Here is a 57,671-nt window from a genome sequence, read left to right as displayed (position 1 = left end):
GTGCTGCCGCAGATCACCATGCGCATGTTCACCGCGCGCAGCGCGGCAGCCGTGCGGCGCTCCATGTCCTGGGCTGTGTCGACCGTCGTCGTGACCTGTCTGCTGATCGCCGTCATCGGCTTCGGCGCGGCGGCGATCGTCGGCCACCAGGGGATCGTCGCCGGCGACCCACAGGGCAAGACGGCGTTCCTCATGGTCAGCCAGGCCGTCATGGGGACGGACCAGACGACCGTCGAGACGCTGCTGTTCACGGCCGTGGCGACAGCCGTCTTCCTCACCCTGCTGGCCTCGGTCGCCGGGATCACCCTGGCCTGCGCCAACTCCCTGGCGCACGACCTCATCACGCACGGGCTGCGCCGAAAGGCGCAACTGAAGGGCTCCGTAGAGATGGCCATCGCCCGGATCGCCGCGGCGGTCGTCGGGCTCGTGGCGATCGCGATCGCCGCCGGTGCGCGGCATCTCAACCTTCAGGCACTGCTCACCCTGTCGTTCTGCATCGGCGCGTCCGCGGTCGCACCGGCCCTCATCTACAGCCTCTTCTGGCGCCGCTACTCCCGAACGGGACTGCTCTGCACCCTCATCGTGGGCAGCGCCTCCGCGTTCATCCTCATGACCGGCAGCAACCTGGTGTCCGGATCGCCCCAGGCGATCTTCCCGGACCAGGACTTCAACTGGTTCCCGTTCACCACGTCGGGCATCCTCTCGGCCCCGCTGGGCTTCCTCGCGGGCTGGCTCGGCACGGTGCTCCGCGAAGGTGACCCGGCCGACCAGCGCATGCGGTACGAAGCGGTGGAGGAGACGATCCTGGCCGGCACACCCGCGGCGAACACCGCGTCCGCGTCCTGACGCGCACGCCCCGAGGGAGGGCGCCCGGCCAGAAGTTCCGGGCCGGGCGCCCTTCCGGACCCGGACGTACGCTCGCCGTCGTCCATCTTTCCGGCCGCACCCCGCGGACGGGGCCCTCGCCGCGCTCTCCCGACGCCCCCGTCCGGGGTGCCGGCGCCGCGCGCCCCCGATGGCGGGCCTTCCCTGTCGTCCCCGCGTCAGCGGTACGCGTCCGAGGAGGTCAGCGGTACTCGCAGAGGTAGGCGGTCTCCACCGCGACCCGCAGCTGGAACCTGCTGTCGCCGGGGACCTTGAAGTGGTCCCCGGCGGCGAAGGTCTCCCACGCGTCGGCGCCGGGCAGCCGCACCGTCAGGGCGCCGCTGACCACGTGCATGATCTCCGCGGCGGCGGTGCCGAACTCGTACTCGCCGGGGGCCATGACGCCGATGGTCGCAGGGCCCTGCTCCTGCGTGAACGCGATCGACTTGACCGTGCCGTCGAAGTACTCGTTGACCGTAAACATGGGCATCCTTGCGGGAGTCGGGCGAAAGAGGCGGCCGGGCCGCGGCCGGGCCGTCGTGTTCCGGCCACGGGTAGGGGCACCCTAACGGGGCGGAGGCGGCGCCCTCCGCCGGTCTCAGGTGCTGGACGGGCGGGCCGGTGCAGCGGCGGGACCGAAGCCCTGAACGTGCCCGCGCTATCTTGTGCGGAATGCAGCCACAGGAGCCCCAGATCCCCGCCCCCGCCCACGCCCCGACGACCGCCGAACGACCCCGAGCCCGCACCGGGGCCGTGGTCCTGGCACTCGTGGGCGGCCTCGTTCTCGGTGCCGCGGGGACCGGCGCCGTATGGGCGCTGACCACCGACGGCGGCGGCGGAACGGCGGCGGCCGACGCGCGTGCCGCGTGCGAGGCCCTCGACGGGTTCGACGAGGGCACGTACCTGGAGAAGGGGGCCGTCGGCGAGATCGCCCTCAACCGCTACGCGGCGGCCGGGGCGCTCTCCGCGTCGGCGGCGGCGGGCGACGCGGCGTACGAGCCGCTCGCCCAGGCCATACGCCGCTCGCAGGAACGCCACAACCAGGTCTTCGAGTTCGACGCGACGGTGAAGAAGGACCTGGCACGGGCCCGCACGCTCTGCGAGGACCTGTAGCCCCTCGGTTCACCTGTAGCCCCTCGGTCCACCCGCAGCCCGCCACCCGCAGCCCGCCGTCCGCCGTCCGCCCGGGCACTCGATCGCGAGGCCGATGTCTCCGGTTGAGGCCCGGCGGCATCGGCGTAGCGTGGAAATGATTCGAGCGAGGAGCGGTGGCCATGGGCAAGCTCTCGAACGACCAGCTGCGCGAACGGGTACGCGGGACGGTCGTCACGGCCGACGACGATGCCTTCGACGAGGCACGCACGGTGCACAACGCCATGATCGACAAGAGACCCGCCGTGATCGTGCGCTGCGTCAACGCGGGCGACGTCATGGCCGCGGTCGACTTCGCCCGTGAGAACGGGCTCGACCTGGCCGTGCGGGGCGGAGCGCACAGCGTCCCCGGCTTCGGGACCTGCGACGACGGCGTCGTGGCCGATCTCTCCGGGATGCGCGGCGTCCGCGTCGACCCGGTGCGGCGCACGGCCCGCGCGGAGGGCGGGGCCACCTGGGGCGACTTCAACGCGGCGACGCACGCCTTCGGCCTCGCCACCACCGGCGGGATCATCTCCACCACCGGCGTCGGCGGACTCACCCTCGGCGGCGGCATCGGCTATCTGGCCCGGGGGCTCGGCCTGAGCTGCGACAACCTCGTCTCGGCCGACGTGGTGACCGCGGACGGCCGGCTCGTCGTCGCCAGCGAGGAGGAGAACGCCGACCTGTTCTGGGCCCTGCGCGGGGGCGGCGGCAATTTCGGCGCCGTGACCTCGTTCGAGTACCGGCTCGCCCCCGTCAAGGACATCTACGGCGGACCGATGCTCTTCGAACTGGAGGACGCGGCCACCGTCGTGCGCGCCTTCACCGACCTCATCGCCGACGCACCGGAGCAACTGGGAGGGTTCCCCGCCTTCCAGATCGCACCGCCGCTCCCGTTCATCCCGGAGGACCGGCACGGTGACACCTTCGCCCTGGTCGTGGCGTGCTGGTCCGGACCGCTCGACGAGGGCGAGAAGGCCCTGCGGCCCCTCCGCGACTTCGCGCCGGTCGTCGCCGAGCACGTCGGGCCCATGCCGTACCCGGCGCTCAACAGCGCCTTCGACGCACTCGTACCGCCCGGCCTCCAGCACTACTGGAAGGCCAACTTCGTCACCGAGCTCACCGACGCCGCGATCGAGGCGCACATCGAGCACGCCCCGGGGCTGCCCGCCGTGAACTCGACGGTCCACATCTACCCGATCAACGGCGCCTGCCACCGCGTCGCCCCCGACGCCACGGCCTTCGCCTACCGGGACGCCTCGTTCGCCACCGTCATCGCCGGCATGTGGCCCGACGCCTCCGCCAACGAGGCCAACATCGCCTGGGTCCGCGACTACTACGAGGCCACCGCCCCGCACTCCGAGGAGGGCGGCTACATCAACTTCATGGCCGACGACGACCGGGGACGGATCAGAGCCAACTACGGGGCCAACTACGACCGCCTGGTCGACGTCAAGCGGACGTACGACCCGGGAAACCTGTTCCACCTGAACCAGAACATCGAACCCTGAGATCCGCGCCGGTCCTCCCGCGACGTCCGCCCGCCCCGTCGTGCACGACCGGTTCCGGGGAGCCGGTTCCGACGTAGCCTGAACGGTATGAGCGAGGACGCTTCTTGAGTGCCGACCCGGGGCTCTTCGGACCCCGTTCCGTGACCTGGCAGGTGCACAGCGACCCGGTCATGTGGATCGCGGGCGTGCGGGCGCTGTGGCTGCAGGCACTGCACCCCGTCGCCGTGCGCGGCGTCATGATCAACAGCAGCTTCCGGAAGGATCCCTGGGGGCGGCTCATGCGGACCGCGGACTTCGTCGGGACCCTGAGCTACGGGACCACCGAGGCCGCCGAGGCCGCGGGGGCCCGGGTGCGCCGGATCCATCGGCGGCTCGGCGTGGACGACCCGGAGCTGCTCCTCTGGGTGCACTGCGCCGAGACCGACTCGTACCTCGCGGTCGCCCGCCGCTCGGGCATCCCGCTCACCGACGTCCAGGCCGACCGGTACGTCGACGAGCACCGCACCTCGGCACGGCTCGTCGGGCTGGATCCGGCCACCGTCCCCGGGTCCACCGCCGCGCTCGACGCCTACTTCCGGACCGTACGGCCCCGGCTCGAGGCCGGCGCGGACGCCCGGACCGTCGAGGACTTCCTGCGCCGGCCGCCGGTCAAACCCGTGCTCGTACCGGCGCGCGAGGTGATCTGGCGGCGCGTCGCGGCGCTCGCGTACGACACTCTGCCCCCCTACGCCCACGAGCTCTACGGCCGGCCCGCACCGCCGCCGGAGACCGTCACCCGCCGTCTCGTCGCCACGGCAGGCCTGCTGCGCCGCATTCCCGCCCGCCTGCGCTGGCGGCTGCCGCCCCGGCACATCCTCCGCGCGATGGACCGGCTCGGCCCGGGGACGCGACCCGACCCTTACACGTACCCCGCCCCGTACCCACTGTCCGAACCGACGTCCATACTGGAGGAGCCGGGAAGGGCGTAGGAAATCGACGGGGGCGGCAGCACACGATGGGGGAATCGAGACTGATCCAGGGCCGGTACCGCCTGCACGAGGTCATCGGTCGCGGGGGCATGGGCGAGGTGTGGCGCGCCACCGACGAGGCGCTCGGGCGCGGGGTCGCCGTGAAGTGCCTCAAGCCGATCGGACCGCAGCAGGACCCGCAGGTCCTCACCGTGGTCCGCGAGCGGTTCCGGCGCGAGGCGCGGGTGGCCGCGGCCCTCCAGCACCGGGGCATCACCGTCGTGCACGACTTCGGCGAGTACGACGGCGTGCTCTTCCTCGTCATGGAGCTCCTCGAGGGGCGCAATCTCAGCCAGCTCCTCGCCGCCAACGCCCAGCACCCGCTGCCCGTCCACGACGTCGTCGAGATCGCCGACCAGGTCGCCGACGCCCTCGCGTACACCCACCGGCACGGAATCGTGCACCGCGACCTCAAGCCCGCGAACATCATGCGCCTGCGGGACGGCACGGTGAAGATCTGCGACTTCGGCATAGCGCGCCTCGGCGCGGACGTCGGCTTCACGTCCAAGCTCACCGGCACGGGCATCGCCATGGGCACGCCCCACTACATGTCGCCCGAACAGATCGGCGGCGGCGAGATCGACCACCGCAGCGACCTCTACTCGCTGGGGTGCGTGCTGTACGAACTCGCCACCGGCGTCCCGCCCTTCGACCTGGGCGACTCCTGGGCCATCCTCATCGGTCACCGCGACACGGTGCCGAGTCCGCCGCGCGCGCACCGCGCCGAACTCCCCGACTACTTCGACCGGATCGTGGTCGACCTGCTCGCCAAGGTGCCGGCGGAGCGGCCGGCCGACGCGGGAGACCTGCGCCGCCGGATCGTGACGGGGCGGGTCGCGCTCTCCCCGCCGGGGGCGGGCGGCGCCGACGCGTCGCAGGCCGGGGCGACCGTCGTCCCAGGGCCGGGTTCCGCGGCAGGGCCCGGTTCCGCTTCCGCGCCGGGATCGCTTCCCGGCTCCGGTGCCGATCCCGGCGCGACCGCCCCCATGCCCGCGTGGCTCCGGGCGCTCAGAGGCGGGCACCGGCCCGCAGACGCCGCCGGCGTGCCGCGCCCCGTCGCCCACGACCCCGCCGCGGCCGTTCTCACCACGGAGTGGACGACCGCCGCCACGGACGCCGGCGGTGCACCCGCACGGCACGAGCCCGCGCCGGCGCGCCCCGCCGCCTCCGCGGAGCTGATCGCGGTGCTCGCCGGCCGGTACCGCGCGGGCATGGGCCTCGGTCGGCTCGGCCGCTGGGACGAGGCCGAGTCCGTGCACCGGTCCGTCGCCGAGCACCGTTCGGCGGCCCTCGGCGAGGACCACCCGGACACCCTGGCCAGCCACTACGAGGTCGGCTTCGCCCTCGCCCGGCTCGACCGCCCCGCCGACGCCCTGCGCGTCTTCGGCATGGTCGCCGCCACCCGCGCGCGCGTCCTCGGCGAGGACCACCCCGACACCCTCGCGGCCCGGCAGGAGCGGGCGTACGCGCTCGGGCGCCTGGGACGGCACCCCGAGGCGTACGAGGTGTACGTCACCGTGCTCGCCGCACGCGAGCGCACCGTCGGCCCCGACCACCCGGACACCCTGCGCTGCCGCCACAACCTCGCCTACACGCTCGGCCGCCTGGGCCGCTTCGAGGAGTCGTACCGCACGGCGCACGAGGTCGCGGACGCACGGGCCCGGCTCCTCGGTGAGGACCATCCCGACACGCTCGTGACCCGGCGCGAAGTGGCCTACACACTCGGGCGGTTGGGGCGGGGAGACGAGGCCCTCGCCCAGTACCGCGCCGTCGCCGACGCGCGCGCCGCGGCCCTCGGCCCCGAACACCCCGACACCCTCGCCGCCCGCTACGAGACCGGTGTCCTCCTCGGCCGGCTCGGGCAGGCCGCGGACGCCTTGGGCGTCTGCCGTGACCTCGTCGCCGCGCGCACCCGTGCACAGGGTGCCGACGGCCCCGAGACCCTCCGCGCCCGCCACGCCCTGGCCGTCAACCTCGGCCGCCTCGGCCGCTGGCCCGAGGCGCTCACCGAGTCCGAGGGCGTCCACGCGGACCGCGAGCGGGTCCTCGGCCCGGATCACCCGGACACCCTCCTGAGCCGCCGGGAGACCGCCGTCGCCCTCGGCCGCCTCGGCCGCTGGGAGGAGGCACTCGCCTCGCACGGCGCGGTCGCGGCCGCCCGCACCCGGCTCCTCGGCCCTGCCCACCCCGACACCCTCGCGGCCCTGGACGACGAGGCCCACTGTCTGGAGCGGCTGGGCCGCCATGCCGAGGCGGCCGCCCTCCACCTGAGAGCGGCCAGCGCACCGCCCCAGGTCTGAGCGGCCGGCGCACGGCCGCAGGTCTGAGCCTCCACCGACGCGGCTGCGGGCTGAGCGGCCACCTGGGCGGTCGCAGACGCGAGCGGCCACCGCACCGCGGTACGTCCGAGCGGAAGGTCCTCTTCCCCGGCCCGCCCCACCGTCCTCTTCCCCGGCCGTCGCCTCCGTGTGAGCATGAGCCATGACTGCCCCCGACCTGCGCCCGGACGCCCGGCCCGCCTCCCGCTCGTACGACGCCGTCGTCGTCGGCGGAGGACACAACGGCCTCGTCGCCGCCGCCTACCTCGCCCGTGCCGGGCGCTCCGTGCTCGTCCTGGAGCGGCTCGGCTCCACCGGTGGCGCGGCGGTGTCCACCCGGCCGTTCGCCGGGGTCGACGCCCGCCTCTCCCGGTACTCGTACCTCGTCTCGCTCCTTCCGGAGAAGATCGTGCGCGATCTCGGGCTGCGGTTCGCCGTACGGAAACGGTCCATCTCCTCGTACACCCCGAAGGGCGACGGCGGTCTGCTCGTCGGCGGCGGCACCGACCGCACCCGCGCCTCCTTCGCGGAACTCACCGGGTCCGACCGCGAGTACGAGGCCTGGCAGGCCTTCTACGAGCGCACCGCCCGCGCCGCCCGCCGCATCTTCCCCACCCTCACCGAGCCCCTCCCCACCCGCGCCGCGCTCCGCGCCCGCGTGGACGACGCCGACACCTGGCGGATGCTCTTCGAGGAACCCCTGGGCGTCACCGTCGAGCGGGAGTTCGCCGACGACCTCGTCCGCGGCGTCGTCCTCACCGATGCCCTCATCGGCACCTTCTCCGACGCCCACGACCCGACGCTCCTGCAGAACCGCTGCTTCCTCTACCACGTCATCGGCGGCGGCACCGGCGACTGGGACGTGCCCGTCGGTGGCATGGGAGCCCTCACCGACGCCCTCGCCGACGCGGCCCGTGCCGCCGGGGCCGACATCCGCACCGGGCACGAGGCCACCCGGATCGAGACCGACGGGCAGCGCGCCGCGATCACCTTCCGGACCGCCGACGGCGAGGGCACCGTCGAGGCCGGACACGTCCTCGTCAACGCCTCGCCCCGCGACCTCGCCGCCCTGCTCGGCGACACGCCCCCGCCCGCCCCCGAAGGCGCGCAGCTCAAGGTCAACATGCTGTTGACCCGGCTGCCGAAGCTCCGCGACCGCTCCGTCGACCCGCACGAGGCCTTCGCCGGTACCTTCCACATCGCCGAGGGGTACGGCCAGCTCGCCGCCGCCCACGCCGAGGCCGCCGCCGGACGGCTGCCCTCCGCGCCGCCCTCCGAGATCTACTGCCACTCCCTGACCGACCCGACGATCCTGGGCCCCGGACTCGCCGCGACGGGCCACCACACCCTCACCCTGTTCGGGCTGCACACCCCCGCCCGGCTGTTCGCCGCCGACAACGACGGCACCCGCGCCGCGCTCCTCGCGGCGACCCTCGACCAGCTCGACGCCCACCTCGACGAGCCGATCGCCGACTGCCTCGCGCTCGACGCGGACGGCCGTCCCTGCATCGAGGCGAAGACCCCGCTCGACCTCGAACGCGAGCTGCGCCTCCCGGGCGGCCACATCTTCCACCGCGACCTGTCCTTCCCGTACGCGGCGGACGACGCGGGTGCGGGTGCGGGCACGCACGCGGGCACCGACGGGGACGCGGCCGCCGGTCGCTGGGGTGTCGAGACGCGCCACGCCAACGTGCTGCTGTGCGGCGCGGGCGCGATCCGCGGCGGCGGGGTCAGTGGCATCCCCGGGCACAACGCGGCGATGGCGGCCCTCGGCCACTGACCCCCGGACACCCGTCACACGGCCGGGACGGGAGGTCCCCGACGGGGGCCGCTCCGTTCGGACGCGTTGACGTCGCCCCGCCCCCGCCTGTGGTGTGAAGCTGATCTGCGAGCGCGCTTAAGAAATCCTCGATGGACCGCGAGCGCTCCGTACGGAAGATTCTCTTCCAGGGATCTTGGGCGCGCTGCCGCGCCCGTACCCCGCACATCACAGGACACGCACGTCGGGAGCCGTGGCATTGAAGGCGTTGGTCAAGCTGAAGGCGGAGCCGGGACTCTGGCTCACGGACGTGCCCGAGCCGGAGACCGGTCCCGGCGACGTACTCATCAAGGTGCGGCGGACCGGTATCTGCGGGACCGACCTGCACATCCGCTCCTGGGACGGCTGGGCGCAGAAGACGATCGCCACCCCGCTGACCCTCGGCCACGAGTTCGTCGGCGAGGTCGTCTCCGTCGGCCGTGACGTCGCCGACATCGCCGTCGGCGACCTGGTCAGCGGCGAGGGCCACCTCGTCTGCGGCAAGTGCCGCAACTGCCTGGCCGGCCGCCGCCACCTCTGCCGCGCCACCATCGGCCTCGGCGTCGGCCGGGACGGAGCCTTCGCCGAGTACGTGGCGCTGCCCGCGTCCAACGTGTGGGTGCACCGCGTCCCCGTCGACCTCGACATCGCCGCGATCTTCGACCCCTTCGGCAACGCCGTGCACACGGCGCTCTCCTTCCCGCTCGTCGGCGAGGACGTCCTCGTCACCGGCGCGGGCCCGATCGGCATCATGGCCGCCGCCGTCGCCAAGCACGCCGGCGCCCGCAGCGTCATGATCACCGACGTCAGCGAGGAGCGCCTCGCCCTGGCGCGCAAGACGGGCGTCACGCTCGCCCTCAACGTCGCCGAGCACACCATCGCCGACGGTCAGCGCACCCTCGGGCTCAAGGAGGGCTTCGACGTCGGCCTGGAGATGTCCGGCAACCCGCGCGCGATGCGCGACATGGTCGCCAACATGACCCACGGCGGCAAGATCGCCATGCTGGGCCTGCCCAGCGAGGACTTCGCCGTCGACTGGGCGAAGATCGTCACCTCCATGATCACGATCAAGGGCATCTACGGCCGCGAGATGTTCGAGACCTGGTACGCGATGTCGGTGCTCCTGGAGGGCGGACTCGACCTCTCGCCCGTCGTCACCGGACGCTACGCGTACACCGACTTCGAGGCCGCCTTCGACGACGCGGCCTCCGGCAAGAGCGGCAAGATCATCCTCGACTGGACTGCGGGAGCCTGACCCATGTTCGATTCCGTACGCGACGACATCCGCGCCACTCTCGACGAGATCCAGAAGGCCGGACTCCACAAGCCCGAGCGTGTCATCGGCACCCCCCAGTCGGCCACCGTCGCCGTCACCTCGGGGGGCCGCCCGGGCGAGGTGCTCAACTTCTGTGCCAACAACTACCTGGGCCTCGCCGACCACCCGGAGGTGGTCGCCGCCGCGCACGAGGCGCTCGACCGCTGGGGCTACGGCATGGCCTCCGTCCGCTTCATCTGCGGCACGCAGGAGGTGCACAAGGAGCTGGAGGCGCGCCTCTCGTCCTTCCTGGGCCAGGAGGACACGATCCTCTACTCCTCCTGCTTCGACGCCAACGGCGGTGTCTTCGAGACGATCCTCGGCGCCGAGGACGCCGTCATCTCCGACGCCCTCAACCACGCCTCGATCATCGACGGCATCCGCCTCTCCAAGGCCCGCCGCTTCCGCTACGCCAACCGCGACATGGCCGACCTCGAGCAGCAGCTCAAGGAGGCCGCGGAGGGCGGCGCCCGGCGCAAGCTCATCGTCACCGACGGCGTCTTCTCCATGGACGGCTACGTCGCCCCGCTCGGCGAGATCTGCGACCTGGCCGAGCGCTACGACGCCATGGTCATGGTCGACGACTCGCACGCCGTCGGCTTCGTCGGCCCCGGCGGCCGCGGCACCCCCGAGCTGCACGGCGTGATGGACCGCGTCGACATCATCACCGGCACCCTCGGCAAGGCCCTCGGCGGTGCTTCCGGCGGCTACGTCGCGGCCCGCGCCGAGATCGTCGCCCTGCTGCGCCAGCGCTCCCGGCCGTACCTCTTCTCGAACACCCTCGCCCCGGTGATCGCCGCCGCCTCCCTCAAGGTCCTCGACCTGCTGGAGTCCGCCGGTGACCTGCGCGACCGGCTGCGCGCCAACACCGAGCTGTTCCGGACCCGGATGACGGCGGAGGGCTTCGACGTCCTCCCCGGCGACCACGCCATCGCCCCCGTCATGATCGGCGACGCGTCCGAGGCCGGCCGCATGGCCGAGCTGCTCCTGGAGCGCGGCGTGTACGTGATCGGCTTCTCGTACCCGGTCGTGCCGCAGGGCCAGGCCCGCATCCGCGTCCAGCTCTCCGCCGCGCACTCCACGGAGGACGTGAACCGGGCCGTCGACGCGTTCGTCGACGCCCGCGCGGCCCTGCGGGGCTGAGGCGGGCGCAGGCCCCGCGGCCTGCGAGACTGGGGGCATGATCGAAGCGCGGCGGTTGCACATCCTCCGTGCGGTGGCCGACCACCGCACGGTCACGGCGGCGGCCGCCGCGCTCTATCTCACCCCCTCCGCCGTCTCCCAGCAGCTCGCCGCACTGGAGCAGGAGACCGGCCACCGCCTCGTGGACCGCAGCGCCCGCGGCGCCCGCCTCACCCCGGCCGGCGAGATCCTCCTCAGTCACGCCAACGCCGTCCTCGCCCAGTTGGAACGCGCCGAGTCCGAACTCGCCGCCTACGGCTCCGGCGAGGCCGGTACGGTCACGGTCGCCGCCTTCGCCACCGGCATCGGGCTCGTGGTGGCCCCGGCCATCAGGGCACTGGCCGACTCCGCACCCGGAATCCGGGTCCGGGTACGGGACGCCGAGGGCGACGAGAGCCTGATGATGGTCCTCGACCGGCAGGTCGACGTGGCCGTCGCCGTCGAGTACCGGGGCGCGCCGGGCGAGGACGACGCCCGCCTCACCCGCGTCCCGCTCTACGCGGAGCCCTTCGACGCGGTCCTGCCGCCGGGCCACCGGCTGGCGGTCGGCGAGCGGGTCGCGCTCGGCGACCTCGCGAAGGACGCCTGGATCGGCCAGTCCGCCGGCAATCCCTGCCATGACGTCACCGTCCTGGCCTGCGAATACGCCGGCTTCACACTGAATCCGGAGCACTCGTCCGACGACTTCCGCGCCGTCGTCGCCCTCGCGGCCGCGTCCGTCGGCGTGGCTCTCGTACCGCGTTCGGCGCTGCGCGGCATGGATCTCACGGGTGTGGAGGTCCGCCCGATCGAGGGCGTCGCCCCGACCCGCAGGGTCTTCGCCGCCGTCCGGCGGGGCGCGGAGGACCACCCGCTGATCAGCCCCGTGCTGACCGCACTGGGTGTGGCATCGGAATCCGGCGCCTGACGGGCGCCATCTCAGCCAGACACCGTCCGGGTGCCGGCGGGCGTCCGGGGACCCCACCAGACTGGGGAACCGTGGAAACCATGGTGTCTGTCAGTGACGGCGAGGTCTGGGCGGACGACTCGGGAGGGGACGGCCTGCCGCTGGGTCCTGCTCCATCCCGGTGTCGGCGACTCCGCGGTGTGGGACCCGGTCCTGCCGGAGCTCACCGCCGGGCGGCGGGTGATCCGGTACGACGTGCGCGGCTACGGACGCTCGCCCGCGCCCACGACCGCGTACCTCCCGGTCCGCGATCTGGCCGAGGTCCTCGACCACTTCGAGGTCGAGCGGGCGGTCCTCGTGGGCTCCAGCATGGGTGGGGCCACCTCGGTCGACTTCGCCCTGGAGGCGCCCGGGCGGGTGGCGGGCCTCGCCCTCCTCGTTCCCGGAGTCTCCGGGTACGAGGGACTGGCCACGGGTGAGTTCTTCGAGCGCCTGGAGCCGTTGGCCACGGCCGGCGACACGGAGGGCATCGTCCGGCTCGGCCTGCGCGCGTGGGCGAAGGCCGGCGGCGGCACCCCCGAGTCCGACCCGGTCGCGGCCGCCCTCTGCCGGGCCGTGCTGCCCGCCTGGTTCAGCAACATCGGTCACCAGCTCACCGGCCCGCCCGCCTTCGACCGGCTCGGGGAGATCTCCGCACCGACCCTGCTCGCGCTCGGCGAGCTGGACCGGCCGGAGGTCGTGCGCTGCAACGAGGAGATGGCCGGACGCATCCCGGGCTGCCGCCTCGTGCGTCTGTCCTCCTCCGACCACTACCCGACTCTCCGGGAGCCGGAGCGGGTCGTCCAACTGATCGAGGAGCTGTACGCGGAGGCCGCCTGAGCCGCCTCGGGCGACGCGGAGGCCGCCTGAGCCGCCCCGGTCCCGCGCGACCCGGTGGACGGGTGGCTCAATCGGCCGACCTGCTCCAGCCGTTCGCCTCGATCCGCGCTCCGTCCGCCGGCCGTGCCTCGTCGAACACGGGCCGTCCCGATCCGTCGAGGAGCCGCAGCCCGTCCACGTACACGCCCCGTCCCACGTACCGCTGGTCCGTCGTGTACCGCCAGCGCAGGAGGGCGTCCGTCCCGGACAGCGGGGCGGAGACGGTGTGCCAGACGCGCCCGGACCAGCCGCCCGCCGCGCCCGTCGGGTGCTCCGTGCGTCCGTCGATGGTGAAGGGGAGCGGCCGCCAGGTCGTGCCGCCGTCGGCCGAGGCCTCCAGGACGGCTGTGTCGGCGCCCGGTTCGGTGTCCCACCACAGCGAGCACTCCAGGCGTGCGGCGCGCGGCACGGGGGGGAGCGTCAGGGTGGCGGTCGTGGCGCTCGCCATGCCGGAGAACCAGGACGTACGGCCCCGGTCGGGGCGGACGGGGACGGCACGGGCCAGGTTGTTCGCCGCGGCGACGCGGGGGGCCGACCCCGAGCGCCAGGAGCGCACCGGGTGCACGGAGTTGCCGAGGACGATCAGGAAGGCGTCGGTGGTCGGGTCGAGGACCAGGCTCGTGCCGGTGAAACCGGTGTGTCCGGCGGTCCGGGGCGTGGCCATCGCGCCCATGTACCAGTGCTGGTAGAGCTCGAAGCCGAGTCCGTGTTCGTCACCGGGGAACGCGGTGTTGAAGTCGGTGAACATCAGGTCCACCGAGGCGGGGGAGAGGATCCGGGCCCTGCCGTACGCCCCGCCGTTGAGCAGGGTGCGGGCGAGGATCGCGAGGTCCCAGGCGCGGGAGAAGACCCCGGCGTGGCCCGCGATCCCGCCCATGCTGTGGGCGTTCTCGTCGTGGACCTCGCCCCGCACCATGCCGCGGTCGAGACCGGACCACGGCGGGCGGGCGTCCTCGGTGGCGGCGATCCCCGGCAGCCAGGAGAGTGGTGGATTGAAACGAGTCCGGTGCATCCCGAGCGGAGCAGTGATCTCGTCGTGGAGCAGTACATCCAGAGCGAGACCGGTGATCTCCTCAAGGATCAGCTGGAGCGTGATCAGGTTCAGATCCGAGTAGAGGTACGTCGACCCCGGCGGGTTCGCCGGAACCTCGTCCCAGATCAGCCGCAGCTTCCCCTCCCGCGTCGGCGCCTTGTACAGCGGGATCCACGCCCGGAACCCCGAGGTGTGGGTGAGCAGCTGACGGACCGTGACGTCCTGCTTCCCGCCGCCGCCGAACTCCGGCAGATACGCGGTGACCCTCGCCTCCAGCTCCAGCGCCCCGCGCTCGATCTGCTGCACGGCGAGGATCGAGGTGAAGAGCTTCGAGACCGACGCCAGGTCGAAGACGGTGTCCTCGGTCATCGGGACCTGCTCGTCCGGCGGCAACTCCACGCCGGTGTCGGTCTTCTCGTCGTACGACGCGTACCGCACGGCCATGCCGATCGGCCGGTGCAGGGCCACTGTGCCGCCCCGCCCGGCGAGCAGTACGGCGCCCGCGTACCAGGGATGCGCGGGGGAGGGATCGAGGAAGGCCTCGGCGTCCGTGACCAGCCTGTCCAGGTGCTCCGGCAGGAGCCCCGCCCGCGCGGCGGACCCGCGTCGCAAGGTGGTCCCGCGTGTGCCGGGGGCGCCGCCGCTCCCCGCCGCTCCCGGGGTCCCGGCTCCTCGGCTCCCCGGCCCCGGCGCGGCCGCGGCCCCCGGGATCGAACCGACCATCAGCGCACCTCCCAGGGCGAGGACTCCGCCGCCGAACGCCCGGCGGCTCGGGCCCCGGCCCCTCCTGGACTCGTCCGTCATGCCCACCCTCTCCCACAGCCCTTTGAAAGAAAACTTCGGCCACGCCGGAAAGATCTGAAACTTTCTTACCGGAGTCGGGGCTCGCCGCGGAAGCGTCCGGCACTCCAAAGAATCTGACGATGCATCAGAGAACCCCTTCCCTCCGGCGCGTCGCTGCGGCATCCTGCCGCCCATGAAGACGGAGCTGAGTCGCACCCTGGGGATCGAGCACGCCATCTTCGGCTTCACGCCCTTCCCCGCGGTGGCCGCCGCACTGACCAGAGCCGGCGGGTTCGGCGTCCTCGGCGCGGTCCGCTACACCGCCCCCGACGACCTCGCCCGCGACCTCGACTGGATGCAGGACCACACCGACGGCCTGCCCTACGGCCTCGACGTCGTGATGCCCGCCAAGAAGGTCGAAGCCCCGGGAGGCGGCGGCCAGACACTGACCGAGGCCGAGGTCGAGGCCATGATCCCGGAGGAGCACCGGGCGTTCGTCCGCGCCACGCTCGCCGAACACGGCGTGCCCGAACTCGCCGAGGGCGAGGCCTCCGGCTGGCGCATCACCGGCTGGATGGAGCAGGTCGCCCGCAACCAGCTCGACGTGGCCTTCGACTACCCGATCAGACTCCTCGCCAACGCCCTCGGCTCCCCGCCCCCGGACGTCGTCGCCCGCGCCCACGACCACGGCGTCCTCGTCGCCGCCCTCGCGGGAAGCGCCCGGCACGCCCGCCACCACGCCGACGCCGGGATCGACGTCGTCGTCGCCCAGGGCTACGAGGCCGGAGGCCACACCGGTGAGATCGCCTCCATGGTGCTCACCCCCGAGGTCGTCGACGCCGTCTCCCCGCTGCCCGTGCTCGCCGCCGGCGGCATCGGCAGCGGCGAGCAGATCGCCGCAGGACTCGCCCTCGGCGCCCAGGGCGTCTGGCTCGGCTCGATCTGGCTCACCACCACCGAGGCCGACCTGCACTCCCGCGCCCTCACCGCCAAGCTCCTCGCCGCCGGCTCCGGCGACACCGTCCGCTCCCGGGCCCTGACCGGCAAGCCCGCCCGTCAGCTCCGCACCGGGTGGACCGACGCCTGGGACGACCCGGCGGGCCCCGGCCCGCTTCCCATGCCGCTCCAGGGACTGCTCGTCGCCGAGGCCGTCTCCCGCATCCAGCGGTACGAGGTCGACCAGCTGCTCGGCACCCCCGTCGGTCAGATCGTCGGCCGGATGAACTCCGAGCGCAGCGTCCAGCAGGTCGTGGACGAGCTCACCCGCGGCTTCGAGAAGGCCGTCGACCGCATCAACCGCATCGCCGGACGGAGCGAGGCATGAGCCAGTCAGCCGCAGCCACCGGATTCTGGGCCCAGGCCACCGCCGACCCCGGCCGTACGGTGCTGATCGCACCCGACGGCGAGGAGTGGACCGCCGGCCGGCTGCACGCCGAGGCCAACCGACTGGTCCACGGGCTGCGGGCGGCCGGCCTCGAGCGCGGCGACGCGTTCGCCGTCGTCCTGCCCAACGGGCCGGAGTTCTTCACCGCCCATCTCGCCGCGAGCCAGGCCGGGTTCTACCTCGTCCCGGTCAACCACCACTTCGTCGGCCCCGAGATCGCCTGGATCGTCGCCGACTCCGGCGCCAGGGTGCTCGTCGCCCACGAACGGTTCGCCGAATCCGTGACCCTCGCCGCCGACGAGGCCGGACTCCCTGCCACCCACCGGTACGCCGTGGGGACGATCCCGGGCTTCCGCGCGTACGGCGAACTGCTCGAAGGACAGGACGCGGGCGCCCCCGCCGACCGCACCCTCGGCTGGGTCATGAACTACACCTCCGGCACCACCGGACGTCCCCGGGGCATCCGCCGCCCGCTGCCCGGGAAGCTCCCCGAGGAGACCCATCTCGGCGGCTTCCTCGGCATCTTCGGCATCCGGCCGGCCGACGGGAACGTCCACCTCGTCTGCTCGCCGCTCTACCACACGGCGGTGTTGCAGTTCGCCGCCGCCGCCCTGCACATCGGTCACCCGCTCGTCCTGATGGACCGGTGGACGCCAGAGGAGATGCTCCGGCTGATCGACCGGTACGACTGCACCCACACCCATATGGTCCCCACCCAGTTCCACCGTCTGCTCTCCCTGCCCGAGGACGTACGGAACCGGTACGACGTCTCCTCGATGCGCCACGCCATCCACGGTGCCGCGCCGTGCCCCGAGCACGTCAAGCGGGCGATGATCGACTGGTGGGGCCGGTGCGTCGAGGAGTACTACGCCGCGAGCGAGGGCGGCGGCGCGTTCGCCACCGCCGAGGAGTGGCTGAAGAAGCCCGGGACCGTCGGCCGTGCCTGGCCCATCAGCGAACTGGCCGTCTTCGACGACGACGGAGTCCGGCTGCCGCCCGGCGAACTCGGCACCGTCTACCTGAAGATGAACACCGGCGGATTCCAGTACCACAAGGACGAGGCGAAGACCGCGAAGAACCGCATCGGCGACTTCTTCACCGTCGGAGACCTCGGCGTCCTCGACGAGGACGGCTATCTCTTCCTGCGCGACCGCAAGATCGACATGATCATCTCCGGTGGGGTCAACATCTACCCGGCAGAGATCGAGGCCGCTCTCCTCGCCCACCCCGCCGTCGCCGACGCCGCCGCCTTCGGCATCCCGCACGCCGACTGGGGCGAGGAGGTCAAGGCGGTCGTCGAGGCGGCCGAGGGGCACGAGCCGGGGGCGGCGCTCGCCGAGGAGATCCTGGCCCACTGCGCCGACCGCCTCGCCGGGTTCAAACGCCCGAAGTCGGTCGACTTCGTCGCGACCATGCCCCGCGACCCCAACGGCAAGCTGTACAAGCGCCGCCTGCGCGCCCCGTACTGGGAGGGCCACGAGCGCCCGCTGTGACCGGACACGGCGAGGGTGCCGGCGGGGCAGGATCTCCTCGGCGAGCGCCCGCGCCGACGGGCCCGAACCTCCCGGCGACCCACGAACCTCCGGGCCCTGACCGTCGCGCAGGCCGTCGCCGAGATCTCCGCGGCCACCGGGCGCGACATCCGTTACGTTCCGCTGTCCCCCGAGGGCTTCGTCGCGGAACTGCCCGGGCGGGGGACGGCGGCCGAGGAGGCGGCGGACTTCGCTGAGGCCGTGAGTCCGATCCGACGGGGAACGGACCGGCACATCGCCGACGGAGTGACGCGTGCCCCCGGCCGGCGACCGCGTGACGTCACCGACTGCGTACAGGCGTCGATGACGGCATGGCACGGCGGAGCGCGGAGCCGCGATGAGCGCCTCCTGCCCGACCCCGCCCCGCGGGGCGGCGTTCCGTCCCGCTTAGACTTCGTGCCCGAGGAGGCCTTCCACAGCGGCCTCCTTCCCCGTTCGGCACGGAGCTTGAGAGGGACGACACGATGGCGGGCCGCGATCCCTTCGTACTGGACGACCCCGTGGGTGAGTCCCTCCGGGGCGTCCATGCCCCTCTCGCCCGCCGCGTCGGCAAGGCCGTCACCTATCTGCCGGACGTCTCCACCTTCGCCGCCGTGACCACCGACCCGGACCCGGCGAGGTGGGCCGACCTCACCGAACTCCTCGGCCGGGGTGCGTTCGCCGACATGTTCAGCTGCCCGGTTCTCCCGCCGTCGGACTGGGAGCCCGTCTTCGTCCTGGAAGGCCGCCAGATGATCCGGCCGGGCGGGGGCACGTCCGGGGCTCCGGGAGACGGGCCGGCCGACGACCTGGTCGAACTGGGCGCGGACGACGTGCCCGAGATGCTGGACCTCGTGGAGCGCACCAAGCCCGGGCCGTTCTGGTCCCGGACCCCCGAACTCGGCACCTACCTCGGCATCCGGGAGAAGGGCGCGCTGGTCGCCATGGCCGGCGAGCGGCTCCGGCCGCCCGGATGGACCGAGATCAGCGCGGTCTGCACCGCGCCCGAGGCCCGTGGGCGCGGCCACGCCGCCCGCCTGGTCGACGCGCTCGCGGCACGCATCGAGGCGCGGGACGAGGGGGCCTTCCTCCATGTGGCCGAGGCGAACACCGGCGCACGTGCCCTCTACGAGAAGCTCGGCTTCGTGACGCGCAGGCACGTGACCTTCCGCGGCTTCCGTACGCCTGAGGTCGTGTCCGGACGGTAGCGGCCCGGGATCCGTGTCCGGCCTCAGGGCCGGGGTGCGAGCAGCGCGTCCAGTTCGGCCGCGAAGAGCAGGGCCGGGGCGAAGTCCATGCCGGTGAAGTGCCCTGCGAGTTCCAGTGACAGGACGCCGTGCAGGCGGGTCCAGAAGGTCAGGAACCGGTGGAGGGCCCCGGGCGGGGCGGGATGGCCGGCGGCCCAGCCCCGATGGTCCTCCAGGTGCTTGCCGAAGGAGGTCGTCGCGTCCGCGTGGGGCAGCGCCGCGCACGCGTCGAGCAGCGTCGTCATGATCGAAGGGTGGCTGCGGGACCTGAGGTCCGCGGCCGAGGCTACGTCCCGGGCATGACCCGGGAGCGAGTGAGTGCCGGGACCAGCTGTGCTTCCTCGTACGTGAAGTGTTCCTCCAGCCGGGTGGCCAGCCGGTCCACCTCGGCGCGGAGGGTCGCGGGCGAGGCCCCCGAGGTGAGGAGCGCCTCCAGTTCCTCCACCGTGCGGGCGACCGCCGCGTGCTCCGCGCGCATCCGGTCCAGCGACCCGGACAGCTCGGGGAACTCGCGCTCCAGGAGGTCGAAGGCGCTGTCCTCGTTGTGGTGGTGGGCGTGCAGCGCGCCGCAGAACGTCAGGCAGTGGCGGGCGAGCCGGCGGGGGAGGGCCGGGGCGTCCCGTACGACAGCCCCCGGGGCGTCGGCCGCGCCAGCCGAGCGCGTCGAGCCCGCCGGACCCTTCGCTGTGGCCTCCGCCTCCGACTCCGCCTCCGCCACCGCCGCGGCCTCCTCGGCCTCCGCGGACCCCAGTGCCTCGCGTAACGCCGCCAGTTCGGCGCGCAGTTCGGCGTGGACCGCGACCAGGTGGTCGGCGATCGCCCGGTGCCGTGCCGGGTCCCCGAGGTCCATCCGGTGCAGGGCGACGACCGGGATGATCCGGTTCGTGGCCGCCTGGTAGGCGGCGAACCCCGGGTCGCGGTCCGCCTGTTCCGCGTACAGCCGGTCCCGTTCCTCGCCCTCCGTCACCACCGCCGTCGCCCCGAAGCGCTCGACGGTCCCCTCCGGGGTGCCCAGCTCGACCGTCACGTACGGGTCGGCGCCGAGGTTGTGGAACCAGGCGGGGTGCCTCGGCCCGCCGGCGTTCGACGCGTAGACGAGCAGTCGGTCCCCGTCGCGTACGTACACGGCGGGGTTGGTGTGTGCACGCCCGCTGCGAGCGCCCGTCGTGGTGAGCAGGAGCAGGGTCGCGCCCTCGAACATCCCGCCCACCCGACCGCCGTTGGCGCGGAACTCCTCGATGACCTGCCGGTTGAAATCGGACATGGCTGTGCCTTCCGGTAGCATCGATCCCGACGGATCTATTTGTTTTGAAAGCAAAGCTAAAAGGGAGGGTGCAGGGTGTCAACCGCACATGAGGGGGACGAGGCCGCCGACGGGCCGGAACTCGACGAGGCCGTGCGCACGTTGCTGCTGCTCATGCCTCGGATGGTCTCGCGGGCGAAGCGGATCAGGATTCCCGACGAGCTCCAGACGCTCACGCTCGCGCCCCGTCATCTCTCCCTGCTCGCCTATCTCCTGTTCGACGGGTCGCTGAGCGTCAACGAGCTCGCCGCCCGCCTGGAGGTCGCCCCCACGACCGTGAGCCTCATGGTCGGGGACCTGGCGAAGAAGGGCGTACTGGAACGGGTCGAGGACCCCGCCGACCGCAGGCGCAAGATCGTCTCCATCGCGCCGGCGCACGCCGTCGCCATCGACGGCTGGCTCGGCCGCAGCGCGGATGCCTGGCGCTCCGCCCTCGCCCCGCTCGACGCGGCGCAGCGACGGATGTTCCTCGAGACCCTCACCGCGTACGAACGCGGCCTCAACGAACCCCTGGATTGACCGAACCGGGCGAAAGCCCCCTTTGTGGCAGGATGCGGATCATGAGTTCGAGCACGGCGTCATTGGCACGGCAGTGGACCACCTGGGGGCCGGTGGTGGCCGCGCTTGCGCTTGTCGCGGCCTGGGGGCGCGACCTGCCGGGCTTCGCCGTCGGGTTCATCGCGCTCTGCCTGATCGCGGCCGTCCTCGCCGCGGTCCACCACGCCGAGGTCATCGCTCACCGGGTGGGCGAACCGTACGGCTCGCTCGTCCTCGCCGTGGCCGTCACCGTCATCGAGGTCGGACTCATCGTCTCGCTGATGGTGGGAGGCGGTGAGAAGACGTCGACCTACGCACGGGACACCGTCTTCGCCGCCGTCATGATCACCTGCAACGGCATCGTCGGTCTCTCCCTCCTCGTCGGCGCCCTCCGCAACCGGGTCGCCGTCTTCAACGCCGAGGGCTCCGGCGGCGCGCTCGCCACCGTCTGCACCCTGGCCACGATGACGCTGGTCCTGCCGACCTTCACCACGAGCCATCCGGGTCCCGAGTTCTCCGGCGTCCAGCTCGCCTTCGCCGCCGTCGCCTCCATCTGCCTGTACGGCGTGTTCGTCGGTGTCCAGACCGTCCGGCACCGCGACTACTTCCTTCCCGTGCCGCGGCCGGGCCACGAGTCGGAGGACGAGCACGCGGACCCGCCGACCCGGCGCGACGCCTGGACCAGCCTCGGCCTCCTCGTCGTCGCTCTCGTCGCCGTCGTCGGCAACGCCAAGCTGATCTCCCCGACCATCGAGGACGGCGTCCAGTCGGCGGGTCTTCCCAAGGCGGTCGTCGGTGTCGTCATCGCCCTGATGGTGCTGCTGCCCGAGACCCTCGCCGCCGTCCGCGCGGCCCGCAGAGACCGCGTCCAGACCAGCCTCAACCTCGCGTACGGCTCCGCGATCGCCAGCATCGGCCTGACGATTCCGGCGATCGCGCTCGCCTCGATCTGGCTGTCCGGGCCCCTGGTCCTCGGCCTGGGCCCGCTCCACATGGTCCTGCTCGTCCTCACCGGAGTGGTGAGCGCACTGACCGTGGTGCCCGGACGGGCCACGCTGCTCCAGGGCGGCGTCCATCTCGCGATCTTCGCCGCCTTCGTGTTCCTGTCGTTCAGCCCCTGACGAGCCGTGTGCCGGGGCTGAGCGGAACCGTTCAGCCCCTGGCGACCACCACCCGCAGCGCCGGCGAGCGCAGGATGTCCTTCTCACAGAACCGGGAGGTCACCCAGCGCTCGCCCGCGTACAACCGGGTCTGGTCGCTGTGGTGCGGCGACAGCGGGTTCGAGGACTGGGAGTACGACAGCAGGGTGCGGGCGACCGGGCACCGGCCGCCGTCCCAGCCCACTGCCTGCACATGACTGGTCCCGTGCGCGACCTCCGTGTAGCCGCCGCCCGCCGGGTTCCACACGGGCTCCGTCTTGTTCCAGACGCCCAGCGACTCGGTGCCGCCGCTCACCGGGATCCGCTCCCCGTTCCGTACGACGAACTGGTGCGCGCCGAGCGGCGCGTCCAGCGGGATCCCCGCCGCCCGCAGCTCCGCCACCGCGTCCGCCAGGGCCTTGGCGAAGCCCGGGACCGCCGTGTTCAGGGTGTTCGGGGTACGGACCGGGTCCGCCGCCGAGAACGGCACCGTCCACTGCTGGGCCGACGGCACCGACGCCGTGAACTTCCGCCAGAAGCGGTCGAAGAGCAGCGCGCCCCTGCTGTCCGTGTTCACCGTCCGGTCCCAGGCGCCGATCACCCGGCAGGCCTCGGGATCGTCCGGCAGCGCCGTCCCGCAGGCCCGCGCCGCCTCGCCCGCGGCGAGGTCACCGGCCGGAGCGCGGTTGGCGAACTGCTGCCGCTGGAGGTCGGCCACCGTCAGATCGCCGCGCGCCGCCATCGCCGCCACGTCCTCGACTCCGCCCCGGGTGCGCAGCGAGCGCTGCGTGGCGATCGTGCCGAAGATCCGCTCGTAGCCGGTCAACGGCCGCTCGGCGTTGGTCAGCCAGGCACTGTCGTTGGAGTTCTCCACGTACGGGGTGTCCCGCAGCACGGGCATCCGCGCCGGGCCGAAGACGCCCGGCTGCACGGCGTCCGGGTCGGAGCCGAGCGCGCAGTCCGACCGCGAGCCGTCGAGCACCGCCACGCCCGACGCGGGGTAGGTGGCCCGGCCCAGCGGGGTGGAACAGCGCCCGGCGAGCTGGTCGGTGATCCGGGGGAGCACCTGCGACTGGCTGAAGAAGGAGTGGCCCGCCGAGTCCGCCGCGACCGTGTTGACCCAGGGCAGCCCCTGGGTGCGCCGCAGGGTCTCGGCGATGTCCCGCGTGGAGCGGGCCTTGCCGAAGCCGAGCGCGGTGTCGGAGCCGCGCAGATTGCTCGCGTTGGGGTCGTTGAGCGCGTACGCGGTGCTCGCCGTCCACGGCAGCGGGAGCTGGGCGCCGAGACCGGCGACGACGGGGCCGTACCGGGTCCACCACTGGGTACGGGTGACCGGGGCGCCGCCCTCTACCGGCACGGTCACCTGACGCGGGGTCATCCGCTCCGGCCGGCCGTCCACGAGGTACGAGGTCGGGACGCCCGGGGCGAGCGTCAGCTGGTGCAGATTGAGCGGGATGCCGGTGGCGACGGTGTGGCTCCAGGCCACCTTGTCGTTGAAGCCGATGTTCACGACGGTCGTACCGAGGAGCGAGGCGCCCGAGACGTTGAGCTCGCCGGGGATGGTCTGCTGCGACTGCCAGAAGCGGCGGCCGCCCTGCCAGGGGTAGTGGGGGTTCCCCAGGAGCAGGCCGCGCCCGTTCGCCGTGGCGGCCCCTGAGAAGGCGACGGCGTTGGAGCCCATCGTGGCGTTCTCGGCGGCGAAGAGCTCCCGCGCGGCCTCGGCGGCGCGCCCGGGATCGGGAAGCTGCCCGGAGACGCCCGACCGCGGGGCGGGCTGCCGGCCGGAGCCGGTCTGCGGGCCGACGGGAACGGCCGGCGGCCGGGCGGCGGTGATGCCGTCGACGGCACGGCCCTGGCCGCCGAGGACCGAGACGGCGAAACCGCGCCGGGCCACGTCGAGGGCGGTCACCGGACGCACCCAGTCGGCCTTCGCGCAGGCGGGATCCGTCACGCGGTTCTTCCGCAGCCAGGCGTTGTACCCGGCCGCCCAGCCGCGCATCAGCTCCTTCAGCTCACGGCTCGGCCCGGACGGCGCGGGAGTGCCGACCAGCGTCTCGACCGTTCCGGCGTCCCTCACCCCGCGGAAGTACAGGTCGCTGGAGAGGTTGGTGGCGGCGGACGAGAGCGAGCCGTCCGGGGCGGCGTCCGGACCGAAGTACCGGGAGCGCTCCCCGTTCACCGTCAGGAAGCCGTCCGCGAGCGTGCAGATCTGGTCGGCGGCCTGGGCCCAGCCCGTCCCGAAGCCGAGGTTCGCGTAGTCCTTGGCCACGATGTGCGGGATGCCGTACTCGGTGTACCGGATGACCGCCGACAACCCCCGGTCGGACGGGTGGTGGCCCCGGCCCCCGGAGTCGGCGGCCGCCGCGCCGGGCAGCGTGGCGGTGACGACGGCGAGGGCGGACGCGGTGAGCGCCAGCTGCTTCAGACGGGAACGGAAGTGCAAGATGCCTCCCAACGGACGGACGGGCACAACGGGTTGGACCATGCACGCAGCCCCGCGCCCCCATGTCAACATCCCGTTCGGTATCCGAGGTCCGGGCCTGTCCGGCGTGCCCGCACGGTACTTGACCTTCCGCCCGGTGCGCGCGGAGGATCACCGCATGGATCGACTCCTCAGCCGCGCCGTCGACGGTGTCCTGCGCATGAGTGCCCAGCGCGTCCCCGACCGGATCGCCCTCCGCTACGCCGACCGGACCTGGACGTACGCCGAGCTGGACGCGGCCGTCTCCACCGCCGCGGCCGTCCTGAGGGAACCGCACCACGGCCTCGCCCTGCCCGAGACCGCCCGGGTCGCGACCTACGGCCACAACTCGGACGCCTACCTGATCGCGTTCCTCGCCTGCTCCCGTGCGGGCCTGATCCATGTGCCGGTCAACCACCACCTGACCGGCGAGGACCTCACGTACCTCCTCGAACAGTCCGAGACCTCCCTGGTCCTCGCCGACCCCGCCCTCGCGGAGCGCGTACCGGACGGTTTCGCCGTCAAGACGCTGCGGGACGCGCCCGGTTCACTCCTCGACGCGCTCGCGGAGCCGGAGGCGTACGACAGCGACCGAGACGCCCGGGAGTTCGTCCAGCTGCTCTACACCTCGGGCACCACCGCGCTGCCCAAGGGCGCGACGATGACCCACCGGGCGCTCGTCCACGAGTACGCGAGCGCGATCGAGGCGCTCGACCTGCACGAGGACGACCGGCCGGTGCACGCGCTGCCGCTCTACCATTCGGCGCAGATGCATGTCTTCCTGCTGCCGTACCTGGCCGTCGGCGCCGAGAACACGATCGTCGACGGACCCGATCCGGCCGTCCTCTTCGACCTGATCGAGGCGGGGCGCGCCGACAGCCTCTTCGCCCCTCCGACGGTGTGGATCGGCCTCGCCAACCACCCCGAGTTCGCGCACCGCGACCTGTCGGCCCTGCGCAAGGCCTACTACGGGGCCTCGATCATGCCCGTACCGGTCCTCGAAGGGCTGCGCGCACGGCTGCCCGGACTGCGCTTCTACAACTGCTTCGGCCAGTCCGAGATCGGCCCCCTCGCCACCGTCCTCGGCCCCGACGAGCACGAGGGCCGGATGGACTCCTGCGGCCGGCCCGTCCGCCACGTCGAGGCGCGGGTCGTCGACGAGGACGGCAAGGACGTGCCCGACGGCACCCCCGGCGAGATCGTCTACCGCTCGCCGCAGCTGTGCGACGGGTACTGGCGCAAGCCCGAGGAGACCGAGGCGGCCTTCCGGGGCGGCTGGTTCCGCTCGGGCGATCTCGCCGTCCGCGACGCACAGGGCTACCTCACGATCGTCGACCGGGTGAAGGACGTCATCAACTCCGGCGGTGTGCTGGTCGCCTCGCGCCAGGTGGAGGACGCGCTCTACACCCACCCGGGGGTCGCCGAGGTGGCCGTGATCGGCCTCCCCGACGAACGCTGGATCGAGGCGGTCACGGCGGTGGTCGTCCCGCGGGGCGAGATCACCGAGACGGAACTCCTCACCCACGCGCGGGAGAACCTGGCCCACTTCAAGGCCCCGAAGCGCATCCACTTCCTCCCGGAGCTGCCCCGCAACGCGAGCGGCAAGATCCTCAAGAGGGAGCTGCGCGACCGGTACGCGGACGGTCGGGAGAGCTCGGAGCAGTAGCCCGCCGGACCGTCCCGGCGTACGGGAGGCCGGCGCTCCGCGCGGTGGTGCGGGCCCGGTCGAGGGCGGGGTATGCCGGACCGGCCCGGCCCGCCACCGGACCGGCAGGGTGCGTCACCGGAGAGAGACGGCGGGTCAGGCCGTCTTCCGCAGGTCCACGATCCGCTTGATCTTGCCCACCGAGCGCTCCAGGGTCTCCGGGTCGACCACCTCCACACCCACCGAGACCCCGATCCCGTCCTTGACCGCCGCCGCGATCGACCGGGCCGCCTCGGCGCGCTGCTCGCCCGTCGCGCCCGCGCGCGCCTCGGCCCGTACGGTCAGGGCGTCGAGCCGGCCCTCGCGGGTCAGCCGGAGCTGGAAGTGCGGAGCCACGGCCGGGGTACGGAGGACGATCTCCTCGATCTGGGTGGGGAAGAGGTTCACCCCGCGCAGGATGATCATGTCGTCACTGCGACCCGTGACCTTCTCCATCCGCCGGAACACCCGGGCGGTCCCCGGCAGCAGACGGGTCAGATCGCGCGTCCGGTAGCGGACGATCGGCATGGCCTCCTTGGTGAGCGAGGTGAAGACGAGCTCCCCCTCCTCCCCGTCCGGCAGCACCTCGCCCGTGAACGGGTCCACGATCTCCGGGTAGAAGTGGTCCTCCCAGATGTGCAGGCCGTCCTTGGTCTCCACGCACTCCTGGGCCACGCCGGGGCCGATCACCTCCGACAGGCCGTATATGTCGACCGCGTCGATGGCGAAGGCCTCCTCGATCTCCTTCCGCATCGCCTCCGTCCACGGCTCGGCGCCGAGCACGCCCACCTTCAGGGAGGTCGAGCGCGGATCCACGCCCTGCCGCTCGAACTCGTCGAGCAGCGTCAGCATGTACGAGGGGGTCACCATGATGATCTCGGGACGGAAGTCCTGGATGAGCTGCACCTGTCGGGCCGTCATGCCGCCCGACGCGGGGATCACCGTGCACCCGAGGCGCTCCGCCCCGTAGTGCGCGCCGAGTCCGCCGGTGAACAGGCCGTACCCGTACGCCACATGCACCTTGTGCCCGGGGCGGGCCCCGGCGGCGCGCAGGGAGCGGGCGACCACGTCCGCCCACATGTCGAGGTCGCCCTCGGTGTAGCCGACGACGGTCGGCCGGCCGGTGGTGCCGCTGGAGGCGTGGATGCGCCGGATCCGGGACTGGTCGACGGCGAACATGCCGAAGGGGTAGTGGTCGCGCAGGTCCGTCTTGGCGGTGAAGGGGAAACGCGCCAGGTCCGCGAGCGTACGGCAGTCGTCCGGGGTGACCCCGGCCGCGTCGAAGGAGCGCCGGTAGAAGTCCACGTTCTCGTACGCGTGGCGCAGGCTCGCCCGCAGCCGCTCCAGCTGGAGGGCCGCGAGCTCCTCGCGTCCGAGCCGTTCGCCGCTGTCCAGCAGTTCCGTCATCGCGCCACTCCTCCACGGTCGTAAAACGGACGACCGATCATTCGGTAGATCCGTTCCCGGCCAGTAAATCCGGAGGTACCGGGGGGTTGGCAAGGGGGCGGAGCAAGTTTCCCGGCTCGTGCCTCCCTCACACCCGGGGTGTGTCGGGCGAGGAGGGCGGGGACCCCGGCGGAGCACGACGGCCCCTGAGGGAAGGGCGACCCGTCCGGTGATCCGTCGCCCGCCCCGCCCCGCCCCGTAATCCCGTTGCCCGGGCCGGGGCCGGATGCTGGAGTGGCCCGCATGGAACCCCAGCACCTCCGTGACCTGTACGACCGTCAGCTCCGCCGCGACGCCCGCCCCGACGGGCCCGGTTGCCGGGTCGAGCGCGTCGGCGGCGTCGTCCGCCAGACCGGACCCGCGCACGCCTGGAACGGCGTCCTCTGGTCCGGTCTCGGCATCGAGGACGCCGACCGCGCCATCGCCGGACAGATCGAGCACTACCGCGCCGAAGGCCTGCCCTTCGAATGGAAGCTGTACGCCCACGACACCCCCGCGGACCTCGGCGAGAGGCTCGTCGCCGCGGGCTTCGCCGCCGAGGACCCCGAGACCCTGATGGCCGCCGAGGCCGCGGCGCTGCCCCACGACGTACCGCTGCCCGCCGGTGTCGAACTCCGCGCCGTCACCGACGCGTCAGGGGTACGACAGGTGGCCGAGGTCCACCGCCGTGCCTTCGGCACCGACAGCGGCCACCTCGAACGCCAGCTCCTGGACCGGCTCGCGGCCGACCCCGACACCGTCACGGCCGTCGTGGCCCTCGCCGGAGGCGAAGCCGTCAGCGCCGCCCGCCTCGAACTCTGCCCCGGCACCGACTTCGCCGGCCTCTGGGGCGGCGGCACCGTCGAGGCCTGGCGCGGCCGCGGTCTCTACCGCGCACTCGTCGCCCATCGGGCGCGTATCGCCGCCGAACACGGCCACCGCTACGTCCAGGTCGACGCGGCCGACACCAGCCGCCCGATCCTCCGACGCCTGGGTTTCCTCACGCTTTCCACCACGACCCCACACACGTACGACGGGTAGCTCCGTCGCTTCGCCGACGCCCTCGTCAGCGGAGCGGGACGGGTGTCCGGAACCGGTAGGGTGCCGTCCGGCAAACGAGGTCTGCGCGGGGAGACACGAGTTCATGAGCGGTCAGCAGTCAGGTCGAGGGGGCGGCGCGGGCGAGGTCTTCCAGCCGCTCGCGGCGGACGATCCCACCACGGTCGCGGGATACCGGCTCGCCGCACGGCTGGGCGCCGGCGGCATGGGCAAGGTGTACCTGTCGTACACCCCCGGAGGCCGGCCCGTCGCCATCAAGCTGATCCGCCCCGAGTTCGGCGAGGACGCGGAGTTCCGCCGCCGCTTCGCCCAGGAGGTCCGCTCCGCGCAGCGCGTCCAGGGGCTCTTCACCGCGCCCGTGATCGACGCCGACCCCGAAGGTGCGCAGCCCTGGCTGGCGACCGCCTACGTCCCCGGCCCCTCGCTCGCCGACGCGGTCGTCTCCCACGGCGCACTGCCCGTGGAGACGGTGCTGCTGCTGGTCGCGGGCATGGCCGAGGCCCTGCACGTCATCCACGGCGCCGGGATCGTGCACCGCGACCTCAAGCCGTCCAACGTGCTGCTCGCCGCCGACGGGCCCCGCGTCATCGACTTCGGCATCGCGCACGCCGCCGACGCGACCTCCCTCACCGGCAGCGGGGTCACCATCGGCACCCCGTCGTTCATGGCGCCCGAGCAGGCCGCCGGACGCAGGGTGACCGCGGCCACCGACGTCTTCGCCCTCGGGCAGGTCGCGGCGTACGCGTCGACGGGGGTCCCGGCGTTCGGCGAGGGGACCTCGCACGGCGTCCTCTACCGGATCGTGCACGAGGAGCCCGACCTCGGCGCGGTACCGGAGCGCCTGAGCGAGCTGGTCACCCGGTGCCTGGCGAAGGACCCGGAGGCGCGGCCTTCGCTCGCCGAGATCATCCAGCTCTGCCAGGCCGCGAACGCGTCGACCGTGCTCCGCCGGCCCGAGGACTGGCTGCCGGCCCCGGTCTCGGCCGACATCACGGCGCGCGCGGCCGCCCCGGCACCCGTCCAGACGCCGCCGCCCCCGCCGACCGCGCCCGCGGGCGGCTACCCGCCCACCGCTCCGGCCGGGCCGCCCGCACCCGCCGCGGCCTACTCGCCGACCGCTCCGTCGACCCCGTCACCGCCGCTCGCCCCGCCCGCCGCCCACGGGCCGTCCGCCGGACACGGGACGCCCCCGCCGCCCGGGCCGTACGGCACGCCCCCGCCGCACGCGGCGCCGACCCACGCCGCGCCGCCGTACACGGCGCCGGGCCCCACGGCGCCCGGCCACGGCTACGCTCCGCCGCAGGGGCCGTACCCGCCGCACGCGTACCCGTACCCCGGTACCCCCGGCGGGCCGACCTCCATGCCGCCCGCCGCCCGGCGCGGCTCGGCCGGGAAGGGGCTGCTCGTCGCCGTGGCCGCCGTGGTCGCCTTCGGCGCCGTGGGCGGTGTCACCGCCTACACGCTCCTGAAGGACAAGGAACGGACGAACGCCTCGGGCAACGAGAAGCCGGGCGGCGGCACGGGCGGCCCGACGGCTTCGGGTACCACCGGCACCGGCGGCGGCGACGGAAGCAGCGGCACACCGAGCGCGAAGCCCCCGACGGAGTCGGCCGCGAAGCCCGCCGACTTCACGGACATCAACCTCACCGCCGGCTACCACCTGACCCTCGGGGACGAGGTCGTACGGCCCCAGGACGGCGAGGACGGCGGGTACGAGCTCTCCTACGACACCGGCGGCTACCTCGACGCCGAGAGCAGCGGCGGCAACCTGGTGCTCCTCGACCCGGGGCAGGCGGGTTCGCTCGACGTCTGCCGCGCGGAGACCCGGTTCACCAAGGAGGTGTACGTGAACAAGCTGTCCCAGGGCCGCCAGCTGTGCGTCACGACGGGGACCGGCCACATGGGCCTCGTCACCGTCAAGGGCATCTCCCCGGAGGACTCGCCCAGCACCTACATGACGCTCGACGTGACGGTCTGGCGCAACGCGGCGCCCGCGTCGTAGCTCAGGACGCCCAGTGCGCGGGGCGCTCGAAACCCTCCGGAAGGAGGGTCCCGGCGTTCCCGCGCGCCGCGTTCAGCTGGGGCTGCGTCAGGAAGAGGGCGCCGGTCAGGTCCGCACCCGACAGATCGGCGTCCCGCAGGTCCGCGCCGATCAGATCCGTGAGCGACAGATCGGCACCCGTCAGATCGGCCGCGATCAGCAGCGCCCCGCGCAGATCGGTGCCGCGCAGCTCGGCCCCGCGCAGCCGCTTGCCGACCAGGTCCGCCCCGCGCCGGCTCCTCGGCTTCCCGCCGGCCGTGGCGCGGACGAGTTCGCTCGTCCGCAGCAGCAGCTCGTTCACCTCGGCGCGCACGTCCGGCACCCTCAGCTTCTCCAGGTCGTCCGCCGAACCCCCGGTGAGCTCCTCGACCCGGGCGAGGGCCGCCCGCAGCTCGGCGTGGACGGGGCGGGCCGCCGGGCGGGCCAGCGCCTCCGTGAGATAGCGCAGCAGCTCGTGGAGCTGGCGCATCACGTAGAACACGTCGTACATCCGGCTCGCGGTCTCCGGCGCCTCGCGCCAGGACACACCGCCGAAGGTCACCTGGGAGACCTGCTGGCCGGCGCCGAAGCAGTCGTACACCGTGCAGCCCTGGAAACCGCTCGTCCGCAGCCGCGTGTGGATGCCGCAGCGGAAGTCCTCCTGGAGGTTCCGGCAGGGCTCGCCCGGCGCCTTGTTCACGGCGAAGTCGGCCGACTTCGCGAAGGGCAGCGCCACACAGCACAGGCCGAAGCAGTTGGCGCAGTCGCCGCGCAGGGCGGATTCCCCGGTCTCGGGCACGTTGGGACGGTTCCTTCGCTGGTCGGGGACGGTCCACCCACCGTATCGCGCTCCCCGTCAAACCCGTTGCGAAGATCGTTCGTGGTCCGTGAGGATCGCTGCCATGCCGCAGTTCACCTCGTACGACGGAACCGAACTCGCCTACCGGACCGTGGGGGAGGGCGAACCCCTGGTGTGCCTCGCGGGCGGGCCGATGCGGGACGCCGTCTACCTCGATGACCTGGGCGGACTCGCCGCCCACCGCGCCCTGATCCTGCTCGACGCCCGGGGGACCGGGGCGAGCGCCGAGCCCGCCGATCCCGGCACGTACCGCTGCGACCGTCAGGTCGGCGACGTCGAGGCGCTCCGCGTCCACCTCGGCCTGGAGCGGATCGATCTGCTCGGCCATTCGGCGGGCGGAAACCTGGCCACCCTGTACGCCGCCGCCCACCCCGGGCGGATCCGCTCCCTCGTGCTCGTCACCAGCCTGGGCCGCGCGCTCGGCGTCGGCACCACCGACGAGGAGTGGGACGAGGCCGTCGAGATCTTCGCCGACCAGCCCTGGTACGCGCGGGCCAGGGCCGCACTCGACACGATCGGCCCGGACACCCCGGAGTCCCGCGTCCGTGAGATCGTCGCGCCGTTCGCGTACGGCCGCTGGGACGCGGCCGCCCAGGACCACGCGGCCCGTGAGGCGGAGCAGTCGAACCGGGAGGCGGCCCCCGTCTACCACGGCGAGGGCGCGTACACCCCGGAGGCGACCCGCCGCGCGCTCACCGCGCTCACGGCGCCGGTCCTCGTGCTCGCGGGGGAGCGCGATCCCGGCCCCACCCCGGCCAAGGCCGCCGAGGCCGCCGCCCTCTTCCCGAACGCCGAGCTCGTCGTCCTGCCGGGCGCCGGACACTTCCCGTGGGTGGACGACGCGGAGGCGTTCGTCCGCCCCGTCGCCGCCTTCCTCGACCCGGAGGTCCGCACGGTCACGGTGGACGGCGTCCGACTCGCCTACCGGGTCCGGGGACCCGAGGACGCCCCGGCCGTCGTCCTGGTCCACGGGCGGGGCGAGAACAGCACCACCTGGACGCGGATCGCGGCCGAGCTCGCCGCCGGCCACCGGGTGTACGCGGTCGACCTGCGCGGCCACGGACTCAGCGACCGCCCCGGCACCTACGGCTTCGACGTCTTCCGCGACGAAATCGGCGGCTTCCTCGAGGCACTCGGCCTGACCGGCGCCACCGTCGTCGCCCACTCGATGGGCGGCGGCGCCGCGTATCTCCTCGCCGCCTCGGAACCGGACCTGATCGGGCGGCTCGTCCTGGAGGACGTCCCCGTGTTCTTCCCGCTCGACCCGCCGCGCCCCCCGGTCGACCGCCCCGAGGGGCCGCTCGGCTTCGACTGGGAGATCGTCCCGTCCACCGACGCCCAGCTGAACGCACCCGACCCGGCCTGGCGCGAGGAACTCCCCGCGATCACGGCCCCCACGCTCGTCGTGGTGGGCGGCCCGACCAGCCACGTCCCCCAGGACCAGCTGTCCTGGCTGGCCGACCGCATCCCCGGCGCCCGGACCGTCACGATCGATGCGGGACACCTCGTCCACGCGGACGCCCCGGACGAATTCCTCTCTGCGCTGCGGGAGTTCGGCCTGTAGGAGGGCAGGCTTCCCGACGGCCGTGTCGTGTCGCCGCGGGGCCGGCGTCACCCGCCGTGGCGCTCCTGGGCGTCCATCACCTCGTCGCCGTGCTCGAAGGCCCACGCGCCGAACGCGTCGATCGGACCGAGCAACGTCCTTCCCAGGCCGGTGAGTTCATAGAAGATCCTGGCCGGCGCGCCGTCCTCCACGCGTCGCTCCACCAGGCCGTTGAACTCCAGCCTCCGCAGCGTCTCGGTGAGGACCTTGGAACTGATGCCGCCGATGTGGTCCCGGAGTTCGCCGTGGCGGCTCGGGCCCCGTCGCAGGGACCAGAGCACCACGGCGTTCCAGGTGTTCGAGAGCAGGTCGAAGGCGAGACGGGCGCGGCAGTCGGCGAGGCGGGCGTCGGAAGTCACGTACCAGATGGTGCCCGACCGCCTCCCTAATGTCGTTCCCGAGGCGCTGGAAACCGGCGCGGAGAGGGGACGGACGATGAGGATCGGCGTACTGGGCACGGGCAACATGGCGGACGCCCTGGCCACCCACTGGGTACGGGCGGGGCACGAGGTCCTCGTCGGGGGCCGCGACGAGACGAGGGCGCGGCACCTCGCGAGCCGCCTGGGCGGCGGAACCGTGTACGGGAACCTGCGAGCGGCGGCAGGATTCGGCGACGTGGTCCTCGCCGCGCTGCCGTTCGGCGCGGGGGAGACGATCGCCGGCGCGCTGCGGGCGCCCCTGGCCGGGAAGGTGCTGCTCGACTGCTCCAACCCCGTGGGCCCCGGCTTCCGGCTGCTCACGGACGGCGGCCCCTCGGCCGCGCGGCGCCTCGCGGACGCCGCGCCGGACGCACGGGTCGTCAAGGCCTTCAACCTCTGCCACGAGGACGTGTGGAGGATGGACCCTCCGGTCTTCGACGGGCAGCGTCTCGCCGTTCCGGTGTGCGGCGACGACGACACCGCGCTCGCGCTCGTACGGCAGCTGGTGCGGGACGCGGGCTGCGCACCGCTGACCGGGGGAGGCCTCGACAGGGCGGGGCTCCTGGAGGCGACGGCCGCGCTCTTCATCGGGCTGTGGGTCGGGGAGCACGCGGACGCCCGGGCGATGGCGCCGCCGCTGGCGTTCGCGTCGGGGCCGCGCGAAGCGGCGGGTTAGGGGGGAACGGCGTCGGGAGCCTGGAGAGTGCCCGGGGCCATGGGCCGATCGGATCAGGCGCGGCGCGCCTCGGCCGTACGGGCGGACACCGGTGGAGGATCGGTGGGGCGGCCCCCTCGGACGGTGCCCGACATCGCCACGGCGCGACATGACAGGAGCCAGGTGTGACCACTCGTCTCAACCCCTATCTCAGCTTCTCCGGCGACGCGAAGCAGGCCCTGGAGTTCTACAAGCAGTCTCTCGGGGGCACCCTCGACCTCAACACGTACGGCGGGTTCGGCGCCGACGCGCCGCCCGGATACGCCGACAAGATCATGCACGGCATGCTGGAGACGCCCAGCGGCTTCACGCTGATGGGCGCCGACAATCCGCCGGGCACGGAGAAGAGCTCGGGGAGCGGCTTCGCGGTGAGCCTGAGCGGCGACGACGCCGAGGAACTGCGCGGCTACTGGGAGAAGCTGTCCGACGGCGGGACCGTGTCGGTCCCCCTGGAGAAGCAGATGTGGGGCGATGTGTTCGGCATGTGCACGGACAGGTTCGGCATCACCTGGATGGTCAACATCACCGAACAGAGCTGATCCGGCCCGGAGATCCGATCCGGCCCCGCAGGAACGGCAGACGGGTGACGCGCCTCAGGCGCGTCCCTGCCCTTCCGCCTCCGCGTCCGCCTCCACCGCCACCGTGCGGGCCCAGCGGTAGTCCGCCTTGCCGCTGGGGGAGCGCTGGATGCGGTCGGCGAGGACGAGCTGGCGCGGGACCTTGTACCCCGCGAGCCGGGGACGGCAGTGGGTCTGGAGGGTCTCCAGGTCCAGCGCGGGAGCGTCGGGGCGGAGTTGGACGACCGCGGCGACGTGGTTGCCCCAGCGGGCGTCCGGCACTCCGGCGACCAGCGCGTCGTACACGTCGGGGTGGGACTTGAGGGCCTGTTCCACCTCTTCCGGATAGACCTTCTCGCCGCCCGTGTTGATGCACTGGGAGCCCCGTCCGAGGACGGTGACCACGCCGGTCTCGTCCACGGTCGCCATGTCGCCGAGGAGCACCCACCGGACTCCGTCCCGCTCGAAGAACGTCTCGGCGGTCTTCTCCGGGTCGTTGTAGTAGCCGAGCGGCACGTGGCCGCGCTGGGCCAGCCGGCCTATCTCGCCGGGGGCGACGGGGGTACGGGTCGCCGGGTCGACGACCTGGGTGCGTTCGTTGACGTGCAGCCGGAAGCCCTTGGCCGGGCCGGAGTCGTCGGTGGCGCGGCCGTTGGAACCGGACTCGGTGGAGCCGAAGTTGTTGAGGAGCAGGACGTTCGGCATGAGCTCCTGGAGCTGGGCCCGTACGGTCTCGGACATGATCGCCCCGGACGAGGAGAGGCTGAACAGGGCGGAGAGGTCCGTGCCCTTCAGCGGCCCGCGCAGCGCGTCCACGAGGGGCCGCAGCATCGCGTCCCCGACCAGGGAGATGCTGGAGACCTTCTCCTTCTCCAGGGTGCGGAGGACTTCCTCCGGGACGTACTTGCGGTGCAGGACGACCCGCTGGCCGTAGTTGAAGGCGATGAACGCGGTCAGCGTGGACGTGCCGTGCATCAGCGGCGGCGCGGGGAAGAACGTGATGCCGGCGCCGCCGGCGGCGACGCGCTCGGCCAGCTCCTCGGGTCGCTTCACGGCCTCGCCCGAGGGGTCCCCGCCGAAGAGGCCCGCGAAGAACAGGTCCTCCTGGCGCCACAGGACGCCCTTGGGCATCCCGGTCGTGCCACCGGTGTAGATGATGAAGAGGTCGTCGGCCGAGCGCGGCCCGAACCCCCGCGCGGGTGAACCGGCGGCCTCGGCCCCGGTGTACGGGACGCAGTCCAGTGCGGCCGCTCCCTCGGGGACGGTCCCCACCCGCACGAGGTGGCGCAGCTTCTCGGTCTGCGGGAGTGCCGCCGCGACCCGGTCGGTGAACTCGGCGTCGAAGACGAGTGCGGCCAGGTCGGCGTCCCGGTAGAGGTAGACGAGCTCCTCCTCCACGTACCGGTAGTTCACGTTGACCGGCACGATCCGTGCCTTGAGGCAGGCGAGGACGGTCTGCAGGTACTCGACGCCGTTGTAGAGGTGGAGACCGAGGTGTTCGCCGGGCCGGATGCCCGCGTCGACGAGGTGGTGCGCGATCCGGTTGGCGGCTTCGTCGAGCTCGGCGTAGGTGAGCCGGCGCTCCTCGCCCGTCCCCGGATGGTCGACGTACACCAGCGCCTCGCGGTCGGGCACCGCGTCGACCACCGATTCGAACAGGTCGGCAAGGTTGTACTCCACCGTTCCTCCTGACCCCGGTTGGCACTGACTCGGCGGTCATTAGAGCGCCGACCGGCGACAGGGGGAAGGGGGTGCGCAGAAGAATCTGACTGAGTGTCAGAAAACTATTGAACTGGACCCCCGGCTACTGCAACCTGTTCCAGAACTGGAGACGGGAGACCCCCATGGGTGGCACTGGTGGCACCGAACACCTCGGCGTACGGCGCGAAGGCGCCACGCTCGTCCTCACCTTGAACCGGCCCGAGGCGAAGAACGCGCTCTCGCTGCCGATGCTCGTCGGCCTCTACGACGGCTGGCTGGAGGCCGACGCCGACGACGGCATCCGCTCCGTCGTCCTCACCGGCGCCGGCGGCGCCTTCTGCGCGGGCATGGACCTCAAGGCCCTGGCCGGCAAGGGGATGGAGGGCGAGCAGTACCGGGACCGGCTCACGGCCGACCCCGATCTGCACTGGAAGGCGATGCTGCGCCACCACCGCCCCCGCAAGCCCGTCATCGCCGCGGTCGAGGGCTACTGCGTCGCAGGCGGCACGGAGATCCTCCAGGGCACCGACATCCGGGTCGCGGCCGCCTCGGCGACGTTCGGGCTCTTCGAGGTCCGGCGCGGGCTCTTCCCGATCGGCGGCTCCACCGTCCGCCTGCCCCGGCAGATCGCCCGTACCCACGCCCTCGAAATGCTCCTCACGGGCCGCCCGTACTCGGCGGACGAGGCCGCCAGGATCGGCCTCGTCGGCCGGGTCGTCCCCGACGGCACCGCCCTCGACGCGGCCCTCGACATCGCCGAGCGGATCAACGCGTGCGGGCCGCTCGCCGTCGAGGCGGTGAAGGCCTCCGTCTACGAGACCGCCGAGATGACGGAGACGGAGGGGCTGGCCGCCGAACTGAAGCGGGGCTGGCCGATCTTCGACACGGCGGACGCGAAGGAGGGGGCGAGGGCGTTCGCGGAGAAGAGGACGCCGGAGTACCGGCGGGAGTGACCCGCCCCCCACCCCGCCGAACGACCGGCCCCGACGGCGCCCGAGGCGCGGGGCCCGGGGCAGAGCCCCGGCCCGGGAAGGGCGGGGTGGGGAAACGGCCCGCGCAGCGGCCCCCGGCCGCATCCATCACCGACCGCCACCAAGGAGCCCGCATGACAGCCCCGTCGGAGACGCTCCGCGCTCCCCTCGTCGTCGAATTCCCCTTCACCCGCTCCCTCGGCCCCGTCCAGTCCGCCTTCCTCACCGGCCTTCGCGAACGGACCGTCCTCGGCGTCCGCACCGAGACAGGTGAGGTCCTCGTCCCGCCCGTCGAGTACGACCCCGCCACCGCCGCCGAGCTCCGCGACCTCGTCGAGGTCGCCGCCACCGGCACCGTCACCACCTGGGCCTGGAACCCCGCGCCCCGCCCCGGGCAGCCCCTCGCGACCCCCTTCGCCTGGGTCCTCGTCCGCCTCGACGGCGCCGACACCGCCCTCCTGCACGCCCTCGACGCCCCCGGCCCCGAAGCCGTCCGCACCGGCATGCGGGTCCGGATCCGCTGGGCCGCCGAACGCTCCGGTGCCATCACGGACATCGCGTGCCTCGAACCGTACGACAGCGATCCCGTGGCCGAACCGGGCGCCCATGACGGCCGGTTCACCGACCCCGTCACCGGCATCGTCGCCGCCGCCCGCCTCGACTACACCTACAGCCCCGGCCGCGCCCAGACCCGTTACCTGCACGGCCTCGCCGAGCGCCGGACCGTCGGCGAGCGCTGCCCCTCCTGCGCCAAGGTGTACGTGCCGCCCCGCGGCGCCTGCCCCACCTGCGGAGTCGCCACCACCGACCAGGTCGAGGTCGGACCGCGCGGCACCGTCACCACGTACTGCATCGTCAACATCAAGGCTGCGCATACGGCGAATCTCGACATCGAGGTGCCGTACGTCTACGCCCACATCGCCCTCGACGGCGCCGGGCTCGCCCTCCACGGCCGCATCGGCGGCATCCCGTACGACCAGGTCCGCATGGGCCTGCGCGTCGAACCCGTGTGGAGCGAGGACGGCCGCTACCCCGACCACTACCGGCCCACCGGCGAGCCCGACGCCGACTACGACACCTACAAGGAGCTGCTGTGACGCCGCACCGGCCGGACCGAGAGGTGGCGATCGTCGCCTTCGCCCAGAGCGACCACCGCCGACGCACCGACGACCTCTCCGAGGTCGAGATGGTCATGCCCGTCCTGCACGACGTCCTGCGGCAGACCGGCCTCAGGACCTCCGACATCGGCTTCACCTGCTCCGGCTCCTCCGACTACCTGGCCGGCCGCGCCTTCTCCTTCACGATGGCCCTCGACGGCGTCGGCGCCTGGCCGCCGATCTCCGAGTCCCACGTCGAGACGGACGGCGCCTGGGCGCTGTACGAGGCCTGGGTGAAGCTCCTCACCGGCGAGGCCGACACCGCCCTCGTCTACTCCTACGGGAAGTCCTCGCCCGGCTCCGTCCGCGACGTCCTCACCCGCCAGCTCGACCCGTACTACCTGGCCCCGCTCTGGCCCGACTCGGTCGCCCTCGCCGCCCTGCAGGCGCAGGCGCTCGTCGACGCGGGCGCCACCGACGAACCCGCCCTCGCCGCGATCGCCGCCCGCAGCCGCGAGGACGCCACCGCGAACCCCCACGCCCAGCTGCCCGGCGCCCGCCCGCAGGGCGAGTACCTCGTCCAACCGCTGCGCACCGGCGACTGCCCGCCCATCGGCGACGGCGCCGCCGCCGTGATCCTGGCCGTCGGCGACCGCGCGCGCGAACTCTGCGCCCGTCCCGCCTGGATCAGGGGCATGGACCACCGCATCGAGGCCCACTCCCTCGGCGTCCGCGACCTCACCGACTCGCCGTCCACCCGCCTCGCCGCCGAACGCGCCGGAGCCTTCGAGGCACCCGTCGACACCGCCGAACTCCACGCGCCCTTCACCTCCCAGGAGGTCGTCCTCCGCCGGGCCCTCGACCTCGACGAGAGCGTGAGGGTCAACCCGTCCGGCGGAGCGCTCGCCGCCAACCCCGTCATGGCCGCCGGCCTCATCCGGCTCGGCGAGGCCGCCGCCCGCATCCACCGGGGCGACTCCGACCGCGCCCTCGCCCACGCCACCTCGGGGCCCTGCCTCCAGCAGAACCTGGTCGCCGTCCTGGAAGGGGAGAACCGTGTCTAGAGAGCCAGTCGCCGTCGTCGGCATAGGCCAGACCAAGCACGTCGCCGCACGCAGGGACGTGTCGATCGCCGGACTCGTCCGCGAGGCCGCCGTCCGCGCCCTGGAGGACGCGGAGCTGACCTGGGCGGACATCGACGCCGTCGTCATCGGCAAGGCGCCCGACTTCTTCGAGGGCGTGATGATGCCGGAGCTGTACCTCGCCGACGCGCTCGGAGCGGTCGGCAAACCCATGCTCCGCGTGCACACGGCGGGCTCCGTCGGCGGCTCCACCGCACTCGTCGCCGCCAACCTGGTCGCCGCCCGCGTCCACCGGACCGTCCTCACCCTGGCGTTCGAGAAGCAGTCCGAGTCCAACGCCATGTGGGGCCTCTCCCTGCCCGTCCCCTTCCAGCAGCCGCTGCTCGCCGGCGCCGGCGGCTTCTTCGCCCCGCACGTGCGCGCGTACATGCGGCGGACCGGCGCGCCCGACGCGATCGGCTCCCTCGTCGCGTACAAGGACCGGCGCAACGCGCTCAGGAACCCGTACGCCCATCTCCACGAGCACGACCTCACCCTGGAGAAGGTGCAGGCCTCCCCGATGCTCTGGGACCCGATCCGCTACTCCGAGACCTGCCCCTCCTCGGACGGCGCCTGCGCGATGGTCCTCACCGACCGGACGGGCGCGGCCCGTTCGCCCCGCCCGCCCGCCTGGGTGCACGGCGGCGCGATGCGCAGCGAACCGACCCTGTTCGCCGGCAAGGACTTCGTCTCGCCGCAGGCGGGCCGGGACTGCGCCGCCGACGTCTACCGGCAGGCCGGCATCACCGACCCCCGGAGGGAGATCGACGCCGTCGAGATGTACGTGCCGTTCTCCTGGTACGAGCCGATGTGGCTGGAGAACCTCGGCTTCGCGGACGAGGGCGAGGGCTGGAAGCTCACCGAGGCGGGCGTGACCGAACTCGACGGCGACCTGCCCGTGAACCCCTCCGGCGGGGTGCTCTCCACCAACCCCATCGGAGCCTCCGGGATGATCCGCTTCGCCGAGGCCGCGCTCCAGGTACGGGGCGAGGCGGGCGAGCACCAGGTCGACGGCGCCCACCGGGCCCTCGGACACGCCTACGGAGGCGGCGCCCAGTTCTTCTCCATGTGGCTCGTGGGAGACACCCCGCCCACCGGCTGAGCCGCACCGCCGGGCCGGGCGCCTACCCTGGCGGCCATGAACGCGGAACGCGACCTGACCCGGCTGCTCACCGGGATGCGGCCGGAGCTCGACCCCGGCCGCTACGTCTTCACCACGGTGGACGGCCCCGCCCCGGCCGGGGTCGTCCCGGTGGTCACCGTCACCGAGGACGAGGGCCTCACCCTCGTCGTACGCCAGGAGGAGGCGGACGCCGCCGCCCTCCCGTACGACTACGTGGCGGGCCGGATCACGCTGCGCGTGCACTCGGCACTCGACGCCGTCGGGCTGACGGCAGCCGTCGCCGGGGCGCTCGCCGGCGCGGGACTCAGCTGCAACGTGGTGGCGGGCTTCCACCACGACCACCTCTTCGTGGAACACGCACGCGCGCAGGAGGCGCTGGCCGTCCTCGAACGGCTCACGGAAGGCGGCATCGGCGACGCTCGGGCCCGCCCCTGGGGCCGGGCGTGGGGCATCGGGGCGAGACCGTCGGATACCGGACGTTCGGCTTCGCCTCCACGGCCCGGGAGCGGCACGTCGTCCAGTCCGTCAACACCGGCCTGACCTTGACGGAAGAGGCCTCGACGGCCCCGGCGAAGATGCTCCCCACCGCGCTGCGTCGAGGCGAATATGCCATGTGCGACACGACGGTATTTTGCTTGGCCGTTTGACCGTCCCAGCTCACTCCTTCGGGCGTACGCTGGGACTTTCGCGGGGCTTCCCGTTCGGCACTCCTGACCGTGCGCCGGGCGCGCGCCCCCTGTGTGGGGGTGGAACGTGGCACGTCAGGACGGCGGGTCGGCCCGTCAGGGAGCCGGCCTCTTCGAGCGCGAGGCGGCGCTCACCGCGGCCGAGGAGGCGCTCGACCTCCTGACCGGTCTGGCGGACGAGCCGCCGTGGCCGGTCGTCGTACCCTCACCGCGCGAGACGCGGGGCCCTCACCTGGTCGCCGTCCCCGCCCGGACATCCGCCCAGGACGCCGATCCGGCCACCGGCCCGCGGCCCACGCCGACCGATCACGACCGGGTCCCCGGCGGCCGGACCGGCCTCCGCCCCGTGCCCGACGCCGGCTCCGCGCCGACCCCGGAGCCCCGCCCCGGCCCCGCTTCCGCGCTCACCTCCGCACTCGACGCGGGTGACGCGTCCTCCCTGCGTCCCCAAGTCGTCCGCCGGGGCGGCATCCTGGCCTACGCCGCCCCCGCAGGCCTCGGCAAGACCACCCTGCTCACCGAGATCCGGCGCCGCGCCGGCGCCCGCGGCTGCACGGTGCTGTCCGCACGCGGCGGCGACCAGGAGCAGCGGGTCGCGTTCCATGTCGCACGGCAGCTCCTCCAGCCGCAGCTGGCCCACGCCTCCGACGCCGAACTGCGCGAACGTCTCGGCTCCTGGTACGACATCGTCGGCCCCGCCCTCGGACTCCGCGCCTCCGCCGAAGGGTCTCCGCCCGACCCGCAGGGTCTGCGCGACGGGCTCGACTGGGTCCTCACGCATCTCGCCGTACGCAGGGCGCCCCTCGTCGTCGTCCTGGACGACGTCCACTGGGCCGACCCCGAGTCCCTCGGCTGGCTCGCCGCGTTCGCCCCGCGCGCCGAGGAACTGCCCATGCTCCTCGTCGTCGCCTATCGCCCCGACGAACTCCCCCTGGAGGGAGTTGAGTTCACCGGACGCCGGTCCGGTCAGCGGCCCCTCGACCTCGCGCCGCTCACCTCGTCCGCCGTGGCCCGGCTCGTCCGCGACCGTGTCGGCGCCCACGCCGACGACAGCTTCTGCCGCGACTTCTGGTCCGTCACCGCCGGCAACCCCTTCGAAGCGGTCGAACTCGCCGCCAAGGTCCGCGACCGCGGCCTCGAACCCACCGCCGACGGCGCCCACGAACTCCCCGACCTCTCCGCCGCCCTGAAGGGCAGCGGCCTCGTCACCCGGCTCGAACGACTCGGCCCCGCCACCGTCCGCCTCGCCTGGGCCTGCGCCGTCCTCGGCACCGAGATCTCACCCCAGCTCGCGGGCGCCGTCGCCGCTCTCGGCGGCGAGGCCGTCGCCGACTGCGCCGCCCGGCTCCGCGAGGCGCGCGTCCTCGCCGAGGCCGAAGAGGCCGACGACCCGCTCCAGTTCGTCCACCCGCTCATCGCGACCACCGTCTACCGGTCCATCCCGGACGCCACCCGCGTCGCCCTGCACGGCCAGGCCGCCATGTGCGTCGTCGACGCCGGGCTCGGCCCCACCGCGGCCGCCCGCCACCTCCTGGAGACCCACCCCGAGGGCGACCCCTGGGTCGTCGGCCAGCTGCGCGCCGCCGCCGGCGAGAACCTCCGCGCCGGAGCCCCCGACGCGGCCCGCCGCTTCCTCGCCCGCGCCCTGCGCGAACCGCCCGCCCCCGACGACCGGGCCGCCGTCCTCTTCGAACTCGGCTGCTCCTCGCTCCTCACCGAGCCCGCCACCACCGTCAACCATCTGCGAGCCGCACTCGAGGAGCCGGTCAGCGACCCGGCGCTCCGCCACGGCATCGTCTACCGCCTCGCCCAGGTCCTCGCCCACAGCGACCGGCTCGTCGAGGCCTCCGAGCTCCTCGGCGAGGAGGCCCGGAAGGCGACCGACGCCCGCAGCCGACTGCGGATGCAGGCCGAGAAGTTCATGTGGGACGCCCTGCGCGCCGACGAACCGGAGTCACCCGCCCGGTCCCGGCGCCTCGCGGCGCTCGCGGACCGGCTCGCCGGCCGCGACGTCACCGAGCGGTACATCATCGGCCTGCGCGCCTGGGACGCCACCCTGCGCGCCGAACCCGCCGCCACCGCCCTCAAGGACGCCGAACGAGCCCTCGAAGGCGGTCTCACCTGGGCCGACGAGAGCCGGGGCTTCGAGGTGCCGGTTCTCGTGGCCCTGCTCCACCTCTACGCCGACCGGCCCGGCCGCGCCGAGGAACTCTTCGCCGCCGGAACCGCCGAATTCGAGAAGCAGGGCTGGCGCGGGGCGCACCTCGCCTTCGCTTACACCCTCATCGGCTACATCCGCTTCCGGCGCGGCCGCCTGATGGAGGCCGAGGACTTCGCCCGCGCCGGACTCCGCCTCGCCGAGCGCGTCGGCGCCCGCACTCCGGCCCTCTGGTACGCCACCGGAGTCATGATCGAGGTCCTCATCGCCCGCGGCCGTACGGAGGAGGCCGTGCAGGTCGCCCGCGAGCACGACTTCGGCGAGCCGTTCCCCGCCGCCGTCACCATCCCCGACTGCGAGACCGTGCACGCCGAACTGCTGCTCGCCACCGGCCGCACCAAGGAGGCCGCCGAGGAGCTGGCCGCCGTCGGCAGGCGCCTCGACCCGCGGGGCAAGCGCAACCCCTCCTGCTGCCCCTGGCAGCTCCATCTCGCGCTCGCCGAGGCGGCCACCTCCCCGGCGAAGGCCCTGGCCACCGCCCACGAGGCCGTCGCCCGCGCCCGCCAGTACGGGGCGCCCTCCGCGATCGGCCAGGCGCTCCGCGTGACCGCCGAGGTGTCCGAGCCCGCCGACCGCGTGAAGCTCCTGGAGGAGTCCGTCGACTGGCTCGACCAGTCACCCGCCGCGTACGAGCTGGCCCGCTCCCTCGTCGCCCTCGGCGCGGCCCTGCGGCGCACCGAACGCGCCGGGGAGGCCGCCGAGCACCTCTACCGGGGTCTGGAGGCCGCCCAGGACTGCGGTGCCGACGCCTTGGCCGAGGTGGCCCGCGCCGAGCTCGCGGCGGCCGGACTCCGCCCGCGGGCGCTCCACCCCGCGGGCACGGACACGCTCACCGCCCGTGAGCGCGCGGCCGCCGATCTCACCGTCCGCGACCAGGACGCGGCCGCCGTCCTCGGTGTCGACGCCCCCACCGTGGCCCGGCTCCTCTCGGCCGTCTACCGCAAGCTCGGCACCGACCGGACGGGCCTCGCGCAGGCCCTCAGGAACACCGGACGGGAGCCCCGGGACATCGCCGGACAGGACTGACCGCCCGGAGCCGCCCGGCGCGTCGCATCGTGCGCCGGGGCACGTACCATGGCCGTATGTCCTTCCTCCGCCGCCGCAGCGCCGCCACTCCCGCGGGCCCGGACTTCGATGTCCTGGCCATGGACCCGGGGGACTGGCCCGGCAATCTCGGCGCCGGCCTGCTGCCCGCTCCCGACGGCTCCTGCCAGGGCGTCTTCCTCCGGTACGACCTGTTCGGCGGACGCGGCCCCGCGATGATCATCGGCAACCTGCCCGAGGGCTCCCCGGCCCGCGAGCTCGCCGACGGCCAGATCCCCTTCGAGGTGGCCCAGCTCCTCGCCGCCCTCGAGAACGACGAGCCGGTCGAGGTCCTCGACACCGAGGACGTCCCCGTGATGCAGGGCGACAACCTCCTGATCGTCCGTCGGCTCAAGCTCTCCGAGAGCCGTATCTCCTGCGTCCAGTTCGACCGCAGCGACAACGTCCTCGTCACGATCGCCAGTTGGGACCGGCCGATCACCGACGACCTGTACGCGCTGCTCAAGCCGCTGCCCGCCGAGCTGTTCCAGCAGGGCTGACGGGGGAGCGGGGGCCGATGAGCGCACGCGTCGACAGCTGGATCTGGGCGGTCCGCCTCACCAAGACCCGCGCCCAGGCCGCCGCGGCCTGCCGGGCCGGACACGTCAAGGTCAACGGCGAACGGGCCAAGCCCGCCCAGGCGGTGAAACCCGGCGACGAGGTCCGGGTCTTCCACGGCGGACGGGAACGGATCGTCGAGGTCAAGGAACTCCACACCAAGCGGGTCGGCCCACCGGTCGCCGTCGAGGCGTACGTGGACAACAGCCCGCCCCCGCCGCCGCGCGAGCATGTGGCCGTCGCCGCCGTGCGCGACCGGGGCGCCGGACGCCCCACCAAGCGCGACCGCCGCGAACTCGACGAGCTGCGCGGCCGCCACAGCTGATCGCCGACGCGTGGAGCGGCCCGTGCGGCCGCTCCACCCTCCGCCTCAGACCCTGACCGGCCCGAGGAGATCCGCGATCCGGGCCGCCGAGGTGCCGAGACCGGTCGGCCCCCGCCGCAGCAACGCCGTACCGCTGCCCGTGTGCACGTCCTCCGCCGCGTAACGCCGCACCTTCCGGTGCCAGTTCAGGATGCCCGCGAGCCAGTCCTCCAACTCCCGCAGATAGGCCTCGAAGGCGGCGCGCCCCGCTGTGTCGAGCCCGAAGTCCTCGTACATCAAGGGGACTTCACGCGCCTTGAGGTGCTCGTACTGACGCAGTCGGCCCCGCATCAGGTCGTCCACCATGGCCACCGCCGTCGGGTAGTCGCAGTCGAAGAACTTCTGGAGCACCAGAACGCCGTTGTGCACCTCGCCCTCGACCTCGATCTCCTTCTGGTACGAGAAGAGGTCGTTGATCAGCGTCCCGTAGTCCATGACCGCGTTCTCCAGGGCGCGCACCGTCCCGGAGCGGTACAGCTCCGGCGGCAGCACGTCGTCGTGCCGCAACCGGCACATCAGCGTGGTCAGTTCGGAGCCGAAGGTGCTGCGGCGCATCTCGATGTAGTCGACCGGGTCGGGAACCCGGTGCTGCGCCTGGTTGTGCAGCTCCCACAGCCAGCTGTCCAGCATGACGTCGAGCGCGTACCGCAGTTGGGTGCGGGCCTCCACCGTCATGGGACCCGCGGTCCGGGCCCAGAGGTCGGCGAGCGAGCGCTCCATCGGGTTCACGGCGAGCGCCGCCCCGGCGGCCGGATCGGCCACCGGCATACAGGACTTGAACCGCTCGGTCTGCTCCTTCGCCCCCAGCAGGTTCCGCGAGCGGCCGAAGACGGCGGGATAGTAGTCGTCCCCGTAGGTGCCCCAGGTCAGCCACTCGGCGCTGAGCTCCAGCTCCTCCAGGGTGGCGTCCGGGTCGAGCCCGGCCGAGCACAGGGCCAGGTCGAAGCCCTCGGCCATCGGCCGGTCCCAGATGTCGTCCAGGAGCCCGAACCGTTCGGCCCAGTCGAGCGACAGCCGGCCCGCCTCGGCGTGGTGCGGGCTGACGCTGAGCGGGTACGGCAGGTCGAACTCGGGCAGCAGCGACGGCCCCACCCGCTGGTGGGGCACGTGGGTGAGCGCGCGCAGTCGCGATGCCGCCGGGCGCCCGAAGAGGGTGCGGATGTCGAGGGCCGAGGTGCCGAGGACCCCTTCGAGGTGCGAAGGGCCGCCGACCATGCCCTCGTTCATGTACCGGCTGGAGCGCATGTGCCACTCGTGGCCGCCGGACTGCCAGTCCTGCAGCCCCTTCGCGTACGCCGCGACGGCGGCGCACTCGGCCGCGTCGAGGCCCTTCTCGGCGGCGAGCAGCGGTACTTCGGTGAGGGCCGTGTTCTCGAACTGCTGGAGCCGTGAGGTCAGCAGGTCGTTGACGGCGTCCGCCGCCTCCTGGGTCGTGCAGCCGAGGAACTTCTCCAGGACGAGCACGCCGTTGCTGTTCTCGCCCTCGTCCTCCACCTCGCGCTGGTACGAGAAGAGGTCGTTGCGCAGATGGACGGCGTCCGAGAAGGCGTCCCTGAGCACCCGCAGCGGCCGGGAGTACGCCACCTGGGCCGGGACCTCAGCCCCCGCCGCGTACTCGACGAGCCCCGCCGACCAGGGCGCGCCGCCCACCTTGCGCCGCATCTCGATGTACTCGACGGGGTTGGCGATCCGCCCGTCGTTGATGTTGTCGAGCTCCCAGAGCGACTCGTACAGCAGGTGCTCCGTCGCCTCCGCGAAGCGCACGCGCCAGCCCTCCGACATCGAGGGGACGGTCCGCCGCCACAGGTCGGCGAGCCCCGCCTCGACGGGGTTGGTGGGCTCGGGCATGCCCGCCGCGGGGTCCGCCGGCATGAACAGCGGCAACCGGTCCAGGTACGTCTTGCCGCCCGCCCGGTCCTGTGGCCGCTTGAAGATCTCCAGGAAGTGGTCGTCGAAGAAGAAGACCCAGGTGTACCAGTCGGTGACGAGGTCGAGGGCGTCCTCGCCGCAGTCGGGATGGGTGTACGAGCAGAGCAGCGCGTAGTCGTGCGAGTCGAGGTCGTGCTGCTCCCAGACCCCCGAACCCTCCAGCATCCCCATCTCCCGCGCCCAGTCACGGGTGTGCGTGCGGGCGGCCTCCACATGGGGATTGAGCCGCGCCGGATACGGAACATAGAAATCCGGCATAACGAAGGGCTGAGGCATCTGCTGGGGGGCCTTCCGGTGAGCATGGGCTGTGTCCGGCCCACCTTTACCCGTAGCCCGTACGGCGCACGCGATCTCCCGAATAGTCCTATGAACGCCGAAGGGGTGGTGCCGGATCGTTCGTCCGGCACCACCCCGAGGCTTTCGGCCAGACGCCCGTCAGGACGAGGAAACCCGCACGTCAGCGGCCTTCACAAAGGCCACCCGATGGCCGAACTGGATCTGGAAGTACTGATCCTGACCTCGGACGACCGTGTGGCCACTGCTGTCGAACACCGGCGCGAAGTAGTACTCGCCCGGGGTCCTGCCGCCCACCACGTACCGCTGACCCGCGAGCAGCTGGTACGGCAGCGGTGACACCGCCTGCACCGGCACACCCGCCGGATACGCCGAGGCCTCCGGATACGCCCGCCCGTACACCGGCACCGACGCCAGCCCCTCGCGGGGCGTCAGGACGAGCCCCCGCGCGTTCACGGCGGCCGGCTCCTTCGCCGGATTGTGGAACCAGGCCTTCTGCCCGAGGTACCAGACCGCCGTCCAGTCGCCCCGGCGCTCCGCCACCGCGTAGCTCTGCCCGGTCGAGGCGCGCGCCCCGGTGTCGTTGACCCCGGTGGTCGAGTCCTGCCCGTCCGGCCGCAGGCCGATGTCCTTCACCAGGGGCGCGTCGGCGCTCGGCCCGGTGTGCAGGCGCACCGCACCGCTGCCGTGCGGCGCGCACGCCTCGCCGGCCGTGACACAGCCCGTGTAGACCGGCCTGTGGGACCCGAAGTCCGGCCGGATCGTCACCACACCGGCACGGGGACCGGCGCTCGGCGTGATCGGCCGGCCGAGCAGCGTGAAGTAGTGCGCCCAGTCCCAGTACGGCCCCGGGTCCGTGTGCATGCCCCGGATCGTGGACGTCACCGTCCCCGGCACGTTGTCGTGCCCCAGGATGTGCTGCCGGTCGAGCGGGATGTCGTACCGGGCGGCGAGATACCGCACGAGGCGTGCCGACGACCGGTACATCGCCTCCGTGTACCAGGAGTCCGGCGCGGTGAGGAAACCCTCGTGCTCAAGGCCCACGGACTTGGCGTTCACGAACCAGTTGCCCGCGTGCCAGCCGACGTCCTCGAGCGCCAGGTGCTGGGCGACGTGCCCGTCGGAGGAGCGCAGCGAGTACTGCCACGACACGTACGTCGGATCCTGTACCAGCTTCAGGGTGACGTCCCAGGTGGCCTCGGTGTCATGGACGACGATGTAGTCGATCGACTGGGAGACGGGCCGGTTCGCCTTGTCGTGGTTGCCGTAGTCACCGTCGCCGAACTCCTCGTACGGCGCCGGGATCCACTCGCAGGCGACCGTGCGCGGACACTCCACCGGGCCGTCGGCGGGCCGGCGCAGGCCGAGACCCGCGAGCTGCGCGGTCTCGGGCGCGACCGCCGGGGCGGCCACGAGCCGCACCACCTGGCCGCTGTCCGTCGTCCGTGACTCGCCGGACCGGATCACCTCGAACACGTCGTCCGCGTACCTGGCGGCCGTCGCCGAGTCGTCGGCGCCCGAGTACCGCGCCACCGCCCCGTACCAGTCGGCCGGGTCCGCGCTCGCCGCACGACCGGACTCCCGCTGCGCGGCGGCGAGGAGTGCCGCCCCGCCCTCGATGTTCGCGGCCGTACGGGTCCGGAGCTCCTCGGCCGGAATCCCGGACAGGGCGGACGCGCGTTCCAGGGTGCGCAGCCGCGCGGGCAGCGAGCCCGCGGCCGGGAGGGCGGCGGGCTCGGGCGCCCGGTCGCCGGTGCGCACGGCGCGCGAGGAGTCGCCGCGTGCGTCCTCCGTACCGTCCGAGTGGTGCGGAGGCGTCTCGGCCAGCGCCGTCACCGCGTCCGTCAGATGCATCGGCCCGTAGCCGCCGGTGACACTGGGCGCACCACCGTGGGCGTCCCAGCGCGACTGCAGGTACGAGACGGCGAGCAGCACACTCTCCGGTACGCCGTGGCGCGCGGCCGCCCGCGCGAACTGGTCCTGGAGGACACCCGCCTCGGGCACCTCGGCACCGGCCGGCGGGGCGGCGGACAACAGCGGGAGCAACAGGGCCGCGGACGCGAGGGCGCCCAGACTCCTCGGCAGACGACGTGACGGTGTACGTCCGAGGGACGCGGAACGGAGCAAGGCAGCCTCCAGGGGCGGGGGGTGACACCGGGGCGTGCGGGGCCGAACCCGTACAGGGGTATCGGCTTCCGGACGATCCGTCAATCACGCACACGCGCCGCGAAGTTCCCACGTCAGAGCGGGAATGGAGGCCATCGGGCGGAGTTTCGCGGAGACGGGTCCCGGGCCTGGGACGCGTCAGTGGAGTGGACCATTGGCTCGCCCCCGGCCGGGGCGGAGATGCCAGTGCGCCGCGTCCCGGTGTGTCGGCACCGGGCGCACGGCGCACCCCCCCCGTGTCGTCGGTCGGGCCCGCCGTTCAGCGCGTCCCGACCGCCGCGCGCACGGCCCGCCGTGCCATGGCGCAGTCGTCGTGCAGCCGCCTCAGGAGCAGCCGCTGTTCCTCACCGGGGGCGAGCGCGCCCGTGGGCATCGGTACGGAACCGGCCGGCGGAGCCTCCTTCATGGTGCGCTGCACCGCCGTCTCGTAGGTCCTGATCTCCCGCGTCAGGACGATCATCAGGTTCACCAGGAAGGCGTCCCGGGAGGCCGGGCCCGCCTGCTGGGCGAGCTGACTGATCTGGCGCCGGGCGAGCGGCGCGTCAGCGAGCACCGCCCAGAGGGTCGCCAGGTCGTAGCCGGGCAGGTACCAGCCGGCGTGCTCCCAGTCGACGAGGACCGGTCCGGCGGGGGAGAGGAGGATGTTGGAGAGCAGGGCGTCACCGTGACAGAACTGGCCCATGCCCTGGCGGCCACCCGCGTGCGCCAGACCGTGCAGCAGCTTCTGCAGGTCGTCACGGTCCCGGTCGGTGAAGAGACCGAGCTCGTGGTACCGGGCGATCCGGGTGCCGTAGTCCAGCGGCGCGTCGAACGTCCCGGCCGGCGGCCGCCACGCGTTGAGCCGGGCGATCGCGCCGAGCGCGGCCCGCACATCGGCGCGGGGCGGAGCCTCGACGGGGTGGCGCGAGAGCGCCGCCGCCCGTCCGGGCATCCGCTCGATCACCAGCGCGCAGTTCTCCGGGTCGGCCGCGATCAGCCGCGGTGCCCGCACCGGCGGACGGTGGCGGACGAAGGAGCGGTAGGAAGCTATCTCGTGCCGGAACCGCTCGACCCACGCGGGGGAGTGGTCCAGTAAACACTTAGCGACCGCCGTGGTCCGCCCGGTCGTTCCGACGATCAGTACGGAACGCCCGCTGCGCCGCAGCACCTGGACCGGGTTGAACTCCGGGCAGATGCGGTGGACGGAGGCGATCGCGATCTTCAGCTGCGCCCCCTGGGGGCCGGACAGATCGATTCTTCCGCTGATCGGCTGGGTACCCGTGCCGGCCACCCAGCGCCTCGGCCGTACGGCCTGCGGGGCGGGAGCGAGGTAGGGTCCGGCGCCGGTCGGGACGATGCGGTGCTGCGGCCGGGGCGGGGCGGACACGGAGGACGATGCTGTGTACATGGAGGTGACAGATCCCTTCGTGTGCCGACGAGTTGCGTGCGTCGCCCCGCCCGCCCCCGGTCCGCACCCTGGGGAATGAGGGCCGGTCGGCGGGGCGGGGTGGCGCGTTCCTACCTGACACCCGGGCGCGGGTGGCGGAACATCTCGCGCACCCTGGCGAAGCCTGGCGAATTGTCGCCAGGCCTATGACAGAGGGCTACTGTCAACTCAGCCGAGAACCTGGGGGCTTAGACGTGACCGGACAAACCAACACCCGCCTGGCAGACCTGTTCGGCCTGGCCGGATGGTCCAAGGGCGAACTCGCGAGACTCGTCAACCGGCAGGCGGCGGCCATGGGCCACCCCCAGCTGGCGACCGACACCTCGCGGGTGCGGAGGTGGATCGACCGGGGCGAGACCCCGCGCGATCCCGTCCCCCGGGTGCTGGCAGCACTGTTCACCGAGCGACTCGGCCGTGTCGTGACCATCGAGGACCTCGGGTTCGTACGACACGGGCGCAGCGGAAAGCGGCAGGACGTCAGGAAGACGGAGAACCCTGACGGGCTGCCCTGGGCACCCGATCGTACGGCGGCGGTCCTCACCGAATTCACGGGAATGGACCTCATGCTCAACCGACGCGGCCTGGTGGGCGCGGGTGCCGCGCTTGCCGCCGGCTCCGTACTCAGCAATGCCATGCACGACTGGCTGCAGACCGACCCCGCTCGCCAGGGAACCCCCCAACGGGCCACCGATCCCCTCCACGCCGACCCCGCTGGGTTCGACCGCTACGAGGCCGCCCCCATCGGGTCGGAGGAGATCGAGGCGCTGGAGCACTCGGTGGAGGTGTTCCGTGCCTGGGACGCCTCCCGGGGTGGCGGACTCCAGCGCAAGGCCGTGGTGGGCCAGCTCAACGAGGTGGGCGGCATGCTCGCCTACCGCCACGCCGACCACCTTCAACGACGCCTCTGGGGCGTCGCCGCCAACCTGGCCGTCCTGGCGGGCTGGATGTCCCACGACGTGGGCCTCGAACCCACGGCGCAGAAGTACTTCGTGATCGCCGCCCACGCGGCCCGTGAGGGCGGCGACCGGCCGCGGGCCGGCGAGGCGCTGTCCCGCGCCGCCCGTCAGATGGTGCACCTGGGCAGGCCCGACGACGCCCTCGACCTCATGAAGCTCGCCAAGGACGGCTCGGGCGAACGCGTCCTGCCCAGGACCCGGGCCATGTTCCACACGATCGAGGCCTGGGCACAGGCCTCGATGGGCCGGGGGCAGGCCATGCGCCGCACGCTCGGCGAGGCCGAGGACCTGTTCGTGTCCGACCGGCGCGACGAGAAGCACCCCAGCTGGATGCAGAACTTCGACGAGGCCGACATGCACGGCATGCAGGCCCTCGCGTACCGCACCCTGGCGGAACACGACCCGGCCGCGGCCGTGCCCGCCCAGCGCCACGCCAAGCTGGCGCTCGAACTGCGGCGCGGCGGTCACGACCGCTCGAAGCTCTTCGACCACATCTCGCTGGCCTCGGCCTGCTTCATCGCCGACGATCCCGAGCAGGCCGACCGGTACGCCCGGCTCGCCCTCATGTCCATGGGGGAGACCTCCTCCCACCGCACCTGGGACCGGCTCCGCGAGATGTACCGGCTGACCGGACAGTACGCGGGTTACGCGAGGATCGAGCACCTTCGCGAGGAGATCGAGCTGGCTCTGCCGAGGTCCCCGGTCAACCGGCCGAGGACGGGGCAGGCCTGACGGGTCCGAGCGCAGGGGCCCGGGTTGGGGAGCCCCCTGCTCGGTCGAGGCGTGCGGCCGTCAACAGGCCGTCGCAGAGCGGCAGTCGGTGACAAGGACTGTCGATGTACGAGGTCAGGGCTGCCGAGGTCAGGGTCGTCGACGACAGGACTGTCGATGACAGGGCGGTCGCCCGTGGTCGTGCTGCCGTGCCACAGCGTCGTGGCGCGCCGGTGCGCAAGGCCGCTGTCGCGGTCCCAGGACACACCTCGCGCCGGATCCGTCGCCCGGTGGTTCAGTGTCCGACCCGGACCACCATCACACAGGCGTCGTCCTCGCGCTGCTCCTCGCCGAACTCCTCGACCACCGCGCGCACACCGTCCTGGGCGTCCCGCGCCCCGATGAGCCGCCGGCCGAGCGCGAGCAGTCGTCGCGTGCCCGTGTCGTCGTCCGGACCACTGCCACGGGTGAGTCCGTCGGTGTGCAGTACCAGTAGGTCACCGGGGATCAGCCGGGTCTCGACCTCGCCGTACACGGCACCGGTCGTGGCCCCGAGGAGGACGCCCTCGGGTCGCCGGAGGACGTGCCCCGTCCCGTCGCGGAACAGCAGCGGGGCGGGGTGGCCGGCCTGCGCCCAGTTCAGTGTCTGGGCGACCGGGTCGTAGCGGCAGCACATCGCACTGCCGAGTGCCGGCTGTACGGAGGTCTCCAGGAGCTGGTTGAGATGACCCATCAGGGCGGCGGGCCTGATCCCCGCCACGGCCATGCCGCGCAGCGCGCCGAGGAGCATGGCCATCGAGGAGGTCGCGGCGACCCCGTGGCCCGTCAGGTCACCGACGGTGAGCAGCGCGTCCCCGTCGGGCAGGGCCAGTGCGTCGTACCAGTCGCCGCCGATCAGACCGGTGCTGGCGGCCGGGAGGTAATGGGCGGCCACGTCGAGCGGGGCGGGGCCGTCGTGGGCGAAGCGGAGCGAGCCGCGCCACGGCGGGAGCACCGCTTCCTGGAGCTCGACCGCGACACGTCGCTCGGTCTGCTCGATGTGGCGGCTGCGCTCCAGGCTGTCCCGGCTCTCACGGACCGCCCGCTCGCTGCGCCGCAGTTCGCTGACATCGCGGAGCACGGCCCACATCGAGGCGGTGCAGCCGTCGGCGTCGAGAACGGGCTCGCCGGTCATGTGCACGGTGCGCACGCAGCCGTCGGTCCGCACGATCCGGAACTCGCCGTCGATCGGCTTTCCGTCGATCAGGCAGTCCGTCACCATCCCCTGGAGGACGGGCTGGTCCTCGACGAAGACCATCGTGGGCATCTCGTCCAGCGACATCGGCCCGCTCTCGCGCGTACGTCCGAAGATCTGGAACAGCTCTTCGGACCAGCTGACCTCGTCGGTCAGGAGGTTCCACTCGGCGCTGCCGACGCGGGAGAGCAGGGAGCCGGTGCGCTGCGGGGCGATCTCGCCGTACGCGGTGCCGGGGGCGGTGGGGAGCGAGGTGTCGGGGACCGTCTCCGCGGGCTCCTCGGTGGCGATCTGCTCGGGGACGCCCGCCCGGAGCTGACCCAAGTGAGCCCCGAGGTCGTCGAGTTGGTGAACGGCGAGGTCGCACAGGGCGCGCTGCCAGCGCTGCTGGGGGTCGTCGTCGTTCACCACGGCTTCCCGGCGCACGGCGACGAGCTCGCCGCGCAGGCGGCGGGTCTGTGAGATCAGCGCGTCCACCGCGCCCGGCTCCGGCTGCTGGGCGGGGTGATCCGCGAACAGTGGGGACGGCATGTCGTACTCCGATACAGGCGCGGTGCGGCCAGGCCAGGTGTGAAAGTGAGGCCCGCATACGACTGTTGCACAGCCCGGGACGGCCCGTAAGGGATTTGGCAACACTCGATCCGGTGGTGCTTCCGGCATATGTCAAAGGCCCAGCGATTACCGGCCAGGGCCCGACGGGTTACGGTGCGGGGGTGGTGAACGACGACGGAATCGGCACGGTGGGCACGCGCGCGGCGGTCACGGGCGGGGCGGGTACGGGGACGGGAACGGGCACGACGGGAGCCTCTGGTACGGCAGTTACGGGTGTGACGAGTGGGATGCGCGCCAGTAGGGCGGAAGCGGCAGGAGTGACCGGAGTGGTGGGAGCGGCGGGAATGCCGTCGATGGCGCACGCCGCTCCCGCGGCGGACGTGATGCCTCAGGCACGTACTGCCGCTCCGGGAGTCGCCGTTCCGGGAGCCGGCGCTCCAGGAATCAGTGCTCCAGGAATCAGTGCTCCAGGAATCGCCGCTCCAGGCACCGGCGCCACCGCCGCCATCGGCACCGCCTTTCTGCTCGCCGCGGCGCCCGCCGGACGCGGGCGCGCGATGGACGCCGCGTCGGTGCTGCCGGCCCTCGCCGCCGTGCCGCCCGGGGTCCTCACCGGAACCGGCACCGCCACGCTCGTCGAACTCGCCGATCCGCTCGACCCGCAGACCGTTCTCACCCGCCTGCGGGCCGCCGCGGCGAGCCCGGGTCCGCTCGTGCTCTGCCTCGCGGGGCAGCTCCATCTCGACCGCAGGCAGCAGCTGCCGCACCTCGCCCTGGCCCGCACCACCCCGGCGACCCTCCGGTACACCGCGCTGCCCTGGCACTGGCTCGCCGCCGAGCTCGCCGCCCGTGCCCCCGGCGCCACGACCGTCGTCGCGGACCTCGCGGCGGACCCCGCCGTATGGGAACGCCTCACCACCGCACACGGCCTCCTCTCGCTGGGACCCGGTCCGACCCTCTACGGGAGGGTGGCCCCCGCCCCGCGCAGGGGCGAGCCCCTCACCCCCTCCTATCTGCGGTCCTGGGCGGAGCTCTTGCGCTCCGGCGCCCGCCTCTCGTACGCCACGCTCCACGCGGAGTCCGCCGCACAGGCGGCCGCGGCCGCGCCGGATGCGTTCCTCCTGGCACCCGCCCCCGCTCCCGTGCCGGTCGTGGAGCAGGACCCGCATCCCGCGATCCTGGCCGCCGCGACGGCCGGGCGGCACGGCGAGGCGGCGGCGGTGGCAGCGGCCTGGGAGCGCGAGGCCCTGCGCCGTCACGGGCCCCGGTCCGCGGAGGCCGTCCACTGGACCGAGGTACGGGCCGACCTGGCCCGGCTCGCCGGGGAACCCGCCCGCAGCTGCGAGCTGTGGCTCTCCGCGGCCGAGGCGCGGCTCGCGCTGGGGCAGCGCACGGACACCCCCGACGTCGAAGGAGCCGTGGACCGGGCCCACCACCAGTGGGAACGGATCACCGACCGGGCGCGGGCCCGTGCTCTCGGCCCCCTGCTCATCGCCCTGCGACAGCGGGTCCCGGGCCGCCGGCCCGGGGCACTGGCCGCAGTGACCAGACGCATGGCGGACTGAATCCGTAGGGAAGCCGATGCTCGGAGCCCTTGTTCACCCGCCCTGCCGCACACGGCCTCGAACGCTGGGCACCGCTGCTCCCGCCGCTCGCCGCCCCGGGCCTCGGCGAGGGGAACACTGCGCTGGTCGAACTCCCCGACGGGGTCTGGATCAAGGACGAGTCCCGCAATCCGACCTGGAGCCACAGGGACCGTCCGAACAGGGTCGCCGTCAGCGCCGCCGTCGCCTCCGGCGCGCGTGGCATCGTCGTCTCCTCCTCCGGCAACCACGGCGTGGCCGCCGCCGCGTACGCCGCCCGCGCGGGGCTGCCCTGGGCCGTGTTCACCTCCCCGGACGCACCGCCCGCCGTCGCCAGCCATCTCCGGGCCTACGGCGCGACGGTGCTGACCTCTCCGTACGCCTCGGTGCGACCCCTGATGCGGCGGATCGTCGACGAACTCGGCTTCCAGAGCGTCAGCAGCGTCACGGACACCGGCCACACCGGGCACCCCTTCGGGCCCGAGGGCTACAAGACCCTCGCGTACGAGATCGCCCTCGACCTCGGCCGCGCACCGGCCGCAGTCCACCTCCCGTCGGGTTAAGGGGAGTTGCTCTTCGGTGTGGCCAAGGGCTTCCAGGAACTCGTGCGACTCGGGATCACCGCATCCGTCCCCCGGATGTACGCCGCCGAGCCCGCCGCGGCCGGCGCCCTGACCGAGGCGATCCGGAGCGGCAGGCCCGTCGCTCGGGTCCCCGTGGGACCGACCACGGCGTACGCCATCGACTGCGAGACGAACGGCATCGCGGGGTCCTCGCCGTCCGCGACTCGGCGGGCGAGGCCCGCACGGTGCCCGATCGTCAGATGGCTTCCGCACGTGAGGAGTTGGCCGCACAGGGCCTCTGGTGTGAGACCTCCGCCGCCGCCGGTCTCGCCGGACTGCGCGCTCACGGGCCGCGCGAGGGCGACGACCCGGTGGTCTGCGTGGTCACGTCGAGCGGCTACAAGGACATCGCCACGGCGAGGGAGTCGTACGCGCCCACGGGCCAGGAGTGGCCGGCGATCAAGGCCGCTCTGACACGACGTCCCTAGCGGTCGAGGGCCTTCCCGCCCGAGGTGGGGAGGGACCCGGTGAGCGAGGCCCTTCCCACCCGAGGCGGGGAGGGCCTAGTTGTTCTGTCCCGGGAGGTTGTGGACAGGTGACGCAGGTCTCGGCTGAGGCTTCTTGAACGGGTGAGGGCCTTCCGGGTTCGGTGTGGATTGCGAC

Annotated in this window: 44 protein-coding genes and 2 pseudogenes (1 of these 46 running past the window's edge); 33 read left to right on the top strand and 13 right to left on the bottom strand. The window is 73.1% G+C overall.

The features are described 5' to 3' along the window. Positions 1-846: the 3' portion of a sodium/solute symporter gene (locus tag ACZ4XX_RS31365; protein ID WP_468511243.1), read on the top strand. It extends 774 nt beyond the left edge of the window; 846 of the gene's 1,620 nt are visible here — the last part of the coding sequence; its start codon lies beyond the left edge, outside the window; its stop codon occupies positions 844-846. Between the two features lie 220 nt (positions 847-1,066). Here the strand turns inward: ACZ4XX_RS31365 and ppnP are convergent, their stop codons facing one another. Next, positions 1,067-1,348 (bottom strand): pyrimidine/purine nucleoside phosphorylase, encoded by a 282-nt coding sequence (gene ppnP / locus ACZ4XX_RS31360; RefSeq protein ID WP_467716754.1) that lies wholly within the window; start codon positions 1,346-1,348, stop codon positions 1,067-1,069. Between the two features lie 188 nt (positions 1,349-1,536). Between ppnP and ACZ4XX_RS31355 the strand changes: the two genes are divergently transcribed. The 9 genes from ACZ4XX_RS31355 (at position 1,537) to ACZ4XX_RS31315 (ending at position 12,894) form a co-directional block, all read left to right on the top strand. Next, a complete protein-coding gene (locus ACZ4XX_RS31355; RefSeq protein WP_468511242.1) occupies positions 1,537-1,977 on the top strand; it encodes a hypothetical protein in 441 nt (146 codons plus the stop codon). Positions 1,978-2,138: 161 nt separating this feature from the next. Next, positions 2,139-3,509 carry an FAD-binding oxidoreductase gene (locus ACZ4XX_RS31350; protein WP_468511241.1) on the top strand — a complete coding sequence of 457 codons (1,371 nt, stop codon included), beginning with the start codon at positions 2,139-2,141 and terminating at the stop codon, positions 3,507-3,509. Positions 3,510-3,613: 104 nt separating this feature from the next. Beyond that, the gene (locus tag ACZ4XX_RS31345; protein ID WP_468511240.1) at positions 3,614-4,477 is read left to right on the top strand and encodes an oxygenase MpaB family protein; all 864 of its coding nucleotides are present in this window, start codon (positions 3,614-3,616) and stop codon (positions 4,475-4,477) included. Positions 4,478-4,503: 26 nt separating this feature from the next. After that, positions 4,504-6,816, top strand: coding sequence for a serine/threonine-protein kinase (locus ACZ4XX_RS31340; RefSeq protein ID WP_468511239.1), 2,313 nt, complete (start codon positions 4,504-4,506; stop codon positions 6,814-6,816). Positions 6,817-6,997: 181 nt separating this feature from the next. Then, positions 6,998-8,614 carry a phytoene desaturase family protein gene (locus ACZ4XX_RS31335; RefSeq protein ID WP_468511238.1) on the top strand — a complete coding sequence of 539 codons (1,617 nt, stop codon included), beginning with the start codon at positions 6,998-7,000 and terminating at the stop codon, positions 8,612-8,614. A 238-nt stretch (positions 8,615-8,852) separates the two neighbouring features. Continuing rightward, entirely contained in the window at positions 8,853-9,887 is a 1,035-nt protein-coding gene (tdh, locus tag ACZ4XX_RS31330; RefSeq protein ID WP_468511250.1) for an L-threonine 3-dehydrogenase, read from the top strand. A 3-nt stretch (positions 9,888-9,890) separates the two neighbouring features. Then, complete coding sequence (locus ACZ4XX_RS31325; protein ID WP_468511237.1) at positions 9,891-11,090, top strand: glycine C-acetyltransferase; 1,200 nt, start codon at positions 9,891-9,893, stop codon at positions 11,088-11,090. Positions 11,091-11,127: 37 nt separating this feature from the next. Beyond that, positions 11,128-12,036 carry a LysR family transcriptional regulator gene (locus ACZ4XX_RS31320; RefSeq protein ID WP_468511236.1) on the top strand — a complete coding sequence of 303 codons (909 nt, stop codon included), beginning with the start codon at positions 11,128-11,130 and terminating at the stop codon, positions 12,034-12,036. 93 nt (positions 12,037-12,129) lie between these two features. Then, positions 12,130-12,894: an alpha/beta fold hydrolase gene (locus tag ACZ4XX_RS31315; protein WP_468511235.1), complete on the top strand. Its 765-nt coding sequence runs from the start codon at positions 12,130-12,132 to the stop codon at positions 12,892-12,894. A 67-nt stretch (positions 12,895-12,961) separates the two neighbouring features. On the opposite strand, the gene ACZ4XX_RS31310 is transcribed toward ACZ4XX_RS31315, so the two are convergent. Beyond that, positions 12,962-14,770 (bottom strand): serine hydrolase domain-containing protein, encoded by a 1,809-nt coding sequence (locus tag ACZ4XX_RS31310; RefSeq protein WP_468511234.1) that lies wholly within the window; start codon positions 14,768-14,770, stop codon positions 12,962-12,964. Between the two features lie 172 nt (positions 14,771-14,942). Here ACZ4XX_RS31310 and ACZ4XX_RS31305 point away from each other — a divergent pair, with 172 nt between their 5' ends. The 3 genes from ACZ4XX_RS31305 (at position 14,943) to ACZ4XX_RS31295 (ending at position 18,852) form a co-directional block, all read left to right on the top strand. Further along, positions 14,943-16,073 carry an NAD(P)H-dependent flavin oxidoreductase gene (locus ACZ4XX_RS31305; protein ID WP_468511233.1) on the top strand — a complete coding sequence of 377 codons (1,131 nt, stop codon included), beginning with the start codon at positions 14,943-14,945 and terminating at the stop codon, positions 16,071-16,073. Further along, positions 16,070-17,626 (top strand): acyl-CoA synthetase, encoded by a 1,557-nt coding sequence (locus ACZ4XX_RS31300; protein ID WP_468511232.1) that lies wholly within the window; start codon positions 16,070-16,072, stop codon positions 17,624-17,626. Before ACZ4XX_RS31305 ends, ACZ4XX_RS31300 begins: the two co-directional genes overlap by 4 nt. Before the next feature lie 503 nt (positions 17,627-18,129). Next, complete coding sequence (locus tag ACZ4XX_RS31295) at positions 18,130-18,852, top strand: GNAT family N-acetyltransferase (protein ID WP_468511231.1); 723 nt, start codon at positions 18,130-18,132, stop codon at positions 18,850-18,852. 23 nt (positions 18,853-18,875) lie between these two features. Here the strand turns inward: ACZ4XX_RS31295 and ACZ4XX_RS31290 are convergent. Beyond that, positions 18,876-19,139, bottom strand: a pseudogene (locus ACZ4XX_RS31290) (TetR-like C-terminal domain-containing protein); the annotation flags it as partial. 38 nt (positions 19,140-19,177) lie between these two features. Beyond that, the gene (locus ACZ4XX_RS31285) at positions 19,178-20,155 is read right to left on the bottom strand and encodes a nitroreductase/quinone reductase family protein (protein WP_468511230.1); all 978 of its coding nucleotides are present in this window, start codon (positions 20,153-20,155) and stop codon (positions 19,178-19,180) included. Between the two features lie 153 nt (positions 20,156-20,308). On the opposite strand from ACZ4XX_RS31285, the gene ACZ4XX_RS31280 reads away from it, so the two are divergent. Both ACZ4XX_RS31280 and ACZ4XX_RS31275 read left to right on the top strand, forming a co-directional pair. Further along, positions 20,309-20,713 carry a MarR family winged helix-turn-helix transcriptional regulator gene (locus ACZ4XX_RS31280; RefSeq protein ID WP_468511249.1) on the top strand — a complete coding sequence of 135 codons (405 nt, stop codon included), beginning with the start codon at positions 20,309-20,311 and terminating at the stop codon, positions 20,711-20,713. 41 nt (positions 20,714-20,754) lie between these two features. Continuing rightward, positions 20,755-21,852 (top strand): calcium:cation antiporter, encoded by a 1,098-nt coding sequence (locus ACZ4XX_RS31275; protein ID WP_468511229.1) that lies wholly within the window; start codon positions 20,755-20,757, stop codon positions 21,850-21,852. A 31-nt stretch (positions 21,853-21,883) separates the two neighbouring features. Here the strand turns inward: ACZ4XX_RS31275 and ACZ4XX_RS31270 are convergent, their stop codons facing one another. Next, a complete protein-coding gene (locus ACZ4XX_RS31270; protein WP_468511228.1) occupies positions 21,884-24,313 on the bottom strand; it encodes a penicillin acylase family protein in 2,430 nt (809 codons plus the stop codon). Between the two features lie 157 nt (positions 24,314-24,470). On the opposite strand from ACZ4XX_RS31270, the gene ACZ4XX_RS31265 reads away from it, so the two are divergent. Continuing rightward, complete coding sequence (locus ACZ4XX_RS31265) at positions 24,471-25,997, top strand: fatty acyl-CoA synthetase (protein ID WP_468511227.1); 1,527 nt, start codon at positions 24,471-24,473, stop codon at positions 25,995-25,997. Positions 25,998-26,132: 135 nt separating this feature from the next. Here the strand turns inward: ACZ4XX_RS31265 and paaK are convergent, their stop codons facing one another. Beyond that, positions 26,133-27,422, bottom strand: a complete 1,290-nt coding sequence (gene paaK / locus ACZ4XX_RS31260; protein ID WP_468511226.1) for a phenylacetate--CoA ligase PaaK — start codon at positions 27,420-27,422, stop codon at positions 26,133-26,135. 282 nt (positions 27,423-27,704) lie between these two features. On the opposite strand from paaK, the gene ACZ4XX_RS31255 reads away from it, so the two are divergent. After that, on the top strand, positions 27,705-28,481 hold the full coding sequence (locus ACZ4XX_RS31255; RefSeq protein WP_468511225.1) for a GNAT family N-acetyltransferase: 777 nt from the start codon (positions 27,705-27,707) through the stop codon (positions 28,479-28,481). 103 nt (positions 28,482-28,584) lie between these two features. Beyond that, positions 28,585-30,501, top strand: a complete 1,917-nt coding sequence (locus ACZ4XX_RS31250; RefSeq protein ID WP_468511224.1) for a serine/threonine-protein kinase — start codon at positions 28,585-28,587, stop codon at positions 30,499-30,501. A 1-nt stretch (position 30,502) separates the two neighbouring features. On the opposite strand, the gene ACZ4XX_RS31245 is transcribed toward ACZ4XX_RS31250, so the two are convergent. Beyond that, positions 30,503-31,318: a pentapeptide repeat-containing protein gene (locus ACZ4XX_RS31245; RefSeq protein WP_468511223.1), complete on the bottom strand. Its 816-nt coding sequence runs from the start codon at positions 31,316-31,318 to the stop codon at positions 30,503-30,505. Positions 31,319-31,421: 103 nt separating this feature from the next. Here ACZ4XX_RS31245 and ACZ4XX_RS31240 point away from each other — a divergent pair, with 103 nt between their 5' ends. Beyond that, positions 31,422-32,942 (top strand): alpha/beta fold hydrolase, encoded by a 1,521-nt coding sequence (locus ACZ4XX_RS31240; RefSeq protein WP_468511222.1) that lies wholly within the window; start codon positions 31,422-31,424, stop codon positions 32,940-32,942. A gap of 47 nt (positions 32,943-32,989) precedes the next feature. On the opposite strand, the gene ACZ4XX_RS31235 is transcribed toward ACZ4XX_RS31240, so the two are convergent. Further along, positions 32,990-33,340, bottom strand: coding sequence for a winged helix-turn-helix transcriptional regulator (locus ACZ4XX_RS31235; RefSeq protein ID WP_468511221.1), 351 nt, complete (start codon positions 33,338-33,340; stop codon positions 32,990-32,992). A 76-nt stretch (positions 33,341-33,416) separates the two neighbouring features. On the opposite strand from ACZ4XX_RS31235, the gene ACZ4XX_RS31230 reads away from it, so the two are divergent. Continuing rightward, positions 33,417-34,076, top strand: coding sequence for an NADPH-dependent F420 reductase (locus ACZ4XX_RS31230; RefSeq protein WP_468511220.1), 660 nt, complete (start codon positions 33,417-33,419; stop codon positions 34,074-34,076). Positions 34,077-34,240: 164 nt separating this feature from the next. Next, positions 34,241-34,654 (top strand): VOC family protein, encoded by a 414-nt coding sequence (locus ACZ4XX_RS31225; protein WP_468511219.1) that lies wholly within the window; start codon positions 34,241-34,243, stop codon positions 34,652-34,654. A gap of 54 nt (positions 34,655-34,708) precedes the next feature. Here ACZ4XX_RS31225 and ACZ4XX_RS31220 read toward each other — a convergent pair whose 3' ends face one another. Continuing rightward, positions 34,709-36,352, bottom strand: a complete 1,644-nt coding sequence (locus tag ACZ4XX_RS31220) for an acyl-CoA synthetase (RefSeq protein ID WP_468511218.1) — start codon at positions 36,350-36,352, stop codon at positions 34,709-34,711. A gap of 164 nt (positions 36,353-36,516) precedes the next feature. Between ACZ4XX_RS31220 and ACZ4XX_RS31215 the strand changes: the two genes are divergently transcribed. From ACZ4XX_RS31215 to ACZ4XX_RS31180, 8 genes and pseudogenes are all read left to right on the top strand, one after another. Further along, complete coding sequence (locus ACZ4XX_RS31215) at positions 36,517-37,326, top strand: crotonase/enoyl-CoA hydratase family protein (RefSeq protein ID WP_468511217.1); 810 nt, start codon at positions 36,517-36,519, stop codon at positions 37,324-37,326. Between the two features lie 152 nt (positions 37,327-37,478). Further along, a complete protein-coding gene (locus tag ACZ4XX_RS31210; RefSeq protein ID WP_468511216.1) occupies positions 37,479-38,441 on the top strand; it encodes a Zn-ribbon domain-containing OB-fold protein in 963 nt (320 codons plus the stop codon). Next, entirely contained in the window at positions 38,438-39,505 is a 1,068-nt protein-coding gene (locus tag ACZ4XX_RS31205; protein WP_468511215.1) for a thiolase domain-containing protein, read from the top strand. The genes ACZ4XX_RS31210 and ACZ4XX_RS31205 overlap by 4 nt, the downstream gene beginning before the upstream one ends. Further along, a complete protein-coding gene (locus ACZ4XX_RS31200) occupies positions 39,498-40,664 on the top strand; it encodes a thiolase domain-containing protein (protein WP_468511214.1) in 1,167 nt (388 codons plus the stop codon). The genes ACZ4XX_RS31205 and ACZ4XX_RS31200 overlap by 8 nt, the downstream gene beginning before the upstream one ends. Positions 40,665-40,700: 36 nt before the next feature. Then, positions 40,701-41,081, top strand: a pseudogene (locus ACZ4XX_RS31195) (ACT domain-containing protein); the annotation flags it as partial. 729 nt (positions 41,082-41,810) lie between these two features. Then, on the top strand, positions 41,811-44,615 hold the full coding sequence (locus ACZ4XX_RS31190) for an ATP-binding protein (protein WP_468511248.1): 2,805 nt from the start codon (positions 41,811-41,813) through the stop codon (positions 44,613-44,615). A 56-nt stretch (positions 44,616-44,671) separates the two neighbouring features. Next, positions 44,672-45,172 carry a hypothetical protein gene (locus ACZ4XX_RS31185; RefSeq protein ID WP_024757478.1) on the top strand — a complete coding sequence of 167 codons (501 nt, stop codon included), beginning with the start codon at positions 44,672-44,674 and terminating at the stop codon, positions 45,170-45,172. 17 nt (positions 45,173-45,189) lie between these two features. Then, positions 45,190-45,555 carry an RNA-binding S4 domain-containing protein gene (locus tag ACZ4XX_RS31180; RefSeq protein ID WP_030314775.1) on the top strand — a complete coding sequence of 122 codons (366 nt, stop codon included), beginning with the start codon at positions 45,190-45,192 and terminating at the stop codon, positions 45,553-45,555. A gap of 45 nt (positions 45,556-45,600) precedes the next feature. Here the strand turns inward: ACZ4XX_RS31180 and ACZ4XX_RS31175 are convergent, their stop codons facing one another. From ACZ4XX_RS31175 to ACZ4XX_RS31165, 3 genes are all read right to left on the bottom strand, one after another. Next, positions 45,601-47,799: a terpene synthase family protein gene (locus ACZ4XX_RS31175; protein ID WP_468511213.1), complete on the bottom strand. Its 2,199-nt coding sequence runs from the start codon at positions 47,797-47,799 to the stop codon at positions 45,601-45,603. Positions 47,800-47,958: 159 nt separating this feature from the next. Further along, positions 47,959-49,890, bottom strand: a complete 1,932-nt coding sequence (locus ACZ4XX_RS31170; protein WP_468511247.1) for an N-acetylmuramoyl-L-alanine amidase — start codon at positions 49,888-49,890, stop codon at positions 47,959-47,961. Positions 49,891-50,242: 352 nt separating this feature from the next. Beyond that, complete coding sequence (locus ACZ4XX_RS31165) at positions 50,243-51,370, bottom strand: aminoglycoside phosphotransferase family protein (protein WP_468511212.1); 1,128 nt, start codon at positions 51,368-51,370, stop codon at positions 50,243-50,245. Positions 51,371-51,603: 233 nt separating this feature from the next. Between ACZ4XX_RS31165 and ACZ4XX_RS31160 the strand changes: the two genes are divergently transcribed. Then, positions 51,604-53,097, top strand: a complete 1,494-nt coding sequence (locus ACZ4XX_RS31160; RefSeq protein WP_468511211.1) for a DNA-binding protein NsdB — start codon at positions 51,604-51,606, stop codon at positions 53,095-53,097. 274 nt (positions 53,098-53,371) lie between these two features. Here ACZ4XX_RS31160 and ACZ4XX_RS31155 read toward each other — a convergent pair whose 3' ends face one another. Further along, positions 53,372-54,841 carry a PP2C family protein-serine/threonine phosphatase gene (locus ACZ4XX_RS31155; RefSeq protein WP_468511210.1) on the bottom strand — a complete coding sequence of 490 codons (1,470 nt, stop codon included), beginning with the start codon at positions 54,839-54,841 and terminating at the stop codon, positions 53,372-53,374. A 578-nt stretch (positions 54,842-55,419) separates the two neighbouring features. Here ACZ4XX_RS31155 and ACZ4XX_RS31150 point away from each other — a divergent pair. The 3 genes from ACZ4XX_RS31150 (at position 55,420) to ACZ4XX_RS31140 (ending at position 57,496) form a co-directional block, all read left to right on the top strand. Continuing rightward, positions 55,420-56,427: a hypothetical protein gene (locus ACZ4XX_RS31150; RefSeq protein ID WP_468511246.1), complete on the top strand. Its 1,008-nt coding sequence runs from the start codon at positions 55,420-55,422 to the stop codon at positions 56,425-56,427. Between the two features lie 29 nt (positions 56,428-56,456). After that, on the top strand, positions 56,457-57,008 hold the full coding sequence (locus ACZ4XX_RS31145; RefSeq protein ID WP_468511209.1) for a PLP-dependent lyase/thiolase: 552 nt from the start codon (positions 56,457-56,459) through the stop codon (positions 57,006-57,008). A gap of 260 nt (positions 57,009-57,268) precedes the next feature. Continuing rightward, the gene (locus tag ACZ4XX_RS31140) at positions 57,269-57,496 is read left to right on the top strand and encodes a hypothetical protein (RefSeq protein WP_468511208.1); all 228 of its coding nucleotides are present in this window, start codon (positions 57,269-57,271) and stop codon (positions 57,494-57,496) included. Positions 57,497-57,671: the final 175 nt, after the last annotated feature.

The organism is Streptomyces sp. NPDC029956, from assembly GCF_055574655.1.
This window is presented reverse-complemented; position numbering and strand designations above follow the sequence as displayed.

What these genes read in the sequence shown, in the direction of transcription:
- ACZ4XX_RS31310 (WP_468511234.1), bottom strand. Translation starts at nt 14,770, where the DNA reads ATGACGGACGAGTCCAGGAGGGGCCGGGGCCCGAGCCGCCGGGCGTTC.
- ACZ4XX_RS31285 (WP_468511230.1), bottom strand. Translation starts at nt 20,155, where the DNA reads ATGTCCGATTTCAACCGGCAGGTCATCGAGGAGTTCCGCGCCAACGGC.
- ACZ4XX_RS31175 (WP_468511213.1), bottom strand. Translation starts at nt 47,799, where the DNA reads ATGCCTCAGCCCTTCGTTATGCCGGATTTCTATGTTCCGTATCCGGCG.
- ACZ4XX_RS31185 (WP_024757478.1), top strand. Translation starts at nt 44,672, where the DNA reads ATGTCCTTCCTCCGCCGCCGCAGCGCCGCCACTCCCGCGGGCCCGGAC.
- ACZ4XX_RS31165 (WP_468511212.1), bottom strand. Translation starts at nt 51,370, where the DNA reads ATGTACACAGCATCGTCCTCCGTGTCCGCCCCGCCCCGGCCGCAGCAC.
- ACZ4XX_RS31305 (WP_468511233.1), top strand. Translation starts at nt 14,943, where the DNA reads ATGAAGACGGAGCTGAGTCGCACCCTGGGGATCGAGCACGCCATCTTC.
- ACZ4XX_RS31140 (WP_468511208.1), top strand. Translation starts at nt 57,269, where the DNA reads ATGGCTTCCGCACGTGAGGAGTTGGCCGCACAGGGCCTCTGGTGTGAG.
- ACZ4XX_RS31215 (WP_468511217.1), top strand. Translation starts at nt 36,517, where the DNA reads ATGGGTGGCACTGGTGGCACCGAACACCTCGGCGTACGGCGCGAAGGC.
- ppnP (WP_467716754.1), bottom strand. Translation starts at nt 1,348, where the DNA reads ATGTTTACGGTCAACGAGTACTTCGACGGCACGGTCAAGTCGATCGCG.
- ACZ4XX_RS31335 (WP_468511238.1), top strand. Translation starts at nt 6,998, where the DNA reads ATGACTGCCCCCGACCTGCGCCCGGACGCCCGGCCCGCCTCCCGCTCG.
- ACZ4XX_RS31265 (WP_468511227.1), top strand. Translation starts at nt 24,471, where the DNA reads ATGGATCGACTCCTCAGCCGCGCCGTCGACGGTGTCCTGCGCATGAGT.
- ACZ4XX_RS31210 (WP_468511216.1), top strand. Translation starts at nt 37,479, where the DNA reads ATGACAGCCCCGTCGGAGACGCTCCGCGCTCCCCTCGTCGTCGAATTC.
- ACZ4XX_RS31355 (WP_468511242.1), top strand. Translation starts at nt 1,537, where the DNA reads ATGCAGCCACAGGAGCCCCAGATCCCCGCCCCCGCCCACGCCCCGACG.
- ACZ4XX_RS31350 (WP_468511241.1), top strand. Translation starts at nt 2,139, where the DNA reads ATGGGCAAGCTCTCGAACGACCAGCTGCGCGAACGGGTACGCGGGACG.
- ACZ4XX_RS31230 (WP_468511220.1), top strand. Translation starts at nt 33,417, where the DNA reads ATGAGGATCGGCGTACTGGGCACGGGCAACATGGCGGACGCCCTGGCC.
- ACZ4XX_RS31325 (WP_468511237.1), top strand. Translation starts at nt 9,891, where the DNA reads ATGTTCGATTCCGTACGCGACGACATCCGCGCCACTCTCGACGAGATC.
- ACZ4XX_RS31240 (WP_468511222.1), top strand. Translation starts at nt 31,422, where the DNA reads ATGCCGCAGTTCACCTCGTACGACGGAACCGAACTCGCCTACCGGACC.
- ACZ4XX_RS31180 (WP_030314775.1), top strand. Translation starts at nt 45,190, where the DNA reads ATGAGCGCACGCGTCGACAGCTGGATCTGGGCGGTCCGCCTCACCAAG.
- ACZ4XX_RS31250 (WP_468511224.1), top strand. Translation starts at nt 28,585, where the DNA reads ATGAGCGGTCAGCAGTCAGGTCGAGGGGGCGGCGCGGGCGAGGTCTTC.
- ACZ4XX_RS31300 (WP_468511232.1), top strand. Translation starts at nt 16,070, where the DNA reads ATGAGCCAGTCAGCCGCAGCCACCGGATTCTGGGCCCAGGCCACCGCC.
- ACZ4XX_RS31340 (WP_468511239.1), top strand. Translation starts at nt 4,504, where the DNA reads ATGGGGGAATCGAGACTGATCCAGGGCCGGTACCGCCTGCACGAGGTC.
- ACZ4XX_RS31255 (WP_468511225.1), top strand. Translation starts at nt 27,705, where the DNA reads ATGGAACCCCAGCACCTCCGTGACCTGTACGACCGTCAGCTCCGCCGC.
- ACZ4XX_RS31320 (WP_468511236.1), top strand. Translation starts at nt 11,128, where the DNA reads ATGATCGAAGCGCGGCGGTTGCACATCCTCCGTGCGGTGGCCGACCAC.
- ACZ4XX_RS31280 (WP_468511249.1), top strand. Translation starts at nt 20,309, where the DNA reads ATGCCTCGGATGGTCTCGCGGGCGAAGCGGATCAGGATTCCCGACGAG.
- ACZ4XX_RS31155 (WP_468511210.1), bottom strand. Translation starts at nt 54,841, where the DNA reads ATGCCGTCCCCACTGTTCGCGGATCACCCCGCCCAGCAGCCGGAGCCG.
- paaK (WP_468511226.1), bottom strand. Translation starts at nt 27,422, where the DNA reads ATGACGGAACTGCTGGACAGCGGCGAACGGCTCGGACGCGAGGAGCTC.
- ACZ4XX_RS31150 (WP_468511246.1), top strand. Translation starts at nt 55,420, where the DNA reads ATGGACGCCGCGTCGGTGCTGCCGGCCCTCGCCGCCGTGCCGCCCGGG.
- ACZ4XX_RS31295 (WP_468511231.1), top strand. Translation starts at nt 18,130, where the DNA reads ATGGCGGGCCGCGATCCCTTCGTACTGGACGACCCCGTGGGTGAGTCC.
- ACZ4XX_RS31275 (WP_468511229.1), top strand. Translation starts at nt 20,755, where the DNA reads ATGAGTTCGAGCACGGCGTCATTGGCACGGCAGTGGACCACCTGGGGG.